This is a genomic window from Marinomonas sp. BSi20584 (genome assembly GCF_002792415.1).
GTDB lineage: Bacteria > Pseudomonadota > Gammaproteobacteria > Pseudomonadales > Marinomonadaceae > Marinomonas > Marinomonas polaris.
In genome coordinates this window covers 1-57671 of the sequence record NZ_KZ454879.1, presented here as the reverse complement: position 1 = coordinate 57671, position 57671 = coordinate 1, and the positions used below count along the sequence as shown (strand labels likewise).

Below are 57671 nucleotides of genomic sequence, written 5' to 3'. Positions count from 1 at the left end.
GCCTTTTGCATCAGTGTAGTACAGATTCACATCAAGAGAATCTTCACCATCAGCTAAGGTGTAAGCCGTTTTTTCAGATTGGTAAACTGGACGACCTTCAGGAGATGCGTCTGGACCATCTTGACCAACTAAACCACTTTGAGTCACATAAGTGCGCTCGCTGCCATCTTCTAAGATGACAAATGGATCAGGCTGGCCTAATTCTTTTTTGTATTGAAGAAGAGCGGCTTCAACTAAGTCACCACCGACAGGATTGATCGCAACGCGAAGGGTATCGGTTGTTACTTCAATCAATTTTCCTGGTGCGATTTTTGTCACACTTTGCGGAATTTCGGCATTGGCTTCGCTTGTGCTTTGAGTCGCCATAGGCAAATCATCGCTCATTTGAGAGTTTGTCTCAGATTGAGACTGTGTGCTTTGAGCTACGCTTTGAGTGGACTGAGGGCCATAATCTTGGCTCCACTGTAAAAACAGCAGGTAGCCACTGATAGAAAGCGCACCCCATAAAAAGTAACGTCTGAAATCCATGCTATTCAACTAATTTGTTTGGTTGGACAATAGGTTCACAGAACCCTTATAAAAATCACGCGCTATTAAACCAGCCTTTGGCAGTTTTTTCAGCCTATTTCTGTCTAGATTGATCGCGTTTTTTATTTTGAGCAGGTTTTAGAGCTTTTTTTGCCAACTGATCCCATGCTTTGTCGAGACGGTTGTGCAAATCGGCGTTTTCCAGTTCCTTAATACCTTGTCGTGCTAAGAAGACAATATCAAGACCTGAAAGAGGAATTTTGTGGTGACGAAAGGAGTCACGCACCAAACGTTTGATACGATTCCTGCCTACCGCGCGTTTATCCGTTTTCTTAGACACAATAAGACCCAACCGAGTTTGGTCATCATCTCGTTTTCGTGCCAATAAAAGGAATTCGCCTGCGAAGACTTTGGAGGAGGTGTCGTTAAAGACAGATTGATAATCCCCGGCATTCAGAAGTCTGACATGCCGAGGAAAACAATATTCGTTCATCTGCGTACTTATGCGCTTAGAACCTTGCGGCCGCGAGCACGACGACGAGCGATAACTTGACGTCCGCCTTTAGTAGCCATACGAGCACGGAAACCGTGATTGCGTTTGCGTTTTAGAACGCTAGGTTGGAAAGTTCTTTTCATCTTAATTCTCTCACTGAATGCAGTGTTTGAGTTTTGAGGGTTAGCGACCGCCAAGCCTCTACATTTGATTGGTCAAATCAGGGCGCGGATTTTAGAGCCTTTCCTTAGTAAATTCAATGCTTAGCACAGCTTAATTAATAAAAAAATAGCTACACAATCCATTAAACACTTACACACAGACTTCTACCTCACTGGTGGATAAAGAATATTTTATAAAATTATCTTATCCACAAGAGCGGTTTTTTATTAATTTATGTGTATAAAAATCAAAATGATAAAAACTTTTCCACTTGTGGGTAAGGTTAAAATAAACCGCCATCAACATGTGTATAAGTAATGTTGTTATGCACACAATGTTTTTTTATCTACCGCTGTGTATAACCTCATGTGTTATTAACATTTCTACTATTAACCTATGAGTTACGTTTTTTTCTAATTATGTGTGGATAACTTTAAGGGGCCGATGTAAAATCCGCTCCTTGTCTGTCACTCAACCAGGGAGTACGTCTACAGTGTCTTTGGAGCATTGGAATCTTTGTCTGCAGCGCTTGCAGGGTGAGTTTTCCACATCTCAGTTCAACACCTGGATTCGTCCATTGCAGGCTGAAATGATGCCGAATGGAGAATTGTGCCTAAGTGCACCAAACCGTTTTGTGTTGGATTGGGTGAGTAACAAATATCAAACGCGCATAAAGGAATTATTGTCTGAATTTGCTGGCGATGATCTTGCACCTGCTTTAAAGCTAGCGGTGAAAGCTCAAAATTTTGCCCAAGCGAATCAGATGTCTCCTCCACCTCCTCCGGTCTCAAGTGAACCGGCTATTAACCCTTTAAATAATGAAGTGGCTAGAGAATCTGGCTATCGTCCGGGTTTTGGCTTAATGGATGACGAAGAAGGCAGCCCAAATGCTGACCTTGAATTTGAAGCACCATTAACTTTGTCGGGTACTGGATTGCGTGGCGAGCTTGAACCTTATGAACAGGGCCAACTGCCATTAACGGCACCCAAACGTAAAGTACAAGTAGAGGGTGGTATTAACCACGGCGCGAATCTAAATAATTCGTTTACCTTTGATAACTTCATCGAAGGTAAATCCAACCAGCTCGCTCATGCTGCGGCATTGCAAGTCGCTGAGAATCCAGGCGGTGCTTACAACCCTCTCTTTATATATGGTGGGGTTGGCTTGGGTAAAACTCACTTAATGCAAGCCGTTGGTACTGAAATGATGCGTCATAATCCGAATGCTAAGGTGGTTTACCTGCATTCTGAGCGTTTCGTTGCCGACATGGTAAAAGCCCTACAGTTGAACGCGATTAACGATTTCAAACGTTATTATCGTTCTGTGGATGCTTTATTAATCGATGATATTCAATTTTTTGCCGGTAAAGATCGTACGCAAGAAGAGTTTTTCCACACCTTTAATGCTTTGTTAGAAGGTGGTCAGCAGATGATTTTGACCTGCGACCGCTATCCAAAAGAGATCCAAGGTTTGGAAGATCGTCTTAAATCGCGTTTTGGTTGGGGTTTAACTGTTGCGATTGAACCGCCGGAATTAGAAACACGTGTCGCCATTTTGATGCGTAAAGCAGATGAAAGTGGCATCAAGTTATCTTATGATTCTGCATTCTTTATCGCTCAGAAAATACGTTCAAACGTACGTGAGTTAGAAGGAGCGCTAAAACGTGTTATCGCTAACTCGCACTTTACTGGACGAGCAATTACGCCAGATTTTGTCCGCGAGTCTTTAAAAGACCTTTTGGCCTTGCAAGATAAGCTGGTAAACATCGATAATATCCAGCGAATTGTGGCGGAATACTACAAAATTAAGATCAGTGATCTGCTGTCGAAACGTCGTAGCCGGTCTGTTGCTCGTCCTCGCCAAGTGGCGATGTCATTAGCAAAAGAATTGACCAATCATAGCTTGCCAGAAATTGGCGATGCATTTGGTGGCCGCGATCATACGACAGCCTTGCATGCGATTCGCAAGATTAAAGAACTGCAAGATACGGATTCTGATATTCGTGAAGACTACAAACAATTGATGCGAATTCTGACCACCTGATGGTCTAAGACTTTGAGTTTACGAGGAAAATAATGAAATTTTCAGTCGTCCGCGAGACACTTCTTAAGCCACTTCAACTAGTGGCAGGCGTTGTAGAGCGCAAACAAACCATGCCTGTCTTGGCCAATGTGTTGGTAGAAGTAAAAGACCAACTATTAACGCTTACCGGTTCTGACTTAGAAGTTGAATTGGTAGGTCATGTGCCATTAGATGAGTGCGAAGAAGGCCGTATTACCGTGCCAGCCCGTAAACTCATGGACATTTGCAAAAGCTTACCAGACAGTGCGGTAATTGAATTCACCTTGGATGACCAAAAAGCGGTTATTCGTTCAGGTCGTTCACGTTTTAGCTTGTCTACTTTGCCAGCAGATGAATTCCCGAATATCCAAGATATGCAAGGCGATTTAACGGTTTCTATCGCACAAAATAGCGTACGTCGTTTGATCGACCGTACGGGTTTTGCGATGGCGAACCAAGATGTGCGTTATTACCTTAACGGTATGTTGTTAGAAGTGGCTGACGGTCAGTTACGAGTTGTAGCAACTGACGGACACCGTTTAGCGACTGCTGTTGAAGATGCTCAAGTGAGCGGTGATTTAACGCAAGTTATCGTGCCTCGCAAAGGTGTTTTGGAACTAAACCGCTTACTAAATGATACAGATGAAGTAGTTGAGCTAACGATAGGTACAAACCATATTCGCGCGAAAGTAGCAGAATATGTGTTTACCTCTAAATTAGTTGATGGCAAATTCCCTGATTATCATCGTGTTATTCCTCGTAATAATGAAAAAATTGTCATTGCCGATCGTTTGGAATTACGTCAAGTATTTCTACGTGCATCGATTCTTTCCAACGAGAAATACCGTGGTGTGCGTTTGATTTTGTCTAACGGCATGTTGCAAGTGTTTGCCAATAACCCAGAGCAAGAAGAAGCCGAAGAATCCGTATTGGTGCAATACCAAGGCGACAATATGGAAGTGGGCTTCAACGTGGGTTACTTGTTAGACGTATTGGGTGTCGTAGACTCTCAAGAAGTACGTTTATCATTGAACGACTCGAACAGCAGTGCCTTGATCGAAGAAGCACAAAGTCACGCAGCACAATACGTTGTGATGCCGATGCGTCTATAATCATCGCTTAGATGATAGACCTATCACCCGCTTGGTGATTTAGTTTTCTAAAATGCCAAGTGGGTTGTCTTCCCTCCCCCAATTAAGGTTTAAGAGTTATGCCGCTGGTGCGTTTGGACATCTCTCATGTTCGCAACCTTTCTAGTGTGCGCTTTGAACCTTCGCCTCAAGTGAATGTGATTGTTGGCAAAAATGGCAGTGGTAAAACCTCCATATTGGAAGCCATTCACCTATTGTCGTTTGGGCGTTCTTTTCGTAGTCACAAACACAAAACCTACATTCAGCATGAAAATGAAGCCTGCATTGTCTTTGCACAGCTTCATCAAACGCAAGGCAGTCCGATTCGTGTCGGTTTGCAGCGTCATCGCGATGGTCAAATTGACGTGCGGATCCAAGGGCAACGAGCGCAATCGGTCATTGAGCTTGCTGAGCGTCTTCCTGTTCAGCTGATCAACCCCGATGCCTTTCGATTATTAGAAGGTTCTCCGAGCATTCGACGTCAATTTATCGACTGGGGGACATTTCATTACGATAAAGACTTCATTCAAGCGTGGCGAGGCTGGCAAAAAGCATTAAAACAGCGGAATACCTTGCTTAGACGTGGTAAAATATCCCTCAGTTTATTGGCGGCATTTGATCAGGAATTGATCCGACTGGGTGAGCATGTCAACCAATCTCGCAAAGCGTATGTGGAAAAATTAACGCCGCATTTTGTGAAGGTCTTATCGCTATTAACCACAGAGCTTTCGGTGAGTTTGCAGTTCTTTCAGGGCTGGGATGCACAAAAAAACTTACAGATGGCGGTTGAAGCGGGACGTGAGCGAGATATCGAGTTAGGTTATACGCACACAGGCCCTCAAAGAGCAGATTTACGTGTGAAAACGGCGACGGGAGATGCGTTAGATACGCTGTCACGTGGCCAACAAAAACTTGTCGTTTCCGCGTTAAAGATTGCTCAAGGACAGCTACTGATTGATATGGGTCGCCCTCTGGTATTTTTAGTGGATGATTTACCAGCAGAGTTGGACGCTAACCACAGACAGAAACTTTGTCAGTTGTTGGAGTCATTAAACAGCCAAATTTTTATTACCAGTGTCGAGCCTGACACAACGGATTTTACTTGGGCCGACACCACAGACGTTCGTCAATTTTCTATGACTAATGGCGAATTGTCTTTATTGAGCAAAGGTTTGCAGGAGAGTTAAATGAGTGAAAATAAATACGATTCGTCCAGTATCAAGGTGCTCAAAGGGCTAGATGCCGTACGTAAACGCCCTGGCATGTACATTGGCGATACTGACGATGGCACCGGTTTGCATCACATGGTGTTTGAAGTCGTGGATAACTCCATTGATGAAGCCCTTGCTGGTCACTGTGACACGATCACGGTACTGATTCATCCAGATGAATCGATTTCTGTTTCGGATAACGGCCGTGGTATTCCGGTTGATATACACGAAGAAGAAGGCGTTTCTGCCGCTGAAGTTATCATGACAGTACTTCACGCTGGTGGTAAGTTTGACGATAACTCATACAAAGTTTCCGGTGGTCTTCATGGTGTAGGTGTTTCGGTTGTAAACGCCCTATCTGAAGCGCTTACTTTGACCATCCGAAAAAATGGCAAAGTATACGAACAGCTTTATGTACATGGTGTTCCACAAGCACCATTGGCCATTGTTGGCGACTCTGATGGCAAGGGAACAACAGTTCATTTTAAACCTTCTCCTGCTACTTTTAACAATATCTTATTTGTTTATGACATCTTGGCTAAGCGCCTACGTGAATTGTCATTCTTGAACTCGGGTGTTGCGATTAGACTCAAAGATGAGCGCTCTGGCAAAGAAGATTTCTTTAACTACACCGGTGGTTTGCGTTCTTTTGTTGAGCATTTGAATACTAACAAAACACCAATCAACGATATTTTCCACTTCATCTGCCAGCGTGATGACCTAGAAGACGGTATCGCCGTAGAAGTCGCATTGCAGTGGAACGAAGGCTTCCAAGAAAACATCTACTGTTACACCAATAACATCCCACAACGCGACGGTGGTACTCACCTTGCTGGTTTCCGTGGTGCTTTGACTCGTACTCTAAACACTTTTATTGAGAAAGAAGGTCTAGCGAAGAAGCAAAAAGTGGCGACAACAGGCGATGACTGCCGTGAAGGCTTGACTGCTATCGTATCGGTGAAAGTGCCAGATCCTAAATTCTCTTCTCAGACCAAAGACAAACTTGTGTCTTCTGAAGTAAAAACTGCCGTAGAACAAGAGATGACCAAGCGCTTCTCTGAGTTCCTGCTAGAGAAACCAAACGAAGCCAAAATAATCGTTAACAAAATGATCGATGCGGCTCGTGCGCGTGAAGCAGCGCGTCGTGCTCGTGATATGACGCGTCGTAAAGGTGCGTTAGACATCGCTGGTTTGCCAGGTAAATTGGCCGATTGTCAGGAAAAAGACCCAGCGCTTTCTGAAATCTACCTAGTGGAGGGTGACTCTGCAGGTGGCTCGGCAAAACAAGGTCGTGATCGTCGTACGCAAGCCATTTTGCCTCTTAAAGGTAAAATCTTGAACGTCGAAAAAGCCCGTTTTGACAAAATGCTGGCGTCTGTTGAAGTTGGCACCCTGATTACTGCATTAGGTTGTGGTATCGGTCGTGACGAATTCAACGCCGACAAATTACGTTACCACAGCATCGTTATCATGACCGATGCCGACGTCGATGGATCGCACATTCGTACCTTGCTTTTGACCTTCTTCTTCCGTCAAATGCCAGAAATCATCGAACGTGGTCACATCTTTATTGCACAACCGCCTTTGTTTAAAATCAAACGTGGCAAGCAAGAACAATACATCAAAGACGAAGCTGCGATGGACCAACATCTAATCGAAGTGGCGCTAGATGGTGCTCATATGCACGTCAACGAAGATGCTCCAGGCATCCAAGGTGAGCATTTGGCGAAATTAGTACGTGATTACATTCACATTGAAGCCGATGTTGAACGTTTGTCTCGTGTGTATCCAAAAGATGTAATGGGTAAACTTCTGTACTGCAAAGCGTTAACACAAGAAGATTTGACCAAAGAAGCAGCGGTTATGGAATGGGTTGAAGCTATCCGTAGCCAAATGCCACAAGATGCTCGTACTGGTTTCCGTTTTGACTTCTCTGTAGAGAAAGACGATGAACGTAATATCTACTTACCAGTAGTCGATATCATGTCTCATGGTGTATCGAACCGTTACCGTTTTGAAGGCACTTTCTTCAACTCACCAGAGTACAAACGTATTGTTGCTATGTCTGAAACCGTAGCGGAATTGTTTGGTGAAGAGTCTTATATTCAACGTGGTGAACGTCGTGAAGCAGTGCACACCATTAGCGACATGAAAGCGTGGTTGATGAAAGAAGCGTCTCGTGGCATGACTATCCAGCGTTATAAAGGTCTGGGTGAGATGAACCCTGAGCAACTTTGGGAAACCACTATGGACCCAGAAGCGCGCCGCATGCTTCGCGTTACCATCGATGATGCTGTTGCTGCTGACCAAATGTTCACAACCTTGATGGGTGACGAAGTAGAACCACGTCGTAACTTCATCCAAGAAAACGCCTTGAACGTAGCGAACCTAGACATTTAAGTCTTAGTTTGCTCAATAAAAAAGCGGTTAGAGTGAAAGCTCTAACCGCTTTTTTTATACTTAATTTTTTATACCCAAATTTAGGTGTAAAAACTTACAACGCCGCCTTGATGCTGTCTTCAATGGACGTCGTAGGACGGCCAATTAGCGTTGATAAGTCTTTGCTGTCACTGAACAAGCCGCCTTTGGCTGCGCCAGCTTCTGAATCTGCAAGAACCGCTGCAAAGCCCTCTGGAAGGCCAACACTTACAAGAATCTTGGTGAACTCTGTTTCAGGAACATTTTGGTACGCAACGGTTTTGCCTGATACTTTGCTAATCGCTGCAGCGTATTCGCTTAGTGTGAAGGAGTTGTCACCCGCTAGTTCGTATACTTTGCCAGCTTGTCCGTCTTTAACCAGTACCGCGGCAGCGGCAGCGGCATAGTCTGCACGTGCTGCAGTAGACAGTTTTCCATCTTCAGCACAACCCACAACACCATGCTCTAGTGCACCTGCTACGCCCATTGTGTAGTTTTCTGAGTACCAGCCATTGCGAAGTAGTACATAAGGTACGCCAGATTTCGCTAACAGATTTTCTGTTTCTACGTGTTCTTTTGCCAAAATAAGAGGCGATTTGTCCGCGTTTAAGATACTGGTGTAAGCAATCAAAGCGACGCTAGCTTGTTTAGCTGCATTGATTACGTTGCTGTGCTGAGCAGTACGTTGACCCACTTCACTTGAAGAAACTAATAGTACTTTTTCCACGCCTTGCATTGCTGCAACAAGAGAATCAAGGTCGCTATAATCCGCTTTGCGAACTTGAATGCCCTTTTCTGCTAAATCGACGACTTTCTCTGGGTTACGAACCGCTGCCACGATTTGGTTTGCTGGTGTGGTGTTTAAAAGGTTATCTATAACTAAACGGCCAAGTTGGCCAGATGCGCCAGTAACTAAAATCATAATATTCTCCTTTGAGTTTTAAGTTGATGGAAGTAGAATATATCACTAACAAACTTTTAGTAAGTACGTACAAAAAGGTAAGTATGGAAAATAATTTACAAACTTCACAGAACGGCATGTCGCGCTTATTTGATAAAGGCGATGTGTTTTCAGACAAATGCCCTTCACGTGATATTTTGAAACATGTCACCAGTCGTTGGGGTGTGTTGGTGTTGGTTGCTCTTAAAGATGGTGACACACAGCGCTTTAGTGAATTGCGTCGTAAGATTGTGGGTGTCAGTGAAAAGATGCTCGCGCAAACTCTTCAAGCCTTGGAATTAGATGGCTTTGTGTTACGTACTTCTTATCCTGTGGTTCCGCCTCATGTGGAATATAGTCTGACGGATTTAGGGCTAGAAGTGTCCGTTCGAGTGGCTAGTTTGGCTGATTGGATTGAAGACAATATTACCGATATTTTGGCCATACAATCACAACGAAATGAAGAGTTAGTTTCTTAGATTCCTATTTATTAGGCTTTAATTTGAGAGTAAGTACTTACACTAAGTTACTTTTTATAACGACCACTTACCTTTATCAACGTTGATTAATTGCATTTTGCTGTTTTTGTTTGGCGCTTTTTGTGTGCAGTCTTGGGCAGTTTGTACAGAGCTCTCCGCCGTCACGGCGAAAGTGCAAGCAGCAAGTATGACGCACAAAAACAGGTGTTTCTGTTTCTTGCTGACTTAGACCAGCAAGAGGTTTTAATGGCAAATTCATCCCCTGCGCCCAAAGTTGAAAATCCGTTTCTAGGTTGTATTTTTGCTCATCGGGCAACAAATTATTTATAGCAATTAACGCACTCATTAACTGATCAGCAAGCAAACCTTGATAAAGTGCAGGTCTTCCACCAAAGGCATCAACATGAGCTGTTTCAAAGGATTGGAACATCGTATTGAGCTGTTCACTGGCTGTTTTTATCAGCGTCTTGTGACTTCCCTCTTGCCACATTCCATCGGGTAAAAAATACCCAGCGACCATCTCGCCACTTTGCTTTTGTTCTATTTCTTGCAAGCGCAACGGCACAGCTTTGAGCTGATAAACGCAAATCATCGCCAGATAGATTGGTTGCCAGCAAGCCAACCCCCAACATCGAATACGCCAATAAGGCGCACCCGTTTCTGGGTGCGCCTCTTGTAGTGTTTCATGTAAAACAAGCAATGCTTGCTCTGGCTCTTTGGCTGATAAGTTGGTTGTGCTTTGTTTTTTATCAGACAAACTTTCTTGCCCATCCAGCACAGCAATGTAAGATCTTGCAATGTTGAAAAGACGATCTATAGGCCTTTCGATTTTTCTATACCTCTAGTATTGCTGCTAAGTTGTGCTATGAAATGTTTAGAACTCATATCGTGCACTGACTTCGAAGGCTCTTTCATCTCCGAACCAGCAGTTGGATTCGTCGTAGCAGCTGTAATAGGTTTCATCAAATACGTTGCTCATCGAAAACCTGACACTGGCTCCTTGCCATTGCGCAGACAGCATTGATAAGTCGTAACCTATGGATAAATCGACCAATGTAAAAGACGGTACGGTATTAGAATTTGCTGCGTCGAGCTGCATTTGGCCAACATAACGTACGCCTGCACCGAGTGATGTACCGGCTAATCTTCCTTCGGTTGGCGTATAAGTTAGCCAAGTATTAAATTGCTTTTTGGGTACCCAAACCGGCGTATTACCTTCTATGCCGCTGTTGTCTTTGGTGACTTCAACGTCTTGAAGTGTATAGGCGGCTTTTACGGTAATGTCAGATGTGATTTCTTTTTGTAACTCAAGTTCGATACCGCGAGATTGCATTTCTCCTACTTGAACTTTTTGGCTGTAGTCTGTGCTGTCTGGATCGCGGGTAAGCACATTACGTTTAGTGATCTCAAAGGCGGTCGCACTGGCGGTAATATCTCGTTTTTTGTATTTTAGGCCGGCTTCCCATTGATCTGCGGTGGAAGTATCAAAGGTCTTTCCTTTGCTGTCTGAGCCTGTGACAGGCTCGAAGCTTTGGGCATAGCTAATGAATGGCGCTAGGCCATTATCAAATTCATACAGTGCGCCGGCTCGACCACTAAATTGGCTCTGATCGACTTTGGTGTTTGTTATATTTCCGTATTTACGACCCTTTTCAGTTGCTTTAAATTGATCGTAGCGGCCACCGGCAATAAAGACCCACTGATCAAGGCGTATTTGATCTTGCAGATACACGCCCGTTTGTTCTTTGTCGATAGTGAAATCGCTGCTGTAACCAGACCCAGCAAAATCAAGGTTATCTCTAATAATCTGGTCGTGATTTGGGTTATATAGATCGATGCTAGGCGCTACAGCATCTTCGTATATAACGTCAGATTTGAGCTTGAGGTAATCCACGCCGACCAAGACATTATGTTCGGCATTGCCAATATCAAAAACGCCTGAAAATTGGTTGTCTATATTGATGCCTTCCGATTTTTCATCAGTCAGGTAAGCACGACGATTTAGAGTTCTTTCATCACTGTCTAAAGAGGAAGAGTAAGTGTTCTCTTGGTAAACTTTTGCTGTAGTGAAACGAGCATTTTGAAGAAAGCTCCAAGTATTATTTATTTTATGGTCGAGTTTATAGCCAAGTAAAAGTACATCTCTGTCGTAGGTTTCCCAGTTTGTGTCGCCCGCATAAGCATCTGCAGACAGTTTTCCATTGGTGCTGCTATAGACGGTCCCTTTTGATGGCAAGGTAGAATAAATACCCATGCTTGGATCTTTCTGATAATACAGATTGAGGTTAAGCATAGTGTCATCACTGATTTTCCAATCAATAGAGGGCGCTATCATGATGCGTTCTTCTTCTGATGTTACAGCTTGTCCGTCTTTTTTACGAAATAGACCGACGACGCGATAGTTCATTGTGTCGTTAATCGCTCCAGTACTATCGATTTGTGTTTCGCGTTTATTATCGCTGCCTAATGTTACTTCCACACTATGTTGGCTTTCAGATTGAGGCGTTTTACTGATGAGGTTCACCATGCCCCCAGGAGGCATAGCGCCATAAAGTGTTGAGGTCGGGCCTTTGAATACTTCAACTTGTTCTACCGCTGCCATATCGATTTGTGGTTGTAGGTTCCAATCGTTATAGAGTAATTGCAGTCCGTCATAATAGGCTTTGTCATTTTCAAACCCTCGGATATTAAAAAAATCCAATCGTGTTACCGCACCGCCACGTAATTCAGTGTTAATACCTGAGGTGTATCGAACAGCTTCCGCAACGGTTTCCGCGCCTCTTTGTTGTAGTGAGCTTTGTTCAATCACTGAAATAGCTTGGGGTGTTTCTTCTGGATCTAATTGGGTTTTTGTCGCTGTATTTCGATAAGTCTGCCCCTTTACCACTAATGCGCTTAATTGATCTTCTGAGCTTGTATCTGTTGCTTCTGACGTATCAGCTGCGAGAGAGTAAGACGGCACTGAGGTAATTGCTAAAGCAAGCAAAGTGAGTTGGAAATGCACAGACGGTTTCATGTTAACTCCGGAAATAGAATAAAACAATATTGATAATGAATATCATTCTACTTTTATTGGAAATATAAAACTTAACCTTTTGGTGCATCTTCAGTAAGAGGAAGAGAGAGGAAGAAATCATTGGATTAGATTATATAAAAGCTATCTTGGCTTGATCGGAAGCCAATATTCCATATAGCTCTGAGGACTGTTTGGATCGTAATCAGGCTCGTAAATTTCTAATTCGTAACCTTGTACTCCGTAATAATTGGACTCAGGTAACCATTGGTAGATAAACCACTCTAGTGCTTTTTCGACTGCTGAAGATTTTCCATAAACGGGAATGACGGCATATTCTTGAAGTGGAACCTTCACCGTATCTAGTAGAATGGTATTAAATGGGTTGGCGCCACTAAAAATGGTTGGGGATGATGTTTTTATTGGCTCTAAGTACCCGGCCCAATAAAGCATTTGATCTGGATGTTGGGCATGGTCCTGAGTGTCTATTATGCCAATTGGACGATAGCCTTTTGTAACTGTCTTTACTTCTGAAATAACTTGAGACCAAAGCCGTGGAACGCGTTCTGAAAAATTCGGAGAAGCTGAAAATAGTCCCCGAATCCAATCGTATCTGCCTTGAATGTGAAAACCATCGCGACTTTCAATACGTATTTGAGTGAATGTTTTTGGCGTCTCTGTCTGGGCTTTATTAGGGCATCTATATTGTAGTGGCGTACGTAATCCATGACGTTTTCCACGTTGTCGATAATCCCTAGGGGTACAGTTGAACATTTGTTTAAAGGCGCGGGAGAAGCTTATTTCCGAATCAAAACCACATTGCATCGCAATATCTACATGCCTATTTTTACTTGATAGTAACAGTTCGGCTGCTTTGCTTAAGCGTAATTCCCGAATGTATTGAGCAACGCTAAGACCAGTTGCTTGACCAAATACTCGTTGAAACTGCCAGCGCGACCAGCAGCTTTTTTCCGCCAAGCCAGTGACATGAATAGGTTCATCCAGATTTTCGTGGATGTAGTCTAAAACCTTTTCTATGCGAGTAAGTCTGTTTTGGTTAGCCATAAGTCGATTTATGAAAAATAATAATCATTATTATCTATTTTATTTTTAATGCCAATCGATTCTATGGTCGTTAGAGATTTTGTTATTGGTGGCTATTAATTAATCAAGTTGCGTGATTAAATCAAAATCATCTTTATACCATTCAAAAATAATATTTAAAATGGATGTTGCCCGATGAAGGAATTAACTCGAACTGCGCTGTATTGTGCCATGTTTATTGCTGTCGGCGCGGTCGCGGGCTTGCTAGGACCGAGTTTAATTTACTTGGCCGACTTAATTGATGCCTCTGTTGCTGAAATCTCAATTGTTTTTACTGCGCGTGCCATAGGTAATATTCTCGGCGCTTTGTTGGCGGGGAGGATGTTTGATCGCTGGCAAGGTCATCATTACCTTATCGTAATGCTGCTCTGCATGATTACCGGATTGGTGCTGGTGCCGTTCTCGACTGGATTGTCGATGCTGGTGGTGTTGTTTTTCTTGCTAGGCGCGACAGAAGTATCGGCTAATGCGGGTGGCAATATGATGATGCTGTGGCTGCATAAAGAAAAAGTTGGCTCTTATGTCACCATTTTACATTTGTGTCACAGTGCTGGATCTATGCTTGCACCCTTGATTTTGGTGTTCGCTCAGTGGACGGGTCATGGTTATGGCGCAGGTTATTGGATGGTGGCGCTTTACGCTTTGCTTCTACCGTTGTTGTTATGGCGACAACCGAGTCCAACCTTCGAAGTCCGAGCCAGTGAAGTAGTGCCAGCGACAAAACAAAAAGCGACTTTTTTGGCATTTCTAACTGTCATTTTCTTATATGTGGGTTTTGAAATAACTATCGCTGGTTGGATCAGTACTTATGCTGTTCTGTCTGGTGAAGATCAAAATACCGCGGCTATTTTGGTTACTTGGTTCTTTGTGAGTTTGTCGTTGGGTCGTTTGTTCTCGGTATTTTTGTTGCGTTGGATTACGCCCCGACAAGGTATCTATGGTTTGCTGGTGGTGAGTTTCAGCGGAAGTTTGATGATGATTTTTTCCGATGCTTCGTTAGTGGTGATTGCCTTGTGGTTGGGTTTGGGATGTTCGGCATTTTTTCCAATGTTGTTCTCCTATGCCAACAGCATTATGGCGCTCAATGGCAAACGTACGGGGTACGTTTTTGTGTGTTGTGGATTAGGTGCTTTGGTGGCACCGTCGTTAACTGGGCCAATTATCGAGGTCTTTAGTGCTGCAGCGTTTCCGTATCTTTTATTGGTTCTAGCGTTATTAATGGTGTTTAGTTGGCAGAGATTGGCTGGGATGACGCGAGGCAGTTAGCTGTTGCATTCGAATACCTTGTTAGTGAATGTCCACTAACAAGGTATTTTTTTAGATTGTAAATTCTCTAAATCCGGTTAGCTGTATTTGTGCAGTGTCGCAATGGTGAATGCGGCAAGATCTGTGTAGACGCTGAATGGGAAGTCTATCGTCTTGTACTGCGTTTCACGGCCCTTTCCTGTTAAAACCAATACTGGTGAACAACCACGAGCATTTCCTGCCTGAAGATCTCGTAGAGAGTCTCCGACCATAATGGCTGGGTTGTCTTCGAATGATAAGCCTAGTTCTGCTTCAATCGCTTCAATCATACCGCTTTTGGGTTTGCGGCAGTTGCAGTCATCATCTGGGCCATGAGGGCAGTATTGAATGCCATCCACTTTACCGCCTTCTGCTTCGACTAGCGCGGTCATTTTATCGTGCATGGCATGCAGTGTGGCTTCGTCATAATAGCCACGAGCAATGCCTGATTGGTTAGTTACCACAAAGACTTTAAAGCCTGCTTTGGACAATGCCGCAATGGATTTAATGCTGCCAGAGATAGGCTGCCACTCATCGACAGATTTTACATAAGCGTCTGAGTCTTGGTTAATGACGCCGTCTCGGTCTAATAGAATGATGGGTTTAATTTGCGCCATAGGAATGCCTTTTTTGAATTACGTTGTTTGTTTCGTTACTATTTCATCATGGTGTTGAGCGTTATTTTGCTTCACCAATCGCTGCGAAGATGGCGTTACGACAGGTGCGGCTAAGATCATTTGGCGCTAGGCCAATATCCAGTCCTCGTTGTCCGCCGCTGACATAGATTTTTTCAAACGTCTGTGCACTTTGGTCAATACAAGTGATGAGGCTTTTCTTTTGCCCTACTGGGCTGATACCGCCAACCAAATAACCAGTAAGTCGCTCGGCATCTTTCACGTCTGCCATGTGTAATTTTTTAACGCCTAGCGCACTGGCAGCTCGTTTTAAATTTAAGGTACCAGTCACTGGCACAATGGTGACGAAGGTATTTTTGTCGTCGGTGACTAATAGAGTCTTGAACACACAAGAAGGATCGAGATTGAGTTTCTCTGCGGCCTCTTCGCCAAAATTAGAACAATGTGGATCGTGTTCATATTCGTGAATACTAAACGCAATCTTCAGTTTTCTAAGTTGGTTAATCGCCGGTGTCACTGTCTTGATCCTTATGCGTTATCTAATTTTAGCGCTTTCTATTTTTGCCAGAACATTGGCGTGAACAACACCAATAAAGTAAATACTTCCAAACGACCCAACAACATAGAAAAACACAGCATCCATTTTGCAGGGTCGCTGACGCTGGTAAAACTGGAAGCTACGTCGCCCAAACCTGGCCCCAAGTTATTTAATGTCGCAGCAACGGCAGACCAAGCTGTTACCTGATCTAATCCTGTTGCCATTAGGCCAATCATTAGCACCACGTAAACTAATAAGTAGGCTGAGAAGAATCCCCATACCGCAGACACAACTCGTTCATTGATGGCTTTGCCGCCCACCTTAACCGGAATAACAGCGTTTGGGTGAATCAAGCGTTTGATCTCTCGCATACCTTGCTTGAGGATCAGAAGTATACGAATAACCTTCATACCACCACCGGTCGAACTGGCACAGCCACCGACAAACGAGGTGACGATCAATAAGAAGGGTAAAAAATGCGGCCAACTAGCAAAGTCGGATGTACTGAAACCGGACGTTGTCGCAATAGATACACTCTCGAATACAGCATAGCGTATTGAGGTACTCCAATCGTAAGTCGACGTCATAGCAAGTACGAGAATTGCCAAAATAACTGTGCTGGAAAGTATCAATAAAAAGAAACGTGCTTCCGGATCTTTAAAATAATGCCACACGCTTTTGTGACGCCAAGCGTAGAAATGTAGTGCGAAGTTGAACGCCGATACAATCATAAAGAAGGTACAAATCATCTCAATAGCGACACTATTGAAATAACCAATACTCTCATCATGAGTCGAGAAACCACCAATAGCCACCGTTGAGAAACTATGACAAATCGCATCAAATAAACTCATTCCGGCGATCCAATAACCCAAGGCACAAACGCTGGTTAAGGTCGCATAAATGTACCAAAGTGCTTTCGCAGTTTCGGCAATTCGTGGTGTGAGTTTAGTGTCTTTTACGGGCCCCGGTGTTTCAGCGCGATACAGCTGCATACCACCGATGCCCAACATCGGCATGATGGCAACGGCCAATACGATGATACCCATGCCACCTAACCAAGTAAGTAACTGGCGATAAAACAGAATTGATTGAGGTAAAGCATCAATGCCAGTGAGTATGGTTGCCCCTGTTGTAGTGAGTCCTGAGATAGATTCGAACAAGGCATCTGTGAAAGTTAAGTCTGGTGTTTCGGCTAAGAAGAAAGGCACCGAACCGAACAAGCCTAGTACTGTCCAGAACAACACAGTGACTAAGAAACCATCACGAATTTTTAACTCCCCACGTTCATTCCGAACTGGGAACCATAGAAGAAAGCCGCCTAATAAATTCACGCCCAATGCATAAAGAAACGCATTGAGTGCGCCATCAGAATAAATCAAAGAAACCATAATGGGTGGAATCAGCGACACACTGAACACCATTACCAATAATCCGATGACACGTAAAATAACACTAAAATGCATACTTGCTTCCTAGACCCCGACGTCACATTCTTGTGCCGGGTCAATGTTAAAAATCAGGTGAAGCGAATTGAGTCAGGCTTCTATTTTTTGCTAAAAAGCATTCAAATTAAAAGAAGCTTAAACCCACTTGGAATAGCTGTTCTACCGCTGGAATTTGTTTTTTGTTGGTCACGAAAATGATGACGTGATCTTCTGCTTGGATCACCAATTCGCTGGTGGCAACAATCAAATCGTCTTCACGAACGATGGCGCCAATGGTTGCGCCTTCAGGCAAATTCAAATTGGCAATACTGCGGCCAACCACTTTTGAAGAACGATAATCACCGTGTGCGACCGCTTCTAATGCTTCCGCAGCACCTTTGCGCATCGAGTGAACGTTCACCACGTCACCGCGTCGAATATAACTTAGTAGCGAACTGATGGTAGTTTGTTGCGGCGAAATCGCAATGTCGATCATGCCTTCTTGAACGATATCGACGTACGCAGGGTTATTGATGATGGTCATAACTGTGCGAACGCCGAGTACTTTTGCCAGCATGGAAGACATGATATTGGCTTCATCGTTATTGGTTAATGCACAGAATACGTCAGTGGATTCTATATTTTCTTCAAGCAGTAATTCCTGCTTAGACGCATCGCCGTTTAGTACTATGGTGTTGTCCAAAGTTTCAGACAAATAACGACAGCGCTCAGGATCACGTTCGATGATTTTAACGCGGTATTCTTTTTCTAAACTCTGTGCCAAACGCTCACCAATGTTACCGCCGCCAGCGATGATAATGCGTCGATAAGGAACATCCAAAGGACGCAGTTCACTCATTACATCTAATACGTCACGTTGAGCGGTTAGAAAGAAGACTTCGTCGTTGGCGCGAATGTGTGTGTTGCCGTCAGGAGAAATAGATTTGCCGTCACGATAAATTGCTGCGATACGAGTTTGGATTGACGGCATGTGTTCTTTCAAAAAGCTGATTGGTTGATCGATCAGTGGACCACCCTTTTCCGCTTTGACTACAACTAACTGTACTTTGCCTTCCGCAAATTCCATAACCTGCAACGCGCCTGGATAACGAATCAAGCGGCTTAAATGTTTAGTCACTTCTTTTTCTGGGCTGATACGAACATCCATTGGAATGGCTGAATCAACAAAGAGTTCTGGATAATTTGCATAAGCGCTAGAACGGACACGACCGATTTTAGTCGGTGTTTTAAATAAGGTGTGAGCAATCTGACAGGCGATCATATTGGTTTCGTCTTGGTTGCTCACCGCAATGAGCATGTCAGCATCGTTGCAACCGGCTTGATCTAATACAGCTGGGTGTGAGCCACTGCCCTCAACTGTTTGAATGTCGAGACGATCTTGCAGTTCTCTAAGGCGGGTTAAATCTGTATCAATGACGGTAATATCGTTATCTTCACTTGCCAAGTTTTCCGCAAGCGTGGCGCCAACCTGCCCCGCGCCTATAATGATGATTTTCATAGTCTGCCTTAGAGCGTGATTTTTTTCGGCTCTTTGTTTAGTGTATTAATTCAAATGTCAAAATTGAGTCGTTTGGGTTGATCGAGCGTGCATAATTTTTGCTCGAATCAAGTAGAGCAAGTTTACCCACATAAGGACAATTATTTAACTTGAACTTGATAAATACTCGTAATTATTTTGGATGATCATGTAATGAGATTTCTTTTGTTACTTATCCAGTGTTGAAACTGAGAGGCAAGTTCGCTATCAGCATGGACTAATATTAATTGAATTCAAAAAAATGCCCAACAAACTGTGTTTCATGTGAAACAATTTGTCGGGCCTTTTTATAAAACGACCTATTTTTCAGTCGTTTGCTTGAGATGATCTGTGCCTGTTTTTTTATTTCTACTTACTAGACGGCTTAAGCTTTTTGAAGAAGGCAGTAGTAGAAACCATCGTGACCATCTGCATGCGGAAATAGTTGTCTACCATGACTAGCAGGAATCCCCCACTCCATCGCAAAGTCAGGCGCTAAAGAATTGATCGCGACTTCTTTCGCGTCTTCTTGGTTTGCTAAGAAGTGTTGGATTTGTTGTTCGTTTTCTTCTGGCATCAAGGAACAAGTTGCGTACAACATGAAGCCACCAGATTTTAACGTTGTCCAAACCTTGTTAAGAATCTCTCGCTGGATGATAACGAGATCATCAATGTCAGCTGGTTTTCGATTGATCTTAATGTCTGGGTTACGACGAATAACACCTGTTGCCGTACAAGGAACGTCGAGTAGGATTTTATCGAAATGCTCGCCATCCCACCATGCATCAAGATCACTCGCATCTGCACAGATCAACTGCGCCGAATAGCCAAGGCGTGCCAAATTGGATTCGATTTTTTCCATGCGCCAAGGCTCTAGTTCAACCGCAGTGAGTTCCATTGAACTTAGTCCAGCAGAGTTGGCTTTCTCTAATAAGTGCCCTGTTTTTCCACCAGGTGCTGCACAGGCATCCAATACTTTTTCGCCGTTTTTGGGCGATAAAATATGAGCTGAAAGCTGAGCGGCTTCATCTTGAACGCTGACAAAACCTGCATCAAAACCTGGTAACTCTCCAACACGAACAGCATTTCTTAGGTACAAAGCTGAATCTGAAAATTCGCCATCTTCAGAGTCTATACCCAGATCAGCAAGTTGCTCCTTGTATGTTTCACGTGAAACCAGACTGTCATTTACGCGAATGCACATTGGCGGATGCGTGTTACTTGCTTCGATAATGTCTTCAAGATACTCTGGCCAATGCTTATTAAAACGCTTCACCAGCCATTTCGGCATGTTGAATTCTACGGAAGGTTGAGCTTCTAGAATCTCAACTATTTCGTCGGCTTCTCTTTGGTAACGACGTAGCACTGCATTCATTAACTTGGTTGCCCAGTCTTTTTTCAAGATCCGGCACGCTTCTACTGTTTCATTTACTGCCGCATGATCTGGGGTGTTCATGTAGGTTAATTGATACAAACCTAAAAGTAAGACAGCGTATAAATCTGTGTCCTTTTCTTCAAAAGGATGCGCCAATAAATGTAAGGCAATGCTGTTTAGTCTTGGGTACTGACGACATACACCAAAGCATAATTCTTTAAGCATTGGTGCATGTTCGCTTGCAACATCTATTTGATGGCGAGCAAGTTGCGTACTAAGTGAACCCTGTTGAAGCAGGATATTAGTGATGACTGTAACCGCCACTTGGCGAGCACTTTGCTGGCTAGTTTTAGATGGGAAGCTTTCGTCGTATTGGTTCATGCTGTTTGCCCACTCTTGTTTTCACTTTCATTAACGCCAAGACGCTGACCAATTTCTAGGGCGGCTTTGTTTTTACCATTTAAGGCGTCTTGCACTTTCATGCGCTTGCCGCCCGCAAATTGGATCTCAGTAATAAGGATAGAACCTTGCCCAGTGGCAACGATAATACCCTCTTTGCTAACCACCAAAATATCGCCTGGTGTGGAAGCTTCATCGCTTACGCTGGCAATGTGTGCCGCATGGATTTTCATTACACCAGCAAGGCTGTTGGTGTAAGCAACAGGCCAAGGAGATAAACCGCGAATTTGACGCTCGATCAATTCTGCCGAAGATGACCAGTTCACATCGCCCTCTTGCTTGGTTAGTTTGGCTGCGTAGCAAGTGAGGCTTTCATCTTGTTGCTCAGGAACCAATGTGCCGGCTTTGAATTTTTCTAGAGCTTCAATTAGTGCACTTCCGCCAAGAACCGCCAAGCGATCGTGCAACGTTTCTGAGGTGTCTGTTGGTTTGATATCACAGTATGCTTTTAACAACATGTCGCCAGTATCCAAGCCAACATCCATTTGCATTATGGTGATGCCGGTTTCGCCATCGCCAGCAATCAGCGAACGATGGATAGGAGCAGCACCGCGCCAGCGAGGAAGTAAAGAAGCGTGGACGTTGATGCAACCAAACTTAGGCGTATCCAATACCACTTTTGGCAGGATAATTCCGTACGCGGCGACAATCATAAGATCAGCTTCTAACGCTGCGAGTTGTGCCTTGTCTTCATCCTGTTTGAAATTCAATGGCTGATAAACTGGAATGTCGTTGGCGATAGCAAGTTGCTTAACAGGGCTCTGAACTAGCTTTTGACCACGGCCTGCTGGACGATCTGGCTGAGTATAAACGCCGACGATCTGATACTGGTTTTCAGCATTTGAATCTTTTGTGTTTGTTAAGAGTGCTTGCAGGCTGGCAGCTGCGAATTCAGGTGTGCCAGCAAAAACAATACGAAGTGGTGAGGTTGGCATAAAGGTTCCTTAACAAAAAATCAGGCCAAAGCCTGATTTTATAATACGAGTATCAATGATCTATTGGCTAAAAAGAGTCGTCTTCTTAACCTTGTTTTTGAGCTAGCTTATGGGCTTTTTCTAGTTTGCTCTTAATACGATTACGCTTTAGAGGCGTCAAATAATCGACCATAAGTTTGCCGTCTAGGTGATCAACTTCATGTTGAACACAAACCGCCATTAGCTCATCGACTTCCAAAGTGAATGGTTTGCCGTTGCGGTCTAATGCTTTGACTCTTACTTTCGCAGCACGATAAATGTGCTCGTAAAAACCAGGAACAGACAAACAGCCTTCTTGGAATTCATTTGGCTCGTCATCTAAAATTTCGAATTCTGGATTAATAAAAACGATAGGCTCGTTACGTTCTTCTGAAAAATCCATCACCACAAGACGGTGGTGATAATCCACTTGTGTCGCCGCCAAGCCCAAACCGTTCTCGTCATACATGGTATCAAGCATGTCGTCGATTTTGGTTTGCAGCTCATCAGTGAACTTGGTAATTGGCTTAGCAATTTTGCGTAAGCGTTTGTCTGGGTATTCAAGTACAGTTAAAACAGCCATGATCTTTTCCAACGATGTGTCTTTGTTCGTGAGCGGAGACGTTCTCTCCTACTCTTTTCATTGCGTCTATTGTAACGCAAGTCTGGCCGTTGAGCAGTCTTCTCATGGCGGTTTTTTGGCCAATATGATTGAATAGCCTACATAGCCAATGACTATTCGCTCTTGGTTTTGTATTTTAAGTACTCTTATTTTGTTTTTTAAGTAAACGTACGGGCAAGGAATGCCCATGTTCAACTCACAAGGAAGCTGCTTATCATGTCTACCTCTAATGCCTCTGGTTTGTCGAAAACAGATTGGTTATGCTTAAGTTTCTTATCGGGCATTGGCCCATCTCGACTCTCGCGTCTTTATACTTATCTCAGTCAACTTGATTATCATGCATCAATGGATAATGCTGAAAACTTACCCTTATTTAGTAAAGAAGAACTAAACGACGCGAGTTCCTCAGAGAAGATAACTTATGATTTGTTGATCGCGTTAAAGTGGCCAGAGATTACAGCGCGTCAGGCCATGGATTATTTTTCCAATGGCATACTCACTAAAGAACAAGAAGCCAAACGTGATGAATCATTAGCTTGGTTGGAAGAAGCCGATCACCACTTAGTACTGCAAGAAGACGAACACTATCCCGCGGCGTTAAAAGAGATCTCCGTCGCGCCGGCGTTTCTTTATGTAGAAGGTAACCGAGATGCCTTGTCATTGCCGAAAATCGGCATTGTGGGAGCGCGCAAATGTACGCGTTATGGAAGAGATGCCACCTTTCAATTTGCCGAGCAACTATCGGCTCGAGGCATTTGTGTGGTGAGTGGCGGCGCTATGGGTGTCGATACTGCGGCTCATCAAGGCGCTTTATATAACAAGACAACACCAACTATTGCGGTAATGGGAACTGGCTTGTTTCACCGCTACCCACACCATAATCGCCAGATGTTTAAAGAAATCCTAGAAAAAGGCGGCGCATTAATAAGTGAATACCCACTATCAACCAGTCCGCGACCTCACCTGTTTCCGCCGCGGAATCGAATTATCAGTGGTTTAAGTATGGGCGTGCTGGTATCAGAGGCTTCTATCAAAAGTGGTTCATTGATCAGTGCGAGTTATGCCATCCAACAGAACCGAGAAGTGTTCGCCTTGCCCGGTCGTTTGATTGACCCACAATCAGAAGGTTGTCATCAGTTACTTCGACAAGGTGCCACCTTGGTTCGTCATGTAGATGATATTTTAGCCGAGTGCTCAGAACTGTCCTGTGCTTCTATAACTAAAATAATTAAGACAGCTAAAAGCTCGACCGCTAACAAGAATAGTAAAAAACAATCATCTGAAAATAGAAATCAAACTGCTGGAAGCACACCTATTTTAGTGTCGAATCAGGTGCATGCTTTGCCGGAATCTACGTCCGATAGCGCAAAGGCAGTTATTGTCATTATGGAACAAGAAGCACAGCCTATGGATTTTGATGCCTTGATTCGCCAAAGCAAAATGGACGCAGGATTGATGATGCAGGTGTTAATGGAATTGGAATTGTATGGCTGTGTGGAGAATCGAGAAGGCCTTTATTGTCGTTGTTAAGTAGACGGCGCTGACCTTCTCTCTCTTTACTTATTATCTTGAGATATGTAATGCGTGATATTAGATCTAGATTACATGTCGCTAAAAATATCTTTCTTCAGCTGCTTAATATCACGACGCTCTTTTTTATTCGGCTTATGGTCAGACATAATTCGGCCACCAAAAGACTTGTTTTCGAGAGCGCGTTTTTCACGTTTTTCTATCGACTGTGGCGTTTCCTCATAAAGCAATTGTGCTTCAGGTGCGCCACGACGTTGGCCGCTGATGTCTTTGATTTCGACGACCTTTTCATCCCAACCAACTCGTATGCCAATTAAGGCACCAATTTCCACATTACGGCTGGCTTTGCCTTTACTTCCGTTGTAAGACACCTTGCCGCCATCGATGGCGTCTTTACAAAGTGAACGAGTTTTAAAAAAACGTGCGGCCCAAAGCCACTTATCTAAACGAACGGCTTGTGGTGCCGACTGCTTTTCTGGTTTACTCATAAAGAATGCGTTGACCCTATTCTGTTGTCATATTTGAGGCTGTTATGCAGGACATTAGTAAACACCCAATTTTTCAAGCTCTTCAAAAAATAATACACGATGCCGCCGATGTGATCATGGATATTTATCAACGTGCAGATTTAGGCATTGAACAAAAACAGGATGATAGTCCTGTGACCGCTGCTGATCTCGCTGCGCACAAAGTGATTCTAGCAGGTTTGCAAGCACTTACACCCAATATTCCTGTTCTTTCAGAAGAGAGCTCTGAAGAAGGTCAGGTGACGTTTGAAGAGCGTTCTAAATGGCCTATGTTGTGGATCGTTGATCCGCTCGACGGTACAAAAGAATTCATTAAGCGTAATGGCGAATTCAGTATTAATATCGCCTTGGTTGAAAACGGTGCACCCATTCTAGGTGTGGTGTATTTACCGACCACAACCGAAGGCTATTTTGGTGTAACCAAAGCGTGGCAAGATTTGCCAGTAGGCGCGTTTAAATGGCAAGGTGATGAATACGAAAGCATCAACGTACGTGAACCTCGCGAACCTATTATTGCTATGACAAGTCGTAGCCATGGTCCTGCTCTTCCAGCTTCGCTAAAAAACAAATTAAAGCAAAGTTACGAGCAAGTGCGAGAGTTGCCAAAAGGCAGCTCAATTAAAGGCTGTCGAATTGCCGAAGGGATTGCGGATTTGCATTTGCGTCGTGGCCCAACAAGTGAATGGGACACCGCCGCTCAGCAAGCCATCATTGAAGCCGCTGGTGGAATGCTAGTCACACCGGATGGAAAGCCATTTCGTTACAACCAAAGAGAAACCCTACTCAATGGTCACTTCTTTGTATCGGGTGCTGAACTCGCCCCGTATGTGATGAACTGGTATTTAGAAAACGAGGAAGAAGAGTAAGCGTTACTCTTCTTGTTCTTCCCTTCCTTTACCTTATCTGATTGTTTCACGTGAAATATTTTAAGTAGCAACAAGCCCTAAGGTAAAACGTTGAGCTTGTTGCCTAATAAAATTTGTTACTTCGTTAAAAAAGCAAAACCATTTGCCCCCAATACTAGCTCTTTACCTTCAACCTTAGTGTTACCAACTTTAATACATTGATTAAACTCAGTTGTATTTTGATAAGTAATCGACTGATTGCCTAAGTTAAAGATACATAGCATTGTGTCACCTCGAACGAATGCTAAAAGTGAATTATCATCGTTGATGAAGAGAGTGTTACCATTTCGTAGGACGGAATTTTGTTTGCGAAACGCAAGCATCTCTCGATAAAAATTGAGTACAGACGATTGCTTATTCTGCTGGTCAGCAACATTTAATTGGCGTTGAGTTTCTTTAACTGGAAGCCATGGAGTTGAAGATGAAAAACCGGAAAACTTTGAGTTATCCCAGCTCATTGGAGTTCGGCAACCATCCCTTCCTTTGTCTTCAGGCCAAAACTCAATTCCTTGCGGGTCAACAAGTTCGTCATAGCTTAGATCTGTTTCTTGTTGGCCCAGTTCTTCACCTTGATACAAGCAAACAGAGCCTTCTAAACTTAGTAATAAAGCACAAGCCTGTTTAGCTAAAGCGGTTGGATCTTCAGCGTGTTTTTTCCAGCGGCTAACATGTCGAACAACATCATGATTGGAAAAGGCCCAGCAAGGCCATCCTTCTGGTGCTAGTCGGAAAAATTCGGTTATTTGTTTGGAAAAATGTTTGGGTGAAAACGAATGACCTAACATTTCAAATGAGTATGCCATATGCAATCGTTTATCTGTCGTATACTCCCCCATCATTTCTATTGGATGGTGGCTCTCACCTACTTCTCCAACTGATGTCGTGGCTCCATATTCATCTAGTAAAGCTCTAAACTTTTTAAGGAATACCAAATTCTCTGGTTGGTTTTTTGAAAATAAATGATATTGCATGTGGTAAGGATTCCAATCCGCTACAGATTTTTGACGAAAATCAGCGGCATCATCCCGTAGCAATTTATCATGAAAATAGTAGTTCACAGTATCTAGACGAAAACCATCCACTCCACGTTCTAGCCAAAATCGTACAGTACTGAGAATCCATTCTTGAACATTTGGATTATGGAAATTTAAATCAGGCTGTTGGCGTAAAAAATTATGCATATAATACTGTTTACGACGAGAATCCCACTGCCAGCCAGTCCCTCCAAAAATCGATAGCCAATTGTTTGGTGGTGAACCGTCAGGTTTTGCATCTGCCCATATGTACCAGTCGGCCTTATCATTGGTTTGATTTTGTCGGCTTTCTAAGAAATATGGGTGTTGATCACTGGTGTGTGAGAGCACTTGATCAATGATGACTTTAAGACCCAAACTATGAGCCTTGGCTATCATTTCATCAAAATCTGATAGTGTTCCGAAAGACGGATCTATATCTATATAATTTGAAACATCATAACCCATATCTTTCATTGGTGATGTGAAGATGGGAGACAGCCAAATAGCGTCAACACCCAAATCAGCCAAATAATCTAAACGGCTCGTGATGCCAGGAATATCCCCTATACCGTCACCGTTACTATCTAGGAAAGATCGTGGATAAATCTGATAGGTAACGCTACCACGCCACCATTCTTGTTCAATAGTATCCATCTTAAATTTTCTCTCTGTTAGACGTTAAAGTGATAGGTAAACCATTGTTGTCAAATCGATGGAGGTGCTCTTCTAATGGACGTACATTAACTTGAGTACCTAAAGGAATCCGCTGCTGTCCATCCAAACGTACGACTAGAGGTTCTTTTATGCCCAAATCTAAGAATACAAAGAAATCTGCACCTAAGTTTTCTGTGTGTACCACTTCTCCACTCCATATACCGTCGAGATAATCGATAACAAGATGTTCAGGACGAATACCCAGAGTATGACAATGGTGTTTTTCGGCTATATCACCAGTGAGAAAGTTCATTTTTGGTGACCCAATAAAGCCGGCAACAAAAAGAGATTTCGGATGACTGTAGAGCTCTTCTGGTGTGCCAACCTGTTCGATATTACCGTCTCTTAGGACGCAAATTCGATCTGCTAATGTCATTGCTTCCACTTGATCATGGGTAACGTAAACCATGGTTGTGTCTTTCATTTTGTGATGTAACTTAGCTATTTCTAGTCGCGTATCCACGCGCAATGATGCATCTAGGTTAGATAAAGGTTCATCGAAGAGAAAAACCCTTGGGTCGCGGACAATGGCACGTCCAATCGCGACGCGTTGACGTTGTCCTCCAGATAGCTGTTTTGGCAGACGTTCTAGTAAGTGGTCGATTTGCAACATCTTGGCCGCTTCAAGTACTCTATTTTTCATTTCTTGTGGTGAGACGTTAGCTAGCTTTAGGCCAAAGGCCATATTTTTATATACAGACATGTGTGGATATAGGGCATAGGATTGGAAAACCATGGCGATACCACGTTCAGATGGCACCTTGTCATTCATGGATACGCCATCAAATAGTAGCTCTCCAGATGTAATGTCTTCTAATCCACAAATAAGACGTAATAAAGTTGATTTGCCGCAACCGGAAGGGCCGACAAACACCATAAGTTCACCAGCATTAATGGTGAGATCGACGCCTCGAATAACATCTGTGCTACCAAAGGTTTTGATCAGATTTTTAAGTTCAATTTTAGCCATAATGAATACTCCTTAGCCTTTCACGCCACCAGCGGTTAGGCCGGATACAATTTTTCGCTGGAAAATAAGCACCAAGATCACCAACGGGATGGTGACCAAAACAGAGGCCGCCATAATGAGCCCCCAAGGTGTTTCGTATTGAGATGAGCCTGACAACATGGCAATGGCGACAGGCACAGTACGCATGGTCTCTGATGCAGTGAAAGTCAACGCGAATAAAAACTCGTTCCAAGCACCAATAAAAGCGAGCAATCCTGTGGTGACCAAGGCTGGCCAAAGTAAGGGCATAAAAATTTGTGTGATAATGACCCAAGGAGTGGCTCCATCCACTATGGCCGCCTCTTCTATTTCTACGGGTAAATCTCGCATAAAGGTGGTTAGCACCCAAACGGTAAATGGCAGCGTAAAAATGGTGTAGGACATAATCATGGCCCAAGGTGTGTTGTAAATTCCAATAAAGCGAATTAGCTCAAATAAACCTGCTAAAACAGCAATCTGTGGAAACATCGAGATGGCTAAGATTGCCATAAGCAATAATCCTCGTCCTTTAAAACGTACACGAGCTAATGCGTATGACGCTGTAACAGCAAGAAACAAAGCGAATATAACCGTGGTGCTCGCAATGAAGACAGAGTTCAGCGTATTCCTAATAAACTGGCCATTATTCAATACATCTATGTAGTTGCTGAAATTAAACGAGGAAGGAAAATAGTTCACTTTGAATAAATCAGAACCTGTTTTAAGGCTTGTTAAAATCGCGTAATAAAACGGAAAAACCGAGATAAGTACGATGATAACTACGACAGAGTAAAAAGCGGCCTTTTTGAATAGTGCCTTGTTAGTCATGATTTTTCTCCACTAAGGTCAAGCTTACCAAGCCAAATATAGAGCGCTACAAACAGGGCAATAATGGCGAACAGTAAGGTGGATTGGGCTGAACCATAGGCAAACTTATCAAACTCAATTAGGTTCTCTCGGGAGATGATTGACATGGTTTTTGTGGCTTTTGAGTTAGGAGTAAGTACATACACCAAGTCAAACATCCGCAAAGCATCCAACGTACGAAAGATAACAGCGACCATGAGTGCGGGTTTTACCAAGGGGAGCGTCACTTGAAAGAACACTTTTATAGGGTGTACGCCGTCAATCTTGGCTGACTCATACATATCTCTTGGGATCATTTGTAAGCCTGCTAGGCAAAGCAGAGCCATGAATGGTGTTGTCTTCCAAATATCGACGATTAATACCGATAACATTGCGGTATCAATATTGGCGGTCCAAGCTATTTTGTGGTCAATTAACCCAACGCTTAATAGCATGTCATTGATGATGCCGAATTGATCGTTGAACATCCATGCCCACATTTTTGCTGACACAATTGTTGGAATAGCCCATGGTATTAAGATGGCAGCTCGTACCAAACCTCGGCCTTTAAATTCCGCATTCAATACTAAGGCCACCATTAAACCTATAATGGTTTCTAAAGAAACTGAGACCACTGCAAACCTTACGGTATTCCAGACTGCATTCCACCATGCAGGGTCGGCCAAAGTTCCCGAATAAATCGTGCGTCCTGATGAGAGGGTTTTCCACGTCAAATAGTTTTTAAAGCCAACCCATTCACCACCGTAAAGGTTGGTTAATGAAGTATTGGTAAATGAAAAGTAAATAGAACGAAGTAACGGCCAAGCTGCAACGCAAAACAACACCAGCAGCATGGGTGCGAGAAACCAGAATGCTGCGCGCAATTTTTGGCGCTGTAAGCTGGATACCTCAGGTGTTGTTAGGATGTGTTTTTTAAACATACAAGAGCTTCCTATATCTAAAGGAAGGACTCAAAAAAATGATATTGCTTTGAGTCCAGTCAATAGTCCGAATTACCAGTTATTTCCTTTTAACGTTTCAAGTTCGTATTCGAGTAATTCGAGGTTTTCTTCCGCTGAGCCACTGCCAGCAAGCGTGCTATGAACTGCGGAGAAAAATTTAGAAGACACTTCGTTGTATTTGATTTTTGTGGGTGCGGAAGGACGAGGAACAGCATGTAAAAACACATCTTTCCATTGCGCAATTATTGGCTGTTGTTCCTTTATATCTTTATCGTCATAGAGGGAAATAATGGTTGGTAAATTCGATGAATGGAGCGCCCGATACTTTTGTACTTCTTCAGATGCAAGGAATTTCACCAATGAAATAGACGCTTCTTTATGCTTAGAGTATTTAGAAACTGCTACATTCCATCCGCCCAGTGTTGCTGCTGATTTATTTGGACTTGCGCCACTTGGCAAAGGAGCGGCTCCAAATTTATCTTTTATAGCACTTTCTTCGGAGTTGCCCAGAGCATAGGCATAAGGCCAGTTACGCATAAAAACGGCATTACCTGTCTGCCAAACGCCTCGGGCATCCTCTTCCTGATAAGCTAGAACACCTGCTGGAGAAATATCACCTATCCATGATTTTGCCATTTTAAGAGCTTCAACAGCTTTTGGATTATTTATTGAAATCGTACCATCAGCTTCAACTATTTGACCTCCACCAAAGGATTTCACCCATTCTAATGCATCACAAGTTAAGCCTTCATAAGCGTTACCTTGCCAAACGAACCCCCACATATCCGGGTTACCTGCTTCACGTTCTTTTGTTTGGATGTATTTGGCTGTCTCAGTTAGTTCTTCCCAAGTATTTGGCACCGTTTTATTATATTTTTTGAGTAGATCTTTACGGTAAAAAAGGGCTGGAGCGTCGGTGAAGATAGGTAGAGCAATTAGTTTTCCGTTGGTTGTTTGCGATTCAATAATGGAAGGGAAATGTTGGTCGACGATATCTTTAGTATAAGGAGTTAGATCAACAAAATTATTAGCGAGTTGAGGGGCCCAAATGACATCTGTTTGATACACATCGATATCAGCGTTCCCTGCTGCTAACCATAGACGATATTGGCCAAATTGGTCTGTGGTAGAAGCTGGCATAGGAAAGACAGTTAGTTTATTTCCAGTGCTTTTTTCCCAAGGTTTTACCACTTCCTTCAATACTTCAATATCTTTACCAACGGCTCCAGACACCAGCACTACTTCAGCTGCTTGTGCGAAATTGATTGCTGAGGCGACTATCGATATGGATAGCAAAGAAGGGTTTATAAATTTCCACGGATTTTTCATTGTAATCACTCCTATTTTTGTTTTTTTCGAGTTTTATATTAAAACAGAAACGTAAACGTTTACTCTTTGTTTTTAAGCTAAAGTAAACCTTTACTCTAGTCAACAGAATATCTGATTTTTTGATTTTTTTTAAAATCAGTGCGTTTGAAAGGAGAGTGTTTTGCTCTTAGTCGCTTGCAGGGTGAATTTGCGATATTCTTATCGATATTTTTAAAATCATTCAGAAGTGATCATATTCGCATGAGTAATAAGTCCGTTACGATTCATGAACTAGCCAGTTTAGCTGGTGTTTCTATAGCTTCGGTAAGTCGAGCATTAAATGGAAAACCTGGCATTAGTGAAGCGTTACGTGCGCGAATTATATCTTTGAGTGAAGAGATTAATTACAAACCGAATGTCATGGCTCGTCAGTTAATCTCTGGAAAAACCCCAGTTGTTGCACTATGTATGCCCCCTTCTCCTTATGAATTTTCTGATAGGCCTTACTTCGTTCATCTTTATCAAGCATTAACCTTATATTTACATCGAAAGGGTTTAGTGCCGGTTTTATTTGCTTACGAAAATATTGAGGAAGTGTTTTCACAGGCAAGCTCAGCGATTTTATTAGGCGCTACAGAAGATGATCGGCCTGAAATTTTTGATCGTCAAAAGTTCCCCTACGTTACTTTAGAAACAGGGGTGGGTGCTTCTGTTGTCATTGATGAGGCAAATGGCGTGTATAAACTTACACACTATTTGTTTAAAAAAGGTCGGAAAAATATGCTTTTTTTAGGGGAAAATATCGACATTTCAACAAGCCAAGGGCGATTACGTGGTTATCGAAAAGCGATTGGTGAACTAGGACTCCAAGAAAATTTTGATAATGTGCCTCGCCAAATTAGCTCTTCTCTAAGCGCTTATCGTCAGATGATGGAGCATTTTCAGTCATCTGAGCCTTTCCCTTACGACGCTGTGATTTGTGCAAATGATGAATTAGCGGTTGGTGTTATTCAAGCCGCAGAAGATGCTGGGTACAAAGTTCCTGAAGATATCTCTGTAACGGGCTTTGACGACCTTCCACGATTCTCTAATAAGATTACAACTATCCATCAAGATATTCCCAAGATTGCTGAGGCAGCTGTCAGTTTGCTGTCAGAGCAATTAGATGGGCTTCCTCCACGTGTTGTTGAAGTGATGACACGACTAGTTAGCCGAGAGAGCGCTTAACTCTTCTTTATCTAGCTATATCTTCCCTTATTCTTCGAAATTTTTTGTATTAAATTTTTCCAAAAAGGCTTTTATTTTTTTGAGTAAACGTTTAAGTTAATTACGTAAACGTTTACTTTGTTTTGTTTTCCATCATCAAAAAAATAATATCTAGGAGAAAAAAATGACAATAAAAGTGACTGTGTGGGGGGAAAATGTCCATGAAAAAACCAATAAAGTGGTCGCTCGCATTTATCCTGATGGTATGCATAACTGCATTGCTGCAGGCTTGAATGAAGATCAGGATATTGAAGCAACTAGTGTTACTTTGCAGGATAAAGAGCATGGTCTTACCGAAGAAAAACTAGAAAACACAGATGTTTTGATTTGGTGGGGGCATGCTGCTCATGGTGATGTTGCGGATGAAATTGTTGATCGGGTTCAGAAGCGTGTACTTGAGGGAATGGGGTTATTAGTCCTTCACTCCGGTCATTATGCCAAAATATTTAAACGTTTAATGGGAACTACCTGTTCTCTAAAATGGCGTGAGGCTGGTGAACGTGAACGACTCTGGGTGGTCAACCCTGGTCATCCTATTGTTCAAGGCGTGGGAGACTATATTGAGTTACCTCATACTGAAATGTATGGCGAACCGTTTGCCGTACCAAATCCAGATGAAGTAATTTTCATCAGTGCATTTGAGGGGGGGGAAGTATTCCGTTCAGGTCTTGTCTATCGTCGTGGTAATGGCAAAATATTCTATTTCCGTCCGGGCCATGAAACCTATCCAATTTACTATGATGACAAGGTGAAACGTGTTCTAAAAAATGCGGTGAAATGGTCTCAGCCTGAGGGTAGCCGCTGGATCGACTCATGTCCTTGTGTCCCTGCTGATCAAGCTCCAAACCCTATTGAAGTTAAAGGCGAAGGTTTGCATAAGCCTGGTGAAGAGGGCTTCAAATAATGATTCGTATCGGCATTATTGGGACTGGCGGTATGGCGCGAGTTCACGCAGAAGAGTTTTCAAAAATAGCCAATTGCGAAGTGGTCGCGGCATGCGATCTAAATGCTTCGCGCCTTGCAAGCTTTGTTGAGGCTCATAATATTCCTTATGCCTTTGGATCGGTAGAGGCTCTACTAAGCAGCGGTCAGGTGGACGCAGTCTCTATTGTGACACCGGATCCATTTCACAAAAATCTATCGATTCAAGCACTTGAAGCGGGAATGCATGTGTTATGTGAAAAACCATTAGCTCTCAATGCATCGGATGCCAAAGAAATGGCTGACGCTGCAAAAAAAGCTAAGTGCATAAATATGGTTAATTTAAGTTATCGAAATGCTCATTCATTACAAAAAGCACGGGAGCTTATTGCAATGGGACGTATCGGTAACATTCGTCATGTAGAAGCAAGTTATTTGCAGAGTTGGTTAGTATCTCCTAAATGGGGGGATTGGAAGACCGAAGATACTTGGTTGTGGCGGCTATCAAGTGCGCATGGCAGTAAAGGTGTACTGGGCGATGTAGGTGTTCACATACTCGACTTTGTTCGCTTTCCCGTTGGTGACTTTGCTAGTGTGAACTGTACTCTAACGACCTTCGACAAAGCTGAAAATAATCAGATAGGTGAATACCATCTCGATGCCAATGATAGCGCATTGATCACCGCTCGAATGCAAAATGGTTCCATGGCCTCTATTCATACTTCTCGTTGGGCAACAGGAAACCTCAATGACCTGCGGTTAGTTGTTCATGGTGACAAGGGGGCGGTGAAAGTCTCATTAAAGCTAGGCGAGGAATGGGATCGCTTAGAAGTATGTCTTGATGAGGATGTCATTGAGGGGATTTGGAAAGAAGTTAAATGCGAACAAACTCTCAATATATATCAGCGTTTTATTCAAAGTATTCTGTCTGGCGTACAGGACCAGCCTGACTTTGACGCTGGATTGCAGGTACAACGAGTGTTGGATGCCTGCGAACAATCCGATCAGTTGGGTCAGACAGTGCAACTTTAGGAGAGTATTGGATGGCTATATTGCATTGGGGAATGGTTGGTGGTGGAGATGGTGCGTTTATTGGCGATGTTCATCGCATGGCCGCTCGTCTGGATGGAGGCTACCAGCTTGTCGCTGGTTGCTTCTCTTCTAACTTTGAAAGAACAAAAGCATCCGCTAAATTACTAGGTGTGGAGACAGACCGCGCCTACTCTGACTTTAATGCCATGGCTGAGGTGGAAAGCCAACGAGAAGATGGCATTCAGGTGGTGAGTATTGTCACACCTAACTTTTTGCATTACGACAATGTTAAGGCTTTTTTAGATCGTGGGATTGCTGTTATTTGTGAAAAACCTCTCACTGTTTCATTGCTGCAAGCTCAAGAATTACAGGCTTTGGCAAAGGAGCGAAACACTTTTCTTGCTGTGACCTATAACTATGTTGAAAATCCTATGGTTAAAGTTGCACGAGAATTGGTCAAAAATGGAGAGTTAGGTGAGTTGTTAATGGTAGATGCCTATTATCTACAAGATTGGCTGGCCGCAGATATTGAAAATTCTGATCAAAAACAAGCCGCTTGGCGTACTGACCCTGCTAAGGCTGGACGTGCGGGATGTTTAGGTGACATAGCCATACATGCTTATAATTTGGTTAGTTATTTGATTGGTTATTCTGCATCGTCGGTAAATGCACGCTTGGCTACTTTTGTCGCAGGGAGAAGAGTTGATGACCATGCGGATATTCAATTAGGTTACAGTGACAATATACTGCAAGGTCGGATATTGGCTTCACAAGTAATGACGGGGCATGAAAATGATCTTGGTTTTCGTTTAACCGGTCGTGAAGCAACGATTGAGTGGCGCCAAGAGGATCCTAATGTGCTGTGGTTTAAGCCAATGGGAGCACCGGCTCAACGATTGACTAGAAATGGCGCGGGTTACCCTGAGCGTTTAAACGCTTTGTGTCGTATTCCAGCAGGCCATCCAGAAGGTTACTTAGAAGCTTTTGCAAATGTATATAAGCATATACGGTTAGCATTATCGGAAAAGGACTTTTTGTATTACCCAAATGTCGATCAGGCGGTTAAGGATATGGGTTTTGTTGAAGCGTGTTTACAGTCCCATGACCAAGGTAATTGGTGTGAAGTTGAGTGCATAATTCAGGAATAACTGCAAAGCAGTAGCCTGTTTACTAGCCCGTTACAAAGTAACTAATTTTGTAACGGGCTAGTAGTGACTATCATGTTATTTTTCTTATGTTGCATTCTATTTCAAGCGAATAAAATACATGCTCATTGCGCCAAATAGCCAATGTGAAACCAATCTCTTGATAAAACATCGGTTATTTCCTTTCTCTCTACTGTTTGTGAAGTCCAAAATGTCCAGCGTGTTAGCAACCATTGCTCTGGATCTAGACTGCTGATATAGGCTACTAAAATGTTTTCAATGGGAGATAAGGTATCAGTGTCTAACGCCCTTTCCTGTTCAATAATATCGGCAATATTTGAATCTCTAGAGATGTGAATGACTTCTTTTTTAAGGTATTTCGCACTTGTTAGACTTGTTTTATTTGAATAAATAATTGGGATTTCATAACTTATTCTAGGCCTTCCAAAATCTTTCTCTAGCTGCTGATACCCTGGATTTGCTAGAAAAGAGATCATGCCTTCATTACTTTCCCAAAGATAAAAAGGCGCGTACTGATTTTCTTTAGGAGAGTCGAGTTCGTTATCGTCCTTAATTGAATACAAGTAACCTTTAAAGATAAGTTGAGGAAAACCGTTTAATTTAAGGCCGCTTTCTGCAATCCGATTACGGATGATTTGCATGTCGTAATTAGCCGGTAAAGTGAAGCTATATTGCATTACAATCATGGTTACTCTCCTTTCAAGGTAAGGTCGCCATTGCGCCGTTGCTAAATGACCATTCTTCAGTTTGATTTGTTGAAATAATGACCATGAGGTCTGCAGGATTAAGCCCGACAGAGTTATTTAGTTTTGTTGATAACATTTGATAGAAAGATTCTTTGGTTTTGGTGTCTCTAGGTTTACCAGCCGTAACTTCAAATAATAACCAGTTTTTACTTCGAGCTTGGTTTACCTGACAAGCATAATCTTTGTCATAAACACGTTGTTTATCTGTGAGGCGGTTGATGATCTGGAAGCAGTCTTTTTGAGGTACTAAAAACGATTCAGTTAATGCCTCGTGAAGTGATTGAGAGACTTTTTTCACATAGCCATCAGGCTTGTCTGCTGAAATATAAATGTGTGTGAATGGCATTACTTCACCTCTTCTGTCTGTTTCTGTTGTTCTGTTGCGAGATGTTTTTTTAAGCTTGCAAGTCCTGTCGCTGCACAAGGCCAGCCTGCATAAAAGGCTAAATGTGTCATGGCTTCTGCAAGCTCTTCTACACTCAAACCATTCTCAATGGCTTTTTTCAGATGAAACGTTTGCTGTTCTGTTCGGTACAAAGCGGTTAATGCAGCAACCGTAATTAAGCTTCGCTCTCTTGAGCTGAGCTGTGGTCTTTGCCAGACTTGATCGAATAAAATCTCGTCTGTTACTAAGGCAAAGAACGGTGCTATATCTCCAAATGCTTTTTCTGCCTCTGTGGGTTTCATTATTTCTTTATCGAGATTCGATGATGATGTGTTCATGAATTCCCCCTCTAATTAATGCGCTAATGAGTTGATGTGTTGACGTTGGATAATGAGACTAAAGTTTTTCTTATGTTTAAAAAATCAAAATATATGGTAATAATAGTCCTGAAAATCAGGATCAATGTATTAGGAACTTGTCATGCGTAAACCGACGCTAGATTTGGAAGCACTTCGCAGTTTTGTATTAGGTGTTGAGTTGGGTAACTTTGCCGAAGCGGCTGAGCGCTTAAATCGTTCAACTTCTGCAGTTAGCGCTCACTTAAAGAAACTAGAAGCACAGCTTGAGCAACCCATCGTCAAACGATCTGGACGAAGTTTAGTACTGCTTCCGGCTGGCGAAGAGCTGCTTTCCTACGCTAAACGTTTGCTAGCTGTGAACGATGATGCGGTGATGGCATTACGACAACCTAAAGTATCCGGTATTGTTCGAATAGGACTACAAGAAGACTTTGGAGAAAGGTTTTTGACCGATATGCTGGCGCAGTTTAATCGGACGAATCCTGATGTTGTATTGGATGTGCAAGTTTCACGTAATAGAAATTTGATTGAAAGGTTTCAACAAGGAAAGTTGGATCTCGTTTTACTCTGGAATAATACGGAAAGCGTTATTAAGAATACTGAGGTAATTGGTCAATTTCCAATGCAATGGATTGGTGTTCCAGAGGCTCTTGCTGATCCACAAATGCCATTGTCGTTAGTATTATTTGAGAGCCCGTGTTTACTGCGCGAGAGCGCGATAAAAGCGTTAGATGCAAAAGAAATTCCTTGGCGGGTGGCTATGTCTAGTCATAGTTTATCGGGTGTGTGGTCTGCAACAGAAGCGGGTTTAGGCATTACGGTTCGTACTCCAGCCGGTCGTCCTGACTCATTGGTCGTTCTAGAAAAAGAATGGTTACCAAGGTTGCCAGATCTTATGCTTTGTCTTATGCAAGCAGACGGATTGAATACAGCAGCTCAGAGTTTGAAAGAAACCGTACTTACTGAACTTAAACAGGCATTCCCTCGCTGGGTTTATTAATGTGAGCCTGCTTCTAACCTTCCACTGGCACGCTATTTTTTAATCCGCTGTTAAGTCGATTGACGATGCGTTCTTGGGCGCGTTTTAAAAAGTCACTTTGCAGCGGTTGCGCAAAAGACCGTGCGATGGCGACGGTTCCCACTAAGGACACGACGGTCTCTTCTGCAAGTGCTTCGGCTTCTTGGCTACCACGTTTTTTTAGAATCCCTGCAAGACGGTCAACCAGACTGTCAAAACAAGCTTGATAGGCTTGGCGAACTTTCTCTTCTTTGTGTGCGGCATCGGTCACTAAAAACTCCAATGGCGATGGATGTTCTTTGTCGCTGCGACTCCAGCTTAGATAACGAGTAACCAATGCTCTTAGATGTGTTTCATTGTTTTCGGTTTGCTTGTCATTTCGTGCCCAAAAACCATTGGAGGTAGCGAATTGCATGGCGGCTTCGTACAGGCTGCTCTTACCGGAAAAATGCGCATAAAAGGCACCGTGTGTCATATTGGCTTTTTGCATGATTTGGTTAAGCGTGACGCGATCAAAGCCGTTCGAGCAAAATAGTTTTGCTGCGGCTTGTAATATCCGTTGTCTAGTTTGCTCTTTGTGTCTTGGTGTGTAAGACATAGTTAAAACCTCCTAGGTGAGCTCCTGTATATCCCATTGAGACTCCCAGTATAAATCGGAATCTAAATATTATCTTGATCATATATAGACTCACTTTAGCATGGTGGCTTTCTTTCTGCTGAAACTTAAGAGGGTTATCTCATGTCGCTTAAAGAACGTATTGTTATTACAGGTATGGGCTTGGTTTCACCACTTGGCTTAGGTGTGGCTTCTGTCTGGGATCGATTGGTTCGTGGTGAATCTGGCATTCGTTTGTTACCGACGACTTTGTCGGAAGGGCTAAGCACTCATATTGCGGGACAAGTTCCAAGTCATACGGAACAAGCTAATGGTTTGAATGAATCGGACTATCTGTCACCTAAAGATCGTAAACGTGTCGATCTGTTTACATTATTTGCTCTGGCTGCAGCCGAAGAAGCATTAACCCAAGCCGATTGGCGACCAACGACTGCTGAAGACCAAGAAGCAACCGCAACCATCATTGCAACGGGGATTGGCGGCTTACCGACCATTACTCATGCGCAATCTGTTTTAACAGAGCAAGGTGCTCGACGTTTGTCGCCTTTTACGGTTCCTGCCTTTCTTGCCAATCTTGCGGCAGGTAACGTTTCGATTAAATATGGATTTAAAGGACCGATTGGCACTCCGGTGACAGCTTGTGCGGCGGGCGTACAAGCTATTGGCGATGCAATGCGTCTATTGCGTACGGGAGAAGCAAAAGTGGCGTTGGCAGGAGGTACAGAAGCCTGCATCGATCCATTGTCTCTTGCTGGCTTTGGTGCCTTGAAGGCGCTTTCTACGCGAAATGATGCTCCAGCTAAAGCTTCTCGTCCTTTTGATAAAGATCGTGAAGGCTTTGTTATGGGCGAAGGTGCTGGCTTAGTGGTACTAGAAACCCTTGAGCATGCCTTGTCTCGAGGCGCGACACCATTGGCTGAAATCGTTGGTTACGGCACCAGTGCGGATGCTTATCATCTTACGTCTGGCCCAGAAAATGGCGAAGGTGCTGCTCGTGCTATGCAAACGGCTCTGACCATGGCGGGTATTTCAGTTGATCAAATTGGCTACGTGAATGCGCATGCGACATCTACACCGGTTGGTGATCGAGGTGAGATTAACGCCTTGCGTCGAGTGTTTGGTGAAAAAGTCACAGAGGTGGCGATCTCTTCAACTAAGTCCGCGACAGGTCATTTGTTGGGAGCTGCGGGTGGCGTAGAAACTATTTTCAGTGCGCAGGCGTTAATCACTGGCATTTTGCCTCCGACGTTAAACCTTGAGAATCCAGAAGACAGCATGGCCGACTTGGATCTTATCCCATTGGTTTCACGTGAAAAAAGTGTCGAGTACGTGTTGTGTAATGGCTTTGGTTTTGGTGGTGTAAACGCGGCTTTGATATTGAAGCGATATTGATTTATGAAAAGATCACCGTCCATACAAACAACAAAGCCAGTGTATTTCGCACTGGCTTTGTTCCTTTCTAATGATAATGAGCAACCGTTACGAATTAGATGAAAGTTATGAGTCCATTAATTGGCTAGGCAACCAAGTTACCAATTCTGGGAACATCATTACGATGATCAAGACGAAAAGTTTTAACAGCACAAATGGAAGGATAGATTTGTAAATATCCAACATGGTGATGCCCGGAGGTGCGATGCCTTTTAGGTAGAATAAGGCAAAACCATAAGGCGGCGTTTGTACGGCGATCTCAATGTTTAGAATCATCAAGATACCAAACCAAATTGGATCATAACCCAGCGATACAGCGATCGGCGTAAAGATGGGCGCACACATTAAGACGATGATAAATTCATCGATAATGAAGCCCAGCAACAGCATGATTAATTGGAACAACATGATGACGACGATTGGCGGTAAACCCAAATCTTGAGTGAAACCAGCCACCATGTTTTGCACGCCCATCAGCAAATGGAAGTTACTGAACACAGACGCACCAACAATAATCCACATCGCCACACTGACTAGCAACGCTGCTTGCATCCCCGCTTTTTGTACCATGCGCGGTTTGAAGCGTTTAAAGAAAATAGCTAGAACAATGGCACCAACTACACCGATAGCACCAGATTCTGTTGGTGTCGCGATCCCCATGATGATACTGCCAAGCACGGCAACAATCAGCAGCAGAGACAATAAGCCATCGCGAGCGGTTAGGAACTTTTCTTTTGGAGTTGGCTGTACTTCTGGCACCACATCCATCGGCGCGCGCTTTGGGTTTAACTTACACGAAATCACTACGTAAGCGATCAGCAAGACGATAGTGATAAGCGCTGGAATCAAGGCACCGATAAACATGCGCCCTACTGAGTTCTGCGTAGACGATGCAAACATGATCATCGGGATGCTAGGTGGAATCAAAATACCTAAGCCGCCACCCGCCATAATAACGCCCAATGCGAGACGTTTATCATAGCCACGTTCAAGCATCGGACGCAGTGCGATACTGCCTGACGTCATGATGCCTGCGCCAATGATACCCACCATGGCACCAATCATCGAACATACCACGATAACGCTTATGGCCAACGATCCACGTACTCGACCAATTAACATTTGGCTGGCGTTAAACATGGCATCGCCAATGCCAGATCGAGTGAGCAATTGACCCATGTAAATATACAAAGGGATGGCAAGTAGGATAAAACTAAAATGTGTGGATTCTAGCGTGGTAGGAATAACGTTAAATAACGCATCGCCCCAGGTCATATAACCTATGCCCATCGCGATACCGCCAAGCGCTAAACCAACCGGTGCGCCTAAGGCAAACGATGCTATGATGCAGGCGAATAAAATAGCCGTTAATAATTCGATACTAATCATTGTGCGGCTTCCTCTTGTTCTGCCGGTGCTTCTGGTAATAAGGGTTTACCAGTAATGGCTTGGTGTAATGAATCAATCCAATCGCTGGAAAGTTGCAGAATAAGTAGCACACTAGCGATTGCCATCATTAGCCAATAATGATGCATGTGAGGAGCCCATTCACTTTGACGACGGTAGTTAAACTCGAGTGCTTCTTCAAACTTACCTATGCTCATTTTGCAGACGATAACCATAAAGAACATGGCGAGTGCGAATGAAAATAGGTTAAATATGCTTTTCGTTCGAGCTGAGACTTTGTTGTAAAGGATATCGACATTGATGTGGGCACGTTGCTGTTGGGCATAAGCGCCGCCTAATGCCGCAATATAACCAAAGATAAATAACGAAGTGTCGTAGGCCCAAATGGTTGGGCTATCTAAGATGTAACGAGAGAAAACCTCGAAAGCAACGACAAATGCTAATACTGGCATAAGATAGGAAACGGAATTCCCAATGAAAGCCACCAACGCGTGGACTCCAAGACAATAGCGCCTAATCGCAGTCATTATCATTGTTTTGTACCTGTAAGGATGGATCGAAAAAGTAAAACGGCCTTCTTGGTGAAGGCCGTTTTAGTTATTACTGAGTAGATTATTTCTGCTCTTTACGAAGAACGTCAATCAACTCTTTGCTGTATTTGTCTGCAGCTGCGTACTCATCCCAAAGTTTAGAACCTGCATCTTTCCATGCTGCTTTATCTGCTGCACTTGGCTCAGGGCTCCACTGAAGGCCTTTCGCTTCCATGTCAGCAATTGCTTCAGATTCCCAAAGTCTAGACTTTGTCATTTGCTCTTGAGCGTGAACGGTTGTCGCCGCTTTAACAATGGCTTTTAGATCTGCTGGAAGTTTGTTCCAAGCACTTTGGTTAACGATAATAGGTAACACTTGTGCACCAGCTAGAGGAAGTGGGTACATGTATTTCGCTACTTCAACGTGGTTACCATCGCGGTGGTCGATCATGTTAGAACCGATAGAACCGTCGATTACGCCAGTTGAAAGACTTGTGTAGATCTCAGACCAAGCAAGAGAAACAGGAGAAGCGCCTAGGTTACGTAGGAACTTACCGTATGCGCCTGGCGCTCGGATTTTCAAGCCTTGGAAGTCTTCAATAGAATTGATTGGTTTCTTAGTGATAACGTAAACCGCTGGCTGAATGTAAGGGTCAAGCCAAACTAGACCTTGGTCGCCGTACGCTTTTTTAAGAATTGGCGCCCAGCCTTTTTCTTGAAACAAGGTAGTTAGCTCACCAACATCACTTGTGCCACCAGGTAGGCCAATCTCAACCAAACCAGCTGGAAGTTCGCCTGCGTTCAAAGATTGGAACGTCGCGCCCATAGTAATTAGGCCTGTTTTTACTGCACCAAAAATACCAGAAGAACCAACACCTTCACCGTCATAAAGAACTTGTACCTTGATGCGGCCGTCGGACATAGTCTCAATGTTTTTTGCTAAATCTTCATACACAGCACCGAAGGCAGAACCACGGCTGTATAGGTTAGCGAAGCGCCAGTTATAGTCTGCAGCGTTAGCAGAAGAAGCGACAGCGCCTAATCCAAGGGCCACCGCTAGAGAACTTACAACCAATCGTTTTTTTACTTTTAGTATCGCCTTAATCATTGAGCTACCTCGAGAGCAAAAGTGCATAAAAAAGTCACGCCTTTGTGGTTGTGACACCTTGTACTCGATACTTTCAAAAAGCCTAAGAGCAATAAAGCTCACAAAATCTATCTAAAGTTTTGTGAGCATCAAACAATCCAAAAAGCCAAAATTTGTTATAAATCATATAACTAACTGAAATAGAGTGCACAATAAAGAGGCTCAATGACCTAAATCGGTGCAAAAAATAGATTAGTTGAATGCACCAATAGTGTGAATATTATTGATCTATGATGTTGAAAACGTGCATTTTTTTTGCTTTTTTAAATATGCAGTCGAGTCTTTTGCTTGTAATTTATTACCGCCCCAAATTGGGGCTTCGTGATTTTTAGTGGAAGCCCTTTTCAAGGATTTTGACTGTTAAGCCACGTCAAAACCTTGGATTTGGTCGGCTAATTCTTTGGTTTGGTGGTGAACATTTTTATTTGCCATCTGAATAGATTGAGTGGCACTGTGGTTGTCTTTAATGTCATGGGCAATGATGTCCATGTCTTGTGCCATTTGTGCTGTCGTCAATGCGACCTCTTTAATGGCTTGGGTAATTTCTTGCGTATTGTTCATTGCCTCTAGGGTATTTTGCTCGACTTGATGAATCGTCAAGACAGCGTTTTCGCCTTGCTCTTTACTGCGGCCAACTTTACTTAGGCTCAACGTCATGGCATCAATGACAGCTTGAGTTTCCTTCTGAATGTTTTCGACTTTTTCGGTGATGCTGCCCGAAGCTTTGACTGTTTGCTCAGACAGTGTTTTGACCTCATCGGCCACCACGGCAAAACCTCGCCCTGCTTCCCCAGCGCGAGCCGCTTCTATTGCTGCATTAAGTGCTAATAAGCTCGTTTGCTCTGCCACACCGACGATGAGCTCGATAACCACGTCAATCTCTTTAGACAGCGTACCAAGACGAGCGACTCGTTCATTGGTGTCTTGAATAGTTTCCGCCACGTCGCTGATGCTGGTCATGGCATCACGCATCGCACTCACGCCACTGGTTGCGGATTCATAAGCCAGTTTTGCTGCGCTTTGAACGTTTTGTGTCATGGATTGCACCGTATCTGCGGTGGCGGATATTTCTTCTGTAGAGGCGGCCAGAGTGTTACTTCGATCACGAATACGCTCGCTGCCGCTGACAATGATTTGAATACCACTGTCCAACTCATCGGCTGTGAGCACCAGCTTTTCGTTGCTGTTTATTAAATGACTGATTAACAAGCGTAAACTGTCAGACATTTGGTTTGAGGCAATAAAAAGCTGCTGGAACTCATCTGGGTTGCTTGATTTGAGCGTTTGCTGACGTGAACGCAGTTTGCCTTGCGCTACTTCTTTTAATATCGCTAAAACGGCTTTTAGATTGCGATTTAAAGAGCGAATCACCGTCGACAAAATAAGACCGATCACAAGTGCAAGTAAGACACAAGCAATGACCAAAGAGCTGCGCGCTTGCTTGGCGGTTTCTGATGAGCGTATTTGCGCCTGAGCTAGTAAGGTGTTTTGCAGGTAATTAGCACTCTCATCCATGGCGTGGGTATATTGATTACTTAATGATGCGAGTTCGCTTTGCTGTTCTTTTAAGGTAATAGACAGGGTAATAACGGGCACCAATGCGTCCTCATAGGTTTGGATCATTGGGCCAAATACATCGCCAAACCCGATGTTATCGACATTATTTCTCAGTGCCTGAATAGCAGCCTGTAAATCGGCTTGATGTTCTGCATCGCTGTAAGCAAGAAAGTCTTTTTCTCTCGCTCTCACTTCTTTAAAGCTAGAGGCAAAGCTTGCTAATGATTTGAGTTGTTCAGCTAAGGCTTGTGCGGATTGGTTTAAACGCCCCAGCGCGCCAGTTTCGCCGCTTAACCCGAGGGTGGTTAAATTTTGCAGGTGACTTTCAAGTGCCGATAAATAATTAGGCTGTAAGGCTTGGCTATTCTCTAATAACGTCTTGCCTTCGGCATCGAGTAAATCTGCTCTGATGCTAAATCCAGCGGCGGTCTCGTTTTTTATTCTTACTAATGTTTGGCTGATAGCATTAACATTATCAGGTGAAAGCGTTGCCATTTCTCGTTCAAATTTTAGTAAAGCAATTTCAACGTCTTTGACTTCACTGGTTAGCCTGCTCAGCTCGGTGGCATCGTCGGACGCATTCGACATTTGCGACAAGTTATAAATGGAATAAGCGCCAAACCCCGCGTACCCAATACAAACCAAAACAACAATAGCAATTAGCTTTTGACGAACGGATAACGCGATGGACATATCAACCTCCTTTAGACCCTTTCTGAAAAGAAGGGAAGCAATCAAAATGACAAAAAAGGCCTGTTTATCAAGCAAGACAAACAGGCCAAAATAATGTGCTGGAAGAATGAAATGAAAGGCCAGAATTCGACGCTTTATTTCAGGGTTTAATCAAGCGGATACGAATCATCCTGAATGCATAAAACGTCATCATGAAGACATTTTGCTGCGGTAACCGACCTCTCTTACCTTAAAGAAGCAGAAAGGGGGATGAAAGTCGCATAAATCAATGTAAAGTTAGAGAATCAACGAACTAAATTGCGACGATCATTTATTATCTGCGGCCTGTGCTCGTCGTATCATAGCCATACCGCACATCGAACTAACTATTGTTTGGTTTGCACAGGCCTAGAATAATAAAATGTATGTCAGTACACATGGGGAGAGGCGATGAGTGTTAAAAATTACTCACTGGGGCAAGTCGGTGATTATGAGATCAAACAGCTAAAAGTCTTTAAAACCGTAGTCGATTGCGGAGGCTTTTCTGCTGCGGAAACCTCTCTGAATATTGGTCGATCTACCATCAGTCTGCATATCTCCAATCTAGAAGCGCGCCTGAACCTTGTCTTGTGTAAACGTGGACGAGGTGGATTTTCTCTCACGGAAGAAGGCGTTATCATCTATAAAATGACCGAGAATCTACTCGAATCATTAGATGCATTTCGAACCACGGTAAACAACCTAAATGCCAGCTTAACCGGCAAACTGCGTCTTGCCCTTTCCGATAAAGTGAGCCTTGATCCTCGTAGCCATTTCCCTGAAATGATCCAGCGATTTTCGACTGAAGCCCCAGAAGTCTTGATCACGACTAACGTGTCTTCTATGTCTAACATTGAGCGCATGATTTTGAATGATGAAGCCGATATAGGTTTTATTCCCTATCATCGCAAATTGGACGGTTTAAGTTACGTACATTTATACAGCGACGATTGTTACCTGTATTGCGGGAAGGATCATCCATTAGCCACTATGTCCGTTGAAGACCAAGATGAAAAAGTGGACAAATACCCTGCCACTCACGCGGGTTTGAAACCACATGAAGCGGTCAGCGAACAGATTTCCCAGATGAACCTCACGGCGATCTCGTATTTCTATGACAGCCGCTTAGCCTTGATCCTATCAGGTCGATACATAGGCTTCTTGCCTGAACGCTATGCTGAGTCATATGTTGAGTCCGGACAAATCGTTGCCGTAGCGCCAGAAAACCGTTCTTACACCTTAGGTGTTGCCGTGATTTGCAAGAAAACCACCCAACCTAATAAACCCCGCGAATTATTCCTGAAAGTGTTACATCAGACGGTAGAAGAGCTAATTTCTGCACCTTATTGATGTTTTTTTAATAAGACTGTACCTTATTTTAATTAAGGCCAAGGCAGTGGCTGGTGGTTTTCGGTTTTTATGGGGGCATCACTCTGTCCGTTGCTTTCTTCTTTCATCCAGTCGACGAAGGCTTCAATTCGGGCTTTCCTAGGGGAGTTTTTGGCGTAATAAGCGTGAAATTCTATCTTGGTGTTTAATGCTTTTGGGTAGGCTTGGATGAGGGTTCCTTCATCTAGTTCTTTTTGAACCATAAATTTCGGGCATAAAAAGACGCCGTGACCCGCTTTTACCGCGCTGATCCCCATATACCAAGAATTTACTTCTGCCCAAAGAATGCTTTTATTTCGAATAGGGCAAATTGCCAGTTCTTCAAACCAAGTTTTCCATTGATAAGATGAATCGTCTACTTGAATCATCCAACACTTTAATAAATCAGTAGGTTGAAATAAGCCAATTCTTGCGGCTAATGATGGCGAGCAAACGGGGATGATGTCAGATGAGATAAGTGTTCGTTTAACCGTATCTGCTCTATCGACCGTTAGATGCTGATTATCATCGATACCGACATCTATTTTTCCTGCATGTATGTCTCTGCTCTCGTCTGATGAGAAGAGTTTTACGGTGATGTCTTTTTGACGATCTGAGAAGCGCCATAACTTTGGCATCAACCATAAAGACACAAAGCTTTGTAGTCCAGAGACAAGCAATGTTCCTTCAAGCGGTTCGAGTTTGACGCTTTCTAAGCCTTTTCCAATGTGTTCAAACGCTTGATCTAGATGTTCTGCTAGAACTTGCCCTTGGCTGGTTAGCCGCATATCACGCCCAGAACGATAAAACAACGGCACACCTAGGTATTCTTCTAATAAACGAATCTGCTGGCTCACTGCCGCTTGCGATACATTCAGTTGTTTTGCGGCTTTGGTGTAACTTAGTGTCTGGCTCGCTACTGAAAAATAATGGGCGGCTTTGAGGTGAGTAACGCGATTGCTCATAAAACATCATCCATAAGATTTTCTAATCTAACCTGTAAGAATATAGCATTCGTTTTTACCTCTTTTTGACGACACAATAAAGCTCTTATCAACAGGAGGTGTGAGTATGTGGACGTTATTGTTGTGGTTGAATCAGAAAATTTTAGCAAGTTATGAACGGCTAAAGGATAGACATGAAGTACAAAAAGCCAGACGTATCACCAGAAAGCAAATGGCAACTACTCGTCATTTACCGGCTTACTTGCGTCGTGATATGGGGCTTCCGCCCTATACTGAGCGAGGAGAGACACGATCCAAAGATTCTCAGTAACTTCTCAGATTATCTAATGAATACTGTTGTTTTCAACTACAGTATTCAGCGCTGCAAATAAAAAATCCGCATAAAAAAAGCCACCGTGTTACCACAGTGGCTTGCAGCAAGATCATTCTTGCAAGCGGAAGCTTTGTTTACCAAAAGAGCTACTCAAGTGAGTCGCTCCAATAAGAAGCTTATACAAGCTCTTTAAAGCAGCGTTTGAAGATTTCCATACCTTCGTCAATGATGTCCATTTCGATGGTCAAAGCAGGTAGGAAACGAATAACGTTGCCGCGAATACCGCAAGACAACAGCACTAAACCATTTTCAGACGCTTTTGCAGACAGTTTTTTCGCAAGCTCTGGATAAGGCTTATTCACATCGCCGTCATGTACGAATTCCACTGCGATCATCGCGCCTGAGTTACGTACGTCACCGATAATGTTTGGAAAGTCAGCTTGAAGCGCTTTTAGATGCTCAACAAAACGTTTGCCGATTAGCGTCGCACGTTCGCATAGTTTCTCTTCTTCGATAACATCAAAAACGGCTAGGCCAGTCGCACAACCAATAGGAGAGCCACCGTAAGTGCCGCCCAAACCGCCAGGAATTGGCGCATCCATGATGTCTGCTTTACCGACAACAGCAGCTAAAGGTATACCGCCTGCGATGCCTTTAGCTGTGGTCATAAGATCGGCTTCGATGCCTGCTTGTTCATGGCAAAACATAGTACCAGTACGAGCAAAACCAGACTGAATTTCATCAAGGATCAATAGCATGCCGTGATCGTCACATAGCTTACGAAGCTTTTGTAGGAAGCTTGATGATGCTTTGTAGAAACCACCCTCGCCTTGAACTGGCTCGATAATGATAGCCGCCACGCGTGATGGCTCGATGTCGCAAGTAAAGCGTAATTGTAGATCCGCTAGCGCTTCTTCTTCAGTGATACCTAGGTAGTCATTAGGGTAAGGAACATGAAATATATCGCTTGGGAAAGGACCGAAACCAATTTTGTAAGGGTTCACTTTGCCTGTTAAGCCCATGGTCATGTTAGTACGGCCGTGGTAACCACCGTTAAACGCAATGATGCCAGGACGACCCGTGTGAGCGCGAGCGATCTTCACGCAGTTCTCTACCGCTTCCGCGCCGGTTGTGACGAAGATAGATTTTTTCGGTGTATTGCCTGGCGCCGCCGCGTTTAGCTTCTCAGCCAACGCCACAGCAGATTCGTATGGGCTGACCATCACACATGTGTGACAGAAACGCTCTATTTGCGCCAGTGTTGCAGCTTTTACCTTTGGATGGTTATGGCCCGTGTTAACAACGGCGATACCTGCACCAAAGTCGATATATCGTTTGCCTTCCACGTCCCAAATTTCTGCATTTAGAGCGCGGTCAACATACACTGGTGCCATATTAGCTTGGCCACGAGCGATGGCACTTTCTTTGCGTTTTTGTAGATCAGCGTTTTTCATTTTGTCTTTCACCTTTAGAGCAAGCTCTATGTACATGAAGCGGCGCCAGCACCGCTTGTTAATTTAGATAAGAGAGGTTGAGTAAGGTAGAACCTTACGCCAAGCCGCCCATGCACAAGTATTTGATTTCAACGTATTCGTCGATGCCGTACTGAGAACCTTCACGGCCACTACCAGATTCTTTCACACCGCCGAATGGCGCAACTTCACTGGAAATAATGCCTTCGTTGATGCCCACCATGCCGTATTCCAAAGCTTCAGAAACACGCCAGATACGCGCAATATTTTGGGAATAGAAGTAAGACGCCAAGCCAAATGGGGTATTGTTTGCCATGGCAACGGCTTCATCTTCGGTTTTAAATTTGAACAGCGGAGCAACTGGACCAAAGATCTCGTTAGAGAAAATGTCCATATCTTCGGTAACGCCAGTCAAAATGGTTGGTTCGAAGAACTGCGTGCCAGCAGCCGTGGCTTTTGAGCCGCCGATTAGTGCTTTCGCGCCTTTTGCCATAGCGTCGCCAACAAGTTGCTCCACTTTGCTGATTGCCGCTGGATTGATTAGCGGACCAATGTTGACGCCTTCAGCAAAACCATCGCCAGTTTTGAAGGTAGCAACACGCTTAGCCAGTTTTTCTGCGAAGGCATCGTACACGCCTTCTTGCACTAAAATTCGGTTTGCACAAACACAAGTTTGGCCTGCATTGCGGTATTTAGATGCAATCGCGCCTTCTACTGCGGCATCTAGGTCGGCATCGTCAAACACGATGAAAGGTGCGTTGCCGCCCAGCTCCATCGAAGTACGTTTAACCGTTTGCGCGCATTGAGAAAGCAACAACTTGCCGACTGGTGTAGAACCGGTGAAAGATAATTTACGCACGGTTGGATGGCCTGTTAATACGCCGCCAATAGCTTTTGCATCTTTACCGACAACAACGCTCAATACGCCTGCTGGAATGCCTGCTTGATGCGCAAGTTCAGCCAGAGCCAAAGCACACAAAGGGGTTTCGTCAGAAGGCTTGATGACAATCGCACAACCTGCTGCAAGCGCAGGACCTGCTTTACGAGTGATCATGGCTATTGGAAAATTCCATGGCGTAATTGCCGCCACCACACCAATAGGCTGTTTAATAGTTAATACGCGCTTGTCTTTGGCGAAAGTAGGAATAACATCACCATTCAAACGACGTGCTTCATCTGCAAACCAATCAATAAAAGACGCGCCATAAGCCACTTCGCCTTTCGCTTCAGCAAACGGTTTACCTTGCTCCAAGGTCATCAAGGTCGCTAAGTCGTCTTGGTTGTCCAGAATGAGTTGGTTCCAACGACGCAATAGTGTCGCGCGCTCTTTCGCTGTGCGACCTTGCCATTCTTTTTGCGCTTTTTCGGCAGCTTCAACGGCAAGCGTTGTCTCTTCTGCGCCTAAATCCGCAACATCGATAATGTGTTCGCCATTCGCCGGGTTTGTAATTGCGAAGGTCTTGCCAGACTTGGCTTCTACCCATTCGCCACCAATGTACGAGCGGCTTTTAAGTAGAGAAGGTTGAGATAGTATCGCTGTCATAAAACACTCCAGACTAGACTGCGGAGAATGGTTAGTAAGTGCGCTTCGAAACGCTGCACTTTTAATACCAATCGATAGTAGGCAATGGCTACAGTTTGAAAAATGAGAAGCTATCAACTCAATGTTTGATGTTATTCAAACATTAGGCTGTTAGCGTTAGTGCGAAGGTTTTTAATAAAAGTTGTAAGTGGAGCAATGAAAGCTTTCTGAATGCCAAATGGATTATTTCGTTGTTAAAAATGAAATTGATAGCGATTCTCTTTTGAAATATGATGCGATATCAAAAAAAGAGCCGTCTTATGCTGTTTCGCCATGTATCTATTTATGTAATTTCTCTTTTATTGTCATTATCTTCTTGGGCCTATCCAAGCATTCAAGATGAAAATGGTACTTTTACGCTTCCCAGCGAGCCTAAGCGCATTGTTGTTTTAGAGTTGTCTTTTGTGGATGCGCTTGTTGCGGTTGGTCTCTCTCCAATTGGCATTGCGGATGATAATGACCCTAATAATTTACTCCCAGAAGTTAAGGCGAAACTGAAACCTTGGACCTCTCTAGGAATGCGATCACAACCAAGTATGGAGAGAATTGCCGAACTACAGCCAGACTTAATTATCGCGGATTTTCAGCGGCACGCGGCGGCCTACGATAATCTATCCCGCATTGCCCCAACTTTGCTGCTAAAAAGCCGTGGTGAAAGCTATTTAGACAGTCTTGCGTCTGCTGAAAAGATTGGAATTATTGTTAATAAAAACGCAGAAATGCAGGCAAGGCTTAGCGAACATAAAGCCATCATGGCTAGCTATCGAAAGGTATTTGAAAAAATGACGTCGGTCGGAAGTGTACAGTTTGCGATTGTTAGTGCTCGGGGCATGTGGTTGCATGGGCCAGACTCATACGCTGGCGGGGTGTTAAATGCTCTGGGATTAGCCAGTCCAATTCCTGATGATGGCAACATGCCATATTTAGCCAATAGCCTAGAATTATTACTCAAGGTGAATCCTGATTGGTTGTTGATCGGCTCATATGGTAATCACACGGTCCTGGATGATTGGCGTACTAACCCATTGTTTCAGTTACTTACCGCAGAGAAGAAAAATCAACTTATCAAAGTCTCACCCGAGTTATGGTCTTTAAACCGAGGCATTCTTGCTGCAGAAGGGATAGCTAAAGATCTCAACCGGGTTCTGTCCCCCTAAAATCATTATTTATTAATCTATTACCTCCTCAAATGGCGTTTACCCTGATTCTACTCACTTTATATTTTCTTTTGTAAAACACGTTGCGCAAGTTGCAACGTGCCATTTCTGTTTGTAAATAATAATGATATGTGTTCTTATTATCGAAAAGTAAATGTATGTAAGTTTACTTGTCCTACGCATTTCATCTCAATATTCAATATTTGTGGAAAACAATAATGATAATCAAATCTTTCATTTTGACGCCTTTGGCTGTCGCTATTTCTTTGGCTTCTTTTTCTGCCCTCGCTCAAGACGGTAATGTTGGAGATTTATCTGAATCTGTGCCAGATGAAGTTATTCCTTTGGTGGTTCAAGGTTATAAAGGGTATGCGCAGGAATTACCGACATCGGGTAGTAAATCTGATGCTGAATGGTTAGATATTCCACAATCTGTATCCGTTGTAACGGATACAGAAATGAAAGATCGTGGTGCGGTCAGACTGGTTGACGCATTAGATGGTGTTGCGGGTGTTAACAATACGCTGGGTGAAGGCAGCCGAGATCAGTTTGTGATTCGGGGTTTTGATGCGATTCGAGATATTTACCGAGATGGCTTAAGAGACGATGGTAATTTGCAGTCGTATCGTAGTTTAGCCAACGTAGAACAGGTAGAAATAGTCAAAGGCCCTGCTGGAGCCTTGTACGGACGAGGCTCCGCCGGCGGTATTATTAACCTAGTTACAAAACGAGCCAATGGCGATGAATTTACGCGTTTATCCACCAGCTATGGCAGTAACGATAAGTTCTCAGGCTCAATCGATACGTCAACTAAATTAACCGACACCATTAATGGCCGCCTTAACGTAGAAGTACGTCGTTCGAACTCTTTTGTCGATTATGTTAATTCAGACGATTATTTTATCGCTCCAACATTTCAATTTAAGCCATCGGATGATCATACGGTCAATTTAGATATCGAAGTCATGCATCAAAACCTTGTGCCTTATCGCGGCATACCATCTAAAGATGGCAAGCCAGTGGATGTCTCTCGTCACACATTTTTTGGTAGTAAAAACGATTACCAAGAATCTGACAGCGTTAGAGTAGCGATAGACGATGAGCTTAAGTTTGGTCCTGATATTACATGGAACAATCGAGTTGCCTTTACAAGAGTGACTTTGGAGCAACAAGGCACTCGACAAACCACATCAGCAGTAACCAGTGCCAATACAGTGGCTCAAACGGTGAACGATTTTGGCTACGACCCTCGTACTACGGCGACACTTCAGTCCGAGTTGAAATGGGATGTAGGCAATCAGCAATTATTATTTGGTGCAGATTACAATCAAATCGATATTGATTTGAACTTAAGAAATCAAAGTTTGCCAGCAAAAAGCATTGATGACCCTATAGCAGATAACGTTGCTAGCCCAGGCTTTCCCGCCTCTCGAGAGAATACGACTAAAACCATCGGTTTATATGTCCAAGATATTGTTACGCTAGGTGATTGGTCATTCACCGGGAATATTCGTCAAGATCATATGGATTTAGATCAAACGACAGCAGCCGGTGTTAAAAGTAATAATGACGATGATAAGACCAGTTATCGTCTTGGTGCGGTTTATCGTATTACCGACAATATGTCTGCTTATACAACCTTCGCCAAATCATGGCAGTTACCTTATGGCGGTAGCTTTATTAGCCCTACGCTTGCTGAATTCTACTCCACGAAATTAAAAGAAGTGGGGGTTAAAGCTTACTTGCTTGATGACGCTTTAATGCTAAATGCGGCAGTGTTCCAAATTGATCAAGAGCAGCCTCAAACTGACACGAACGGCTTTATTGTCAACAAAAACCAAGAGCGCCATCGAGGGATCGAACTTGAAGCTCGTGGACAATTAACCAAGCAATTAAGCGCAACGGCTAGTTATACCTACCTTGATGCAGAAGATCGCGACACAGGTAAAAAACCAAACGATGTGTCCGATCAGCTTATTTCTCTAGGCACGACTTATCAACTTAACGATACATGGCGTTTTGGCGGCAGCGTGAAATATGTGGGAGACCGTTACGCTGGTAACAACGAAGCCGTAGATCTAGGCGACTACACCACAGTCAACGCCATGGCGTCTTATCAAACCGGCAAACATCGTGTGCAATTTAATGCATACAACATTTTTGATGAAAAGTATTACCTAGGCTCCACAGATGGCACATCCGGTATCAACTCGATTGGCTACGGCTCACCAGCTGAGTTCATGGTCAGTTACAGCTATGAGCTATAAATCAGAAAATTTTGTCATTCCTACCTCCTAAAGGAAACGTTTTTATATGTTTATCCAAGAATCGTCTGTTTTAAGTAGTACGACATTCCGCTATTCAATTTTGGCCTGTTCTATGATGTTTGGCTTGTCTGCTCAAGCGGCTAGCGACGTGACAGAATTAAAGGCACTTACAGTTAACGCGAGTGTAATTGGTGAATCAAAAGAATCGGACGTAAAAGAATACGCAGGTAGCCGGACTGTTATTTCTGCTGAACAGATGACTAAAACAGCAGCAAAATCCATTGATGATGCTCTACAGCAAGTTCCGGGTGTAAAAGTACAAGATGAAACCGGAACGGGTGTGTTACCGAATGTCTCTGTTCGTGGTTTGAGTGCCAGCCGTAGTGGACAAGCTCAGTTTTTAATGGATGGAGTGCCATTAACACTCGCACCTTACGGTCACACTGGACAGTCCGTTTTCCCTGCAACCTTGTCATCATTAGAGCGTATTGATGTGGTTCGCGGTGGGGCTGCGGTTCAATATGGTCCTAATAACGTCGGCGGTGTGATTAACTTGGTGACTAAGTCAATTCCGAGAGAATGGGAGTCGAAAATTAGCAATAGAATCACTGGATTTGAGCACAGCAGTAATATGCTGAATAACTTGTATTTGCGTACTGGCGGTTGGGTGACGGATGATTTTGCTATACAGGTTGAAGCAAATACTCAAAATGGTGACAGTGCTCGTGATCACTCCGATACCGATATCCAGAATTTCCAAATTAAAACCGATTGGTTAATCAGTGATACCCAGGAACTACAAGCGTTTGTACAGCGTTATGATGCCGATACGCAAATGCCGGGAGCGCTATCGCCACAAGCATATAAAGAAGATAGAACGCAGTCTCAGCGAACCAACGATACTTATGAAGCCGATGCCACACGTTGGCATTTAAAGTTTTTACAAGATTTAGACTGGGGCAACGCCGCGCAATTTGAAGTACTGACCTTTGGTCATCGTGATACACGCAATTTTGTATGGGGTTACAACGGAACTTCTGGCGTAGCTTGGTCTGATCCACGGTTTGCTTCTACTGATATCCGTAACTCGCCTCGTGAATTCAATGTGTTTGGGGTGGAGCCCAAATTATCTGTGGCATTTGGTTCACCTGAGTCAGTGACGCAAAACCTTATTGTAGGTATGCGTTATGTGAACGAAGACATCGATTATCAATTACGCCAAACTTCAATTTCTACAGGTGCGGTAACGGTACCTCGTGATTGGCAAATGGATACGGATGCGGTTGCAGCTTATGTGAGTGATGAAGTTGGTTTGATGAATAATCGCTTGAAAGTCACACCCGGTGTCCGTTTTGAATCGGTTCATATGAATTATCAAGATAATGGTACGACCAAGGAACAGAGAAGCAATCAGATTAACGAAGCCTTACCTGGATTGACGGTTGCTTATAGCTTGACGGATGACTGGGTGTCTTACGCCAATGCACAAAAATCCTTGCGTGCACCGCAGATTTCATCAATCCGTGGCGATGGAAATAAAGACGGCGAATTGTCCTGGAACTATGAAGTCGGCGCGCGTTATACCCATGGACGAAACGCTTTTAATGTTGCTTTGTATCGAATTGATTATAAAGATCAGCTGGAATGGATTGCTGGAGAACAAACCTTTGAAAATGCGGGTAAAACTCTTCACCAAGGCGTTGAGTTATCCGGTCGCTATGGGCCAGAATCTTTGCCTGACTTGAGTTTAGGTTTGGCTTATACCTACCTAGATGCGACTTATGAAGAAGGTGCGAATAAAGGTAATCAGCTGATTGACGCTTCAAAACATCAGCTTTCTTGGGATGCGAGTTATAACTTTGCTGGTTACCAATCTACTGTGTCTGGCTATTACTACAGTGACGCTTTCTCTGATGCGAGTAACACGACTGAGGAAGATGCTAATGGATCGACAGGTAAAATTCCGTCTTATACGGTTTGGAATCTTAACGTCAGCAAAGATCTTTATGAAGCGGGTAAAACCAAGTTGAGTATTGATGTCGCTGTAAACAACGTATTTGATAAGGAATACTACTTCCGCGGCGTTGATACCAGTCCTGTTGGTCGTTACCCTGCCCTAGGCCGTACTTATAGCGTGACAGGTAATCTTACGTTCTAAATGCATCGATCGGCTTAAAATAATTTAAGATATGAGCTATAAAAAAAGCGCCGTTAACCTCACGTTAGCGGCGCTTTTGCGTATAATAGCCCAATCTTCCACACTTTAGATTGTGAAGTGTTTAGGCCGCGAAGGCTTAGCTCACGAAGGAGTAAGAGATTGGCGCAGAAAAGAGCTGTGGTTCGTCAGAGTTTTCCCGATATTATTGCGGCAGATTTGCGTCAGCGTATTTTGTCTGGTGACCTTGCTGAAGGTGAACTCATTCGTCAGGAGTTATTGGCGGAAGAATACGATGTCTCGCGCATGCCAATTCGTGAAGCGTTGAAGCGTCTTGATGCAGAAGGGCTGGTGGTGTTTACCAACAACCGTGGCGCCACCGTGACCAAACATACTTTAGAAGAAGTCGCTGAAATCTTTGATGTACGAATGATGCTAGAGGTGGATCTTTTCACTCGTGCTATCCCCTTGATGCAAGGCGAACATTTTGAGCTCTGCGAGAGTATTCTTAAAGAGATGGAATTGTCCTATCAAAGTGGCGATGTCGCGGCTTGGGGACCTTTAAATGCAAGGTTTCATAGTGCACTTTATGCTGCTTCCGACAGGAAACTCACAAGTAACTTATTAGAGCGTGCAAGCTTACAATCCAATCGCTATGTGAGTATGCACATTGATCAGTTGAATAAGTCAAAAAGCGCCCAGCAAGATCATAGCGATTTACTAATGCTAGCTCGCCAACGAAACGTCAATGCAGCCGCAGACAAGCTCCGCTCTCATATTGAAAATACCAAGTTCCAAGTGCTTGAATGGATTACCGCAGCGCGGCGGTAGCGTCCCTAACCGCTCTAATGTAGGTCGGCCTTCAGGCCGTCAAAAAATCTGATAACACCAAATCCAAGTCCCTGACGCGCTAAAGCACGACCTTGTATCTCTT

51 protein-coding genes (1 of these 51 running past the window's edge) are annotated in these 57671 nt (G+C 43.5%); 20 read left to right on the top strand and 31 right to left on the bottom strand.

Translation table 11 applies throughout. From position 1 onward, the window contains the following. The 3 genes from yidC to rpmH form a co-directional block, all read right to left on the bottom strand. Positions 1 to 528 carry the 5' end (the start) of a membrane protein insertase YidC gene (gene yidC / locus TY87_RS11755; RefSeq protein WP_100187222.1) on the bottom strand. Its footprint begins 1128 nt before the window's first position, so 528 of the gene's 1656 nt are visible here — the first part of the coding sequence; its start codon is at positions 526 to 528; its stop codon lies beyond the left edge, outside the window. A 94-nt stretch (positions 529 to 622) separates the two neighbouring features. Next, on the bottom strand, positions 623 to 1021 hold the full coding sequence (gene rnpA, locus TY87_RS11750) for a ribonuclease P protein component (protein ID WP_100187221.1): 399 nt from the start codon (positions 1019 to 1021) through the stop codon (positions 623 to 625). A gap of 8 nt (positions 1022 to 1029) precedes the next feature. Beyond that, entirely contained in the window at positions 1030 to 1164 is a 135-nt protein-coding gene (rpmH, locus tag TY87_RS11745) for a 50S ribosomal protein L34 (RefSeq protein ID WP_012072147.1), read from the bottom strand. A 512-nt stretch (positions 1165 to 1676) separates the two neighbouring features. Here rpmH and dnaA point away from each other — a divergent pair. The 4 genes from dnaA to gyrB all read left to right on the top strand — a co-directional run bounded on the left by dnaA (position 1677) and on the right by gyrB (position 7986). Then, entirely contained in the window at positions 1677 to 3227 is a 1551-nt protein-coding gene (gene dnaA, locus TY87_RS11740) for a chromosomal replication initiator protein DnaA (RefSeq protein ID WP_072839314.1), read from the top strand. Between the two features lie 32 nt (positions 3228 to 3259). Then, positions 3260 to 4357: a DNA polymerase III subunit beta gene (gene dnaN / locus TY87_RS11735; RefSeq protein WP_011977840.1), complete on the top strand. Its 1098-nt coding sequence runs from the start codon at positions 3260 to 3262 to the stop codon at positions 4355 to 4357. 98 nt (positions 4358 to 4455) lie between these two features. Continuing rightward, positions 4456 to 5562, top strand: coding sequence for a DNA replication/repair protein RecF (recF, locus tag TY87_RS11730; RefSeq protein ID WP_100187220.1), 1107 nt, complete (start codon positions 4456 to 4458; stop codon positions 5560 to 5562). Next, positions 5563 to 7986, top strand: coding sequence for a DNA topoisomerase (ATP-hydrolyzing) subunit B (gene gyrB / locus TY87_RS11725; RefSeq protein ID WP_100187219.1), 2424 nt, complete (start codon positions 5563 to 5565; stop codon positions 7984 to 7986). A gap of 94 nt (positions 7987 to 8080) precedes the next feature. On the opposite strand, the gene TY87_RS11720 is transcribed toward gyrB, so the two are convergent. Next, positions 8081 to 8926 carry an SDR family oxidoreductase gene (locus TY87_RS11720; RefSeq protein WP_100187218.1) on the bottom strand — a complete coding sequence of 282 codons (846 nt, stop codon included), beginning with the start codon at positions 8924 to 8926 and terminating at the stop codon, positions 8081 to 8083. Between the two features lie 83 nt (positions 8927 to 9009). Here TY87_RS11720 and TY87_RS11715 point away from each other — a divergent pair, with 83 nt between their 5' ends. Next, positions 9010 to 9423, top strand: a complete 414-nt coding sequence (locus TY87_RS11715; RefSeq protein WP_100187217.1) for a winged helix-turn-helix transcriptional regulator — start codon at positions 9010 to 9012, stop codon at positions 9421 to 9423. Positions 9424 to 9499: 76 nt separating this feature from the next. Here TY87_RS11715 and TY87_RS11710 read toward each other — a convergent pair whose 3' ends face one another. The 3 genes from TY87_RS11710 to TY87_RS11700 all read right to left on the bottom strand — a co-directional run bounded on the left by TY87_RS11710 (position 9500) and on the right by TY87_RS11700 (position 13501). Continuing rightward, entirely contained in the window at positions 9500 to 10222 is a 723-nt protein-coding gene (locus TY87_RS11710) for a siderophore ferric iron reductase (protein WP_269777511.1), read from the bottom strand. A gap of 75 nt (positions 10223 to 10297) precedes the next feature. Further along, positions 10298 to 12439 (bottom strand): TonB-dependent siderophore receptor, encoded by a 2142-nt coding sequence (locus tag TY87_RS11705; protein ID WP_100187215.1) that lies wholly within the window; start codon positions 12437 to 12439, stop codon positions 10298 to 10300. Positions 12440 to 12580: 141 nt separating this feature from the next. Next, positions 12581 to 13501 carry an AraC family transcriptional regulator gene (locus tag TY87_RS11700; RefSeq protein WP_100187214.1) on the bottom strand — a complete coding sequence of 307 codons (921 nt, stop codon included), beginning with the start codon at positions 13499 to 13501 and terminating at the stop codon, positions 12581 to 12583. A 174-nt stretch (positions 13502 to 13675) separates the two neighbouring features. Between TY87_RS11700 and TY87_RS11695 the strand changes: the two genes are divergently transcribed. Next, positions 13676 to 14806: an MFS transporter gene (locus tag TY87_RS11695; protein WP_100187213.1), complete on the top strand. Its 1131-nt coding sequence runs from the start codon at positions 13676 to 13678 to the stop codon at positions 14804 to 14806. 77 nt (positions 14807 to 14883) lie between these two features. Here TY87_RS11695 and gmhB read toward each other — a convergent pair whose 3' ends face one another. The 7 genes from gmhB to def form a co-directional block, all read right to left on the bottom strand. Further along, positions 14884 to 15441: a D-glycero-beta-D-manno-heptose 1,7-bisphosphate 7-phosphatase gene (gene gmhB, locus TY87_RS11690; protein ID WP_100187212.1), complete on the bottom strand. Its 558-nt coding sequence runs from the start codon at positions 15439 to 15441 to the stop codon at positions 14884 to 14886. A gap of 61 nt (positions 15442 to 15502) precedes the next feature. Further along, entirely contained in the window at positions 15503 to 15976 is a 474-nt protein-coding gene (gene ybaK / locus TY87_RS11685) for a Cys-tRNA(Pro) deacylase (protein ID WP_100187211.1), read from the bottom strand. A 38-nt stretch (positions 15977 to 16014) separates the two neighbouring features. Further along, positions 16015 to 17463: a TrkH family potassium uptake protein gene (locus tag TY87_RS11680; protein WP_100187210.1), complete on the bottom strand. Its 1449-nt coding sequence runs from the start codon at positions 17461 to 17463 to the stop codon at positions 16015 to 16017. Positions 17464 to 17569: 106 nt separating this feature from the next. Next, positions 17570 to 18943: a Trk system potassium transporter TrkA gene (gene trkA / locus TY87_RS11675; protein WP_072839303.1), complete on the bottom strand. Its 1374-nt coding sequence runs from the start codon at positions 18941 to 18943 to the stop codon at positions 17570 to 17572. A 403-nt stretch (positions 18944 to 19346) separates the two neighbouring features. Further along, entirely contained in the window at positions 19347 to 20717 is a 1371-nt protein-coding gene (gene rsmB / locus TY87_RS11670) for a 16S rRNA (cytosine(967)-C(5))-methyltransferase RsmB (protein ID WP_100187209.1), read from the bottom strand. Beyond that, positions 20714 to 21730, bottom strand: coding sequence for a methionyl-tRNA formyltransferase (gene fmt / locus TY87_RS11665; RefSeq protein ID WP_100187208.1), 1017 nt, complete (start codon positions 21728 to 21730; stop codon positions 20714 to 20716). Before fmt ends, rsmB begins: the two co-directional genes overlap by 4 nt. 85 nt (positions 21731 to 21815) lie before the next feature. Next, positions 21816 to 22331: a peptide deformylase gene (gene def, locus TY87_RS11660; RefSeq protein ID WP_072839300.1), complete on the bottom strand. Its 516-nt coding sequence runs from the start codon at positions 22329 to 22331 to the stop codon at positions 21816 to 21818. Between the two features lie 255 nt (positions 22332 to 22586). Between def and dprA the strand changes: the two genes are divergently transcribed. Next, positions 22587 to 23900 (top strand): DNA-processing protein DprA, encoded by a 1314-nt coding sequence (dprA, locus tag TY87_RS11655; RefSeq protein ID WP_100187207.1) that lies wholly within the window; start codon positions 22587 to 22589, stop codon positions 23898 to 23900. Between the two features lie 71 nt (positions 23901 to 23971). Here the strand turns inward: dprA and TY87_RS11650 are convergent, their stop codons facing one another. Next, positions 23972 to 24388: an RNA-binding S4 domain-containing protein gene (locus tag TY87_RS11650; protein ID WP_072839298.1), complete on the bottom strand. Its 417-nt coding sequence runs from the start codon at positions 24386 to 24388 to the stop codon at positions 23972 to 23974. Between the two features lie 44 nt (positions 24389 to 24432). On the opposite strand from TY87_RS11650, the gene cysQ reads away from it, so the two are divergent. Then, positions 24433 to 25293, top strand: a complete 861-nt coding sequence (gene cysQ / locus TY87_RS11645; RefSeq protein WP_072839297.1) for a 3'(2'),5'-bisphosphate nucleotidase CysQ — start codon at positions 24433 to 24435, stop codon at positions 25291 to 25293. A gap of 116 nt (positions 25294 to 25409) precedes the next feature. Here cysQ and TY87_RS11640 read toward each other — a convergent pair whose 3' ends face one another. The 5 genes from TY87_RS11640 to TY87_RS11620 all read right to left on the bottom strand — a co-directional run bounded on the left by TY87_RS11640 (position 25410) and on the right by TY87_RS11620 (position 31187). Then, positions 25410 to 27002: an alpha-amylase family glycosyl hydrolase gene (locus tag TY87_RS11640; RefSeq protein WP_100187206.1), complete on the bottom strand. Its 1593-nt coding sequence runs from the start codon at positions 27000 to 27002 to the stop codon at positions 25410 to 25412. Position 27003: 1 nt separating this feature from the next. After that, positions 27004 to 28032 carry an ABC transporter ATP-binding protein gene (locus TY87_RS11635; protein ID WP_100187205.1) on the bottom strand — a complete coding sequence of 343 codons (1029 nt, stop codon included), beginning with the start codon at positions 28030 to 28032 and terminating at the stop codon, positions 27004 to 27006. 12 nt (positions 28033 to 28044) lie between these two features. After that, positions 28045 to 28878: a carbohydrate ABC transporter permease gene (locus TY87_RS11630; protein WP_100187204.1), complete on the bottom strand. Its 834-nt coding sequence runs from the start codon at positions 28876 to 28878 to the stop codon at positions 28045 to 28047. Beyond that, entirely contained in the window at positions 28875 to 29837 is a 963-nt protein-coding gene (locus TY87_RS11625; protein ID WP_100187203.1) for a carbohydrate ABC transporter permease, read from the bottom strand. The genes TY87_RS11630 and TY87_RS11625 overlap by 4 nt, the downstream gene beginning before the upstream one ends. A gap of 72 nt (positions 29838 to 29909) precedes the next feature. After that, on the bottom strand, positions 29910 to 31187 hold the full coding sequence (locus TY87_RS11620) for an ABC transporter substrate-binding protein (protein ID WP_100187202.1): 1278 nt from the start codon (positions 31185 to 31187) through the stop codon (positions 29910 to 29912). A gap of 240 nt (positions 31188 to 31427) precedes the next feature. On the opposite strand from TY87_RS11620, the gene TY87_RS11615 reads away from it, so the two are divergent. The 4 genes from TY87_RS11615 (at position 31428) to TY87_RS11600 (ending at position 35533) form a co-directional block, all read left to right on the top strand. Continuing rightward, entirely contained in the window at positions 31428 to 32393 is a 966-nt protein-coding gene (locus TY87_RS11615; protein ID WP_072839477.1) for a LacI family DNA-binding transcriptional regulator, read from the top strand. Between the two features lie 163 nt (positions 32394 to 32556). Then, positions 32557 to 33336 (top strand): ThuA domain-containing protein, encoded by a 780-nt coding sequence (locus TY87_RS11610; RefSeq protein ID WP_011977865.1) that lies wholly within the window; start codon positions 32557 to 32559, stop codon positions 33334 to 33336. Continuing rightward, on the top strand, positions 33336 to 34385 hold the full coding sequence (locus TY87_RS11605) for a Gfo/Idh/MocA family protein (protein ID WP_072839292.1): 1050 nt from the start codon (positions 33336 to 33338) through the stop codon (positions 34383 to 34385). The genes TY87_RS11610 and TY87_RS11605 overlap by 1 nt, the downstream gene beginning before the upstream one ends. A gap of 11 nt (positions 34386 to 34396) precedes the next feature. After that, positions 34397 to 35533: a Gfo/Idh/MocA family protein gene (locus TY87_RS11600; RefSeq protein ID WP_072839291.1), complete on the top strand. Its 1137-nt coding sequence runs from the start codon at positions 34397 to 34399 to the stop codon at positions 35531 to 35533. A gap of 122 nt (positions 35534 to 35655) precedes the next feature. Here the strand turns inward: TY87_RS11600 and TY87_RS11595 are convergent, their stop codons facing one another. From TY87_RS11595 to TY87_RS11585, 3 genes are read right to left on the bottom strand one after another with little or no spacing between them, the layout of a single operon-like run. Beyond that, positions 35656 to 36237 carry a DUF4865 family protein gene (locus TY87_RS11595; protein ID WP_100187201.1) on the bottom strand — a complete coding sequence of 194 codons (582 nt, stop codon included), beginning with the start codon at positions 36235 to 36237 and terminating at the stop codon, positions 35656 to 35658. A gap of 13 nt (positions 36238 to 36250) precedes the next feature. Next, a complete protein-coding gene (locus TY87_RS11590; RefSeq protein WP_100187200.1) occupies positions 36251 to 36643 on the bottom strand; it encodes a tautomerase family protein in 393 nt (130 codons plus the stop codon). Next, on the bottom strand, positions 36643 to 37020 hold the full coding sequence (locus TY87_RS11585) for a carboxymuconolactone decarboxylase family protein (protein ID WP_084122291.1): 378 nt from the start codon (positions 37018 to 37020) through the stop codon (positions 36643 to 36645). The genes TY87_RS11590 and TY87_RS11585 overlap by 1 nt, the downstream gene beginning before the upstream one ends. Before the next feature lie 142 nt (positions 37021 to 37162). Here TY87_RS11585 and TY87_RS11580 point away from each other — a divergent pair, with 142 nt between their 5' ends. After that, positions 37163 to 38041 (top strand): LysR substrate-binding domain-containing protein, encoded by an 879-nt coding sequence (locus tag TY87_RS11580; protein WP_100187199.1) that lies wholly within the window; start codon positions 37163 to 37165, stop codon positions 38039 to 38041. A gap of 13 nt (positions 38042 to 38054) precedes the next feature. Here the strand turns inward: TY87_RS11580 and TY87_RS11575 are convergent, their stop codons facing one another. Continuing rightward, positions 38055 to 38657, bottom strand: coding sequence for a TetR/AcrR family transcriptional regulator (locus TY87_RS11575; RefSeq protein WP_100187198.1), 603 nt, complete (start codon positions 38655 to 38657; stop codon positions 38055 to 38057). Between the two features lie 141 nt (positions 38658 to 38798). Between TY87_RS11575 and fabF the strand changes: the two genes are divergently transcribed. Then, positions 38799 to 40067: a beta-ketoacyl-ACP synthase II gene (gene fabF, locus TY87_RS11570; RefSeq protein WP_100187197.1), complete on the top strand. Its 1269-nt coding sequence runs from the start codon at positions 38799 to 38801 to the stop codon at positions 40065 to 40067. Positions 40068 to 40172: 105 nt separating this feature from the next. Here the strand turns inward: fabF and TY87_RS11565 are convergent, their stop codons facing one another. From TY87_RS11565 to TY87_RS11550, 4 genes are all read right to left on the bottom strand, one after another. After that, the gene (locus tag TY87_RS11565) at positions 40173 to 41495 is read right to left on the bottom strand and encodes a TRAP transporter large permease (RefSeq protein ID WP_198432078.1); all 1323 of its coding nucleotides are present in this window, start codon (positions 41493 to 41495) and stop codon (positions 40173 to 40175) included. Beyond that, positions 41492 to 42046 (bottom strand): TRAP transporter small permease subunit, encoded by a 555-nt coding sequence (locus TY87_RS11560; protein WP_072839285.1) that lies wholly within the window; start codon positions 42044 to 42046, stop codon positions 41492 to 41494. The genes TY87_RS11565 and TY87_RS11560 overlap by 4 nt, the downstream gene beginning before the upstream one ends. A 79-nt stretch (positions 42047 to 42125) precedes the next feature. Then, entirely contained in the window at positions 42126 to 43151 is a 1026-nt protein-coding gene (locus TY87_RS11555) for a TRAP transporter substrate-binding protein (protein ID WP_175550754.1), read from the bottom strand. 399 nt (positions 43152 to 43550) lie between these two features. After that, entirely contained in the window at positions 43551 to 45440 is a 1890-nt protein-coding gene (locus TY87_RS11550) for a HAMP domain-containing methyl-accepting chemotaxis protein (RefSeq protein WP_100187196.1), read from the bottom strand. A 429-nt stretch (positions 45441 to 45869) separates the two neighbouring features. Between TY87_RS11550 and TY87_RS11545 the strand changes: the two genes are divergently transcribed. Further along, positions 45870 to 46808, top strand: a complete 939-nt coding sequence (locus TY87_RS11545; RefSeq protein ID WP_072839283.1) for a LysR family transcriptional regulator — start codon at positions 45870 to 45872, stop codon at positions 46806 to 46808. Positions 46809 to 46840: 32 nt separating this feature from the next. Here the strand turns inward: TY87_RS11545 and TY87_RS11540 are convergent, their stop codons facing one another. Then, entirely contained in the window at positions 46841 to 47791 is a 951-nt protein-coding gene (locus TY87_RS11540; protein WP_100187195.1) for a LysR substrate-binding domain-containing protein, read from the bottom strand. Positions 47792 to 47897: 106 nt separating this feature from the next. Between TY87_RS11540 and TY87_RS11535 the strand changes: the two genes are divergently transcribed. After that, on the top strand, positions 47898 to 48101 hold the full coding sequence (locus TY87_RS11535; RefSeq protein WP_100187194.1) for a hypothetical protein: 204 nt from the start codon (positions 47898 to 47900) through the stop codon (positions 48099 to 48101). Positions 48102 to 48280: 179 nt separating this feature from the next. Here TY87_RS11535 and gabT read toward each other — a convergent pair whose 3' ends face one another. Next, positions 48281 to 49558: a 4-aminobutyrate--2-oxoglutarate transaminase gene (gabT, locus tag TY87_RS11530; RefSeq protein ID WP_100187293.1), complete on the bottom strand. Its 1278-nt coding sequence runs from the start codon at positions 49556 to 49558 to the stop codon at positions 48281 to 48283. Positions 49559 to 49652: 94 nt separating this feature from the next. Continuing rightward, a complete protein-coding gene (locus TY87_RS11525) occupies positions 49653 to 51119 on the bottom strand; it encodes an NAD-dependent succinate-semialdehyde dehydrogenase (RefSeq protein WP_100187193.1) in 1467 nt (488 codons plus the stop codon). Positions 51120 to 51418: 299 nt separating this feature from the next. Between TY87_RS11525 and TY87_RS11520 the strand changes: the two genes are divergently transcribed. The 4 genes from TY87_RS11520 (at position 51419) to TY87_RS11505 (ending at position 57568) form a co-directional block, all read left to right on the top strand. After that, positions 51419 to 52315, top strand: coding sequence for a Fe(3+) dicitrate ABC transporter substrate-binding protein (locus TY87_RS11520; protein ID WP_198432077.1), 897 nt, complete (start codon positions 51419 to 51421; stop codon positions 52313 to 52315). 218 nt (positions 52316 to 52533) lie between these two features. Next, on the top strand, positions 52534 to 54582 hold the full coding sequence (locus TY87_RS11515) for a TonB-dependent receptor (RefSeq protein WP_084122289.1): 2049 nt from the start codon (positions 52534 to 52536) through the stop codon (positions 54580 to 54582). A 46-nt stretch (positions 54583 to 54628) separates the two neighbouring features. Continuing rightward, positions 54629 to 56740, top strand: coding sequence for a TonB-dependent receptor family protein (locus TY87_RS11510; RefSeq protein WP_100187191.1), 2112 nt, complete (start codon positions 54629 to 54631; stop codon positions 56738 to 56740). Positions 56741 to 56899: 159 nt separating this feature from the next. Beyond that, positions 56900 to 57568 carry a GntR family transcriptional regulator gene (locus TY87_RS11505; RefSeq protein WP_100187190.1) on the top strand — a complete coding sequence of 223 codons (669 nt, stop codon included), beginning with the start codon at positions 56900 to 56902 and terminating at the stop codon, positions 57566 to 57568. Positions 57569 to 57671 lie beyond the last annotated feature (103 nt).

What these genes read in the sequence shown, in the direction of transcription:
- TY87_RS11615 (WP_072839477.1), top strand. Translation starts at nt 31,428, where the DNA reads ATGAGTAATAAGTCCGTTACGATTCATGAACTAGCCAGTTTAGCTGGT.
- gmhB (WP_100187212.1), bottom strand. Translation starts at nt 15,441, where the DNA reads ATGGCGCAAATTAAACCCATCATTCTATTAGACCGAGACGGCGTCATT.
- fmt (WP_100187208.1), bottom strand. Translation starts at nt 21,730, where the DNA reads ATGCCAACCTCACCACTTCGTATTGTTTTTGCTGGCACACCTGAATTC.
- TY87_RS11700 (WP_100187214.1), bottom strand. Translation starts at nt 13,501, where the DNA reads ATGGCTAACCAAAACAGACTTACTCGCATAGAAAAGGTTTTAGACTAC.
- dprA (WP_100187207.1), top strand. Translation starts at nt 22,587, where the DNA reads ATGTCTACCTCTAATGCCTCTGGTTTGTCGAAAACAGATTGGTTATGC.
- TY87_RS11720 (WP_100187218.1), bottom strand. Translation starts at nt 8,926, where the DNA reads ATGATTTTAGTTACTGGCGCATCTGGCCAACTTGGCCGTTTAGTTATA.
- dnaN (WP_011977840.1), top strand. Translation starts at nt 3,260, where the DNA reads ATGAAATTTTCAGTCGTCCGCGAGACACTTCTTAAGCCACTTCAACTA.
- rpmH (WP_012072147.1), bottom strand. Translation starts at nt 1,164, where the DNA reads ATGAAAAGAACTTTCCAACCTAGCGTTCTAAAACGCAAACGCAATCAC.
- gabT (WP_100187293.1), bottom strand. Translation starts at nt 49,558, where the DNA reads ATGAAAAACGCTGATCTACAAAAACGCAAAGAAAGTGCCATCGCTCGT.
- TY87_RS11620 (WP_100187202.1), bottom strand. Translation starts at nt 31,187, where the DNA reads ATGAAAAATCCGTGGAAATTTATAAACCCTTCTTTGCTATCCATATCG.
- TY87_RS11560 (WP_072839285.1), bottom strand. Translation starts at nt 42,046, where the DNA reads ATGATAATGACTGCGATTAGGCGCTATTGTCTTGGAGTCCACGCGTTG.
- TY87_RS11515 (WP_084122289.1), top strand. Translation starts at nt 52,534, where the DNA reads ATGATAATCAAATCTTTCATTTTGACGCCTTTGGCTGTCGCTATTTCT.
- trkA (WP_072839303.1), bottom strand. Translation starts at nt 18,943, where the DNA reads ATGAAAATCATCATTATAGGCGCGGGGCAGGTTGGCGCCACGCTTGCG.
- TY87_RS11550 (WP_100187196.1), bottom strand. Translation starts at nt 45,440, where the DNA reads ATGTCCATCGCGTTATCCGTTCGTCAAAAGCTAATTGCTATTGTTGTT.
- TY87_RS11580 (WP_100187199.1), top strand. Translation starts at nt 37,163, where the DNA reads ATGCGTAAACCGACGCTAGATTTGGAAGCACTTCGCAGTTTTGTATTA.
- rsmB (WP_100187209.1), bottom strand. Translation starts at nt 20,717, where the DNA reads ATGAACCAATACGACGAAAGCTTCCCATCTAAAACTAGCCAGCAAAGT.
- TY87_RS11595 (WP_100187201.1), bottom strand. Translation starts at nt 36,237, where the DNA reads ATGATTGTAATGCAATATAGCTTCACTTTACCGGCTAATTACGACATG.
- TY87_RS11525 (WP_100187193.1), bottom strand. Translation starts at nt 51,119, where the DNA reads ATGACAGCGATACTATCTCAACCTTCTCTACTTAAAAGCCGCTCGTAC.
- def (WP_072839300.1), bottom strand. Translation starts at nt 22,331, where the DNA reads ATGGCTGTTTTAACTGTACTTGAATACCCAGACAAACGCTTACGCAAA.
- gyrB (WP_100187219.1), top strand. Translation starts at nt 5,563, where the DNA reads ATGAGTGAAAATAAATACGATTCGTCCAGTATCAAGGTGCTCAAAGGG.
- TY87_RS11715 (WP_100187217.1), top strand. Translation starts at nt 9,010, where the DNA reads ATGGAAAATAATTTACAAACTTCACAGAACGGCATGTCGCGCTTATTT.
- rnpA (WP_100187221.1), bottom strand. Translation starts at nt 1,021, where the DNA reads ATGAACGAATATTGTTTTCCTCGGCATGTCAGACTTCTGAATGCCGGG.
- TY87_RS11535 (WP_100187194.1), top strand. Translation starts at nt 47,898, where the DNA reads ATGTGGACGTTATTGTTGTGGTTGAATCAGAAAATTTTAGCAAGTTAT.
- TY87_RS11635 (WP_100187205.1), bottom strand. Translation starts at nt 28,032, where the DNA reads ATGGCTAAAATTGAACTTAAAAATCTGATCAAAACCTTTGGTAGCACA.
- TY87_RS11625 (WP_100187203.1), bottom strand. Translation starts at nt 29,837, where the DNA reads ATGTTTAAAAAACACATCCTAACAACACCTGAGGTATCCAGCTTACAG.
- TY87_RS11585 (WP_084122291.1), bottom strand. Translation starts at nt 37,020, where the DNA reads ATGAACACATCATCATCGAATCTCGATAAAGAAATAATGAAACCCACA.
- TY87_RS11610 (WP_011977865.1), top strand. Translation starts at nt 32,557, where the DNA reads ATGACAATAAAAGTGACTGTGTGGGGGGAAAATGTCCATGAAAAAACC.
- fabF (WP_100187197.1), top strand. Translation starts at nt 38,799, where the DNA reads ATGTCGCTTAAAGAACGTATTGTTATTACAGGTATGGGCTTGGTTTCA.
- TY87_RS11605 (WP_072839292.1), top strand. Translation starts at nt 33,336, where the DNA reads ATGATTCGTATCGGCATTATTGGGACTGGCGGTATGGCGCGAGTTCAC.
- TY87_RS11640 (WP_100187206.1), bottom strand. Translation starts at nt 27,002, where the DNA reads ATGGATACTATTGAACAAGAATGGTGGCGTGGTAGCGTTACCTATCAG.
- TY87_RS11650 (WP_072839298.1), bottom strand. Translation starts at nt 24,388, where the DNA reads ATGAGTAAACCAGAAAAGCAGTCGGCACCACAAGCCGTTCGTTTAGAT.
- TY87_RS11575 (WP_100187198.1), bottom strand. Translation starts at nt 38,657, where the DNA reads ATGTCTTACACACCAAGACACAAAGAGCAAACTAGACAACGGATATTA.
- TY87_RS11600 (WP_072839291.1), top strand. Translation starts at nt 34,397, where the DNA reads ATGGCTATATTGCATTGGGGAATGGTTGGTGGTGGAGATGGTGCGTTT.
- TY87_RS11520 (WP_198432077.1), top strand. Translation starts at nt 51,419, where the DNA reads ATGCTGTTTCGCCATGTATCTATTTATGTAATTTCTCTTTTATTGTCA.
- TY87_RS11565 (WP_198432078.1), bottom strand. Translation starts at nt 41,495, where the DNA reads ATGATTAGTATCGAATTATTAACGGCTATTTTATTCGCCTGCATCATA.
- TY87_RS11695 (WP_100187213.1), top strand. Translation starts at nt 13,676, where the DNA reads ATGAAGGAATTAACTCGAACTGCGCTGTATTGTGCCATGTTTATTGCT.
- TY87_RS11680 (WP_100187210.1), bottom strand. Translation starts at nt 17,463, where the DNA reads ATGCATTTTAGTGTTATTTTACGTGTCATCGGATTATTGGTAATGGTG.
- TY87_RS11590 (WP_100187200.1), bottom strand. Translation starts at nt 36,643, where the DNA reads ATGCCATTCACACACATTTATATTTCAGCAGACAAGCCTGATGGCTAT.
- TY87_RS11555 (WP_175550754.1), bottom strand. Translation starts at nt 43,151, where the DNA reads ATGATTAAGGCGATACTAAAAGTAAAAAAACGATTGGTTGTAAGTTCT.
- recF (WP_100187220.1), top strand. Translation starts at nt 4,456, where the DNA reads ATGCCGCTGGTGCGTTTGGACATCTCTCATGTTCGCAACCTTTCTAGT.
- TY87_RS11540 (WP_100187195.1), bottom strand. Translation starts at nt 47,791, where the DNA reads ATGAGCAATCGCGTTACTCACCTCAAAGCCGCCCATTATTTTTCAGTA.
- TY87_RS11705 (WP_100187215.1), bottom strand. Translation starts at nt 12,439, where the DNA reads ATGAAACCGTCTGTGCATTTCCAACTCACTTTGCTTGCTTTAGCAATT.
- TY87_RS11510 (WP_100187191.1), top strand. Translation starts at nt 54,629, where the DNA reads ATGTTTATCCAAGAATCGTCTGTTTTAAGTAGTACGACATTCCGCTAT.
- TY87_RS11545 (WP_072839283.1), top strand. Translation starts at nt 45,870, where the DNA reads ATGAGTGTTAAAAATTACTCACTGGGGCAAGTCGGTGATTATGAGATC.
- cysQ (WP_072839297.1), top strand. Translation starts at nt 24,433, where the DNA reads ATGCAGGACATTAGTAAACACCCAATTTTTCAAGCTCTTCAAAAAATA.
- TY87_RS11630 (WP_100187204.1), bottom strand. Translation starts at nt 28,878, where the DNA reads ATGACTAACAAGGCACTATTCAAAAAGGCCGCTTTTTACTCTGTCGTA.